Raw genomic sequence first — 48,743 nt, forward strand, 5'->3', positions numbered from 1 at the left:
CGCCGGCTTTGCCCGCGCTGCCCAGCATGGCGGGCCGCGCGTGGGGCTGGTGCTCGATTATGGTCGCCAATACGGCGCTGCGGCGGCATGGCCTATTCTTGAAACTGCGATTGCATGCCGCTCGATCGGAGTGGTTGGCTGGTCGATCGGCGGCAACGAAATTGGCCACCCGCCTGAAGAGTTTATCGAACTGTTCGCCGCCGCCCGCGCCGCCGGTCTTGGCGTGATGGCCCATGCCGGCGAAGTGGTCGGCCCGGCTAGCGTCTGGGGCGCGATTGATGTGCTGGAAGTGAGCCGGATCGGTCACGGGATTCGCAGCGTGGATGATCCGGCACTGCTGGCCGCCCTCGCCGCACGCGGGATCGTGCTTGATGTCTGCCCAAGCAGCAATATCCGCACCAAAGCCATCACCGCATGGCCAGCTCACCCGCTGCGCCAGCTCTACGACGCTGGCGTGCCGGTGACGATCAATTCCGACGACCCCACTTTCTTCGAGACCACCATCACCGAGGAGTTTCGCCGCGCTGCGCATTACCTCGGCTTTACCGCTGCCGATTTCTGCGCGATGACCCGCACCGCTGTACAGGCGACCTTCTTGCCGACTGCCGAACGCGCAGCTTTGCTCGCCACTATTGAACCATCACTGCACCAGTTGCGCGCCGAGCTGGAAGTGTAGGCAGTTGCCGGCGAAACGGTCAGAATATGCTACAATACCCTATATCTCCGGCAGCGCCAGTCGATTGCAATGCCCGTCTGTCTTGCGCGATACGTATGCAATGAGGTTGCCTGTGACACAGAATGGCTCAGACCGCCCGGTTGTGCTGGAAGCCCGCGGTATCACTAAACGCTTTCCCGGTGTTGTTGCTAATGATAATGTGTCGCTGAAGCTACATAAGGGTGAAGTGCTGGCGCTGCTCGGCGAGAACGGCGCCGGCAAATCCACCCTGATGAACATCCTCTACGGGTTATATCATCAAGACGAAGGTGAGATCTTTGTCAAAGGCGAGCCCATTCGCATCAGCAATCCGCACGAGTCGATTGCGCGCGGCATCGGCATGGTTCACCAGCACTTCCAGCTCGTGCCGGTAATGACCGTCACCGAGAATATTATTCTCGGCAACGAAGTAACCAACGGCCCCTTTCTCAACCGCAAACAGGCTGCCGAACGCATCCGCGCCATCTCCGAGCAGTATGGCCTGCCGGTTGACCCCAACGCACTCGTGGCCGATCTTGACGTTGGCGCACAACAGCGGGTTGAAATTATCAAGGCCCTCTACCGCAACGCTGATATTCTGATCCTCGATGAGCCGACCGCAGTGCTGACCCCGCAAGAGGCAGACGATCTGGTGCGGGTGATGCGCACCCTGACGGCGCAAGGCACTTCGATCATCTTTATTACCCACAAGCTGCGCGAAGTCTTAGAGGTCGCCGACCGGATCATCGTGTTGCGCGGCGGCAAAGTGGTCGGCGAAACCACGCCGGCACAAGCGACCGAAGCCAGTCTGGCGGCGATGATGGTTGGGCGCGAAGTGATTTTGAAGGTCGAGAAACAGCCGGTCCGCCCCGGCGCACCGGTGCTCGAAGTGCGCGGTTTGCAAGTCCGCGACGATCGCCGGCTGCTAGCCGTCAAAGGCGTTGATCTGGAAGTGCGCGCCGGCGAGATCCTCGGCATCGCCGGTGTGCAAGGCAACGGCCAAACCGAACTGGTTGCGGCGCTGACCGGCCTGCGCCCCAGCGAGGCCGGCACGGTGCGGATCGCTGGCGTTGATGCTAGCAACGCCACCCCACGCCAGATCAGCGAGTTAGGAGTGGCCCACATTCCCGAAGATCGCCAGCGCGATGGGTTGGTGACATCGTACCCGCTCACCGATAATTCGGTGCTGGAATTGTACTACCTACCGCCATTCGCCCGCGGGATCGTGCGCGACGAGCAGGCGATCAACGAGCATTGCACCCGCTTGGTGGCCGAATTTGATGTGCGTACGCCGAGCATTCACGTGCCGGCCAGCTCGCTTAGCGGCGGCAACCAGCAAAAGCTAATCGTCGCCCGCGAGTTTACCCGCCCGCTCAAACTGTTGATCGCCTCGCAACCGACCCGCGGCATCGACGTTGGTTCGATTGAGTTCATTCACAACCAGATCGTAAAAAAGCGCGACGAGGGTGTGGCCGTGTTGCTGGTCTCAGCCGAGCTTGATGAAATTTTATCGCTCGCCGACCGGATCGCCGTGATGTACCATGGCGAGATTGTGACCACGGTCAAGAACGGCGAACTATCGCGGGAAGAGTTGGGTCTCTTGATGGCCGGCGCGAAGCTCGATCGCGCAGTGCCAGTGGAAGCGTAATGCATGCGCTGGCGCCGTTCGGTTCACTGTCATTGCGAGCCGAGTGGGTAGGGGTCGCGCAACGCCCGGCCCGCCGCGCGGTGAAGCAATCTCCCACGACAGCAAGAGCGATGCCTTGAGCGGGTTGTCTTGCGCGAGAGCAGGAGATTGCTTTGGGCGCTACGCGCCCTCGCAATGACAGATTGGCGTCAGGGCGCACCACTGCTCTCCTTATGTCATTGCGAGCCGAGCGGGTAGGGGCCGCGCAACGCCCGGCCCGCCGCGCGGCGACGCAATCTCCCGCGACAGCAAGAGCGATGCCTTGAGCGGGTTGTCTTGCGCGAGAGCAGGAGATTGCTTTGGGCGCTACGCGCCTTCGCAATGACAGATGGGTGTTCGGGCACGGCGCGCCCTCGCAATGACAGACTAGCGTCCGATTGTATCAAGCACACTGCCATAGTGGTGGCCACAAAGAAGGTTGTTATAACCCAACATTCAAACAAGACTCATGTCCACATTGTATAGACATGTGAGCGATAAAGGAGAAGAGCATGGCGCAAGCAGCCACTGAAGCGGGGGTTCGCCCCTCGGCGCTCCGCCAAGTATGGGATCGCTGGTCAGGTATCCTCGTGCCAATCTTGGCCGTTTTTAGCGCACTGGTCGTTGGCGCATTCATCATCGGCATTACCGGCGCCGATTGGCAAGCCGCCTATATCGGCTTGTGGGAAGGCGCTTTTGGTTCGCCGCGCGCGATCGCCGACACCGTGGTGCGCTCAACGCCGTTTATCATCTGCGGTTTAGCCGTAGCGCTCGCCTTTAAGGCCGGGTTGTTCAACATCGGCGCGGAAGGGCAACTGTACGCCGGCGCAGTCGCCGCAGTCGTGATTGGCACCACGTTACAAATGCCGGCTATCTTTCACATTCCGGCCACGCTGATTGCCGGCGCACTCGGCGGGGCGGCGTGGGCAGCGATTGCCGGCTTTCTCAAGGCGCGCACCGGCGCGCACGAAGTGATTAATACGATCATGCTCAACTATATCGCGTTGCGCATGACCGACTGGCTAATCCGCAGCAAGACGCCATATATCCTCGGCGATCCTGCTGATACCACCGGCGCCCGATCGCGGCTGATCGCCGACACAGCCCGCTTGCCCGGCATTCAGGTGGGCAGCTCGACCATTTTACACCTTGGCATTCTGCTAGCGATCGTGCTGGTCTTCGTGATCGCATGGCTGCTCTACCGCACAACTCTCGGCTTCGAGATGCGTACTGCCGGCGCCAACCCCAACGCCGCGCGCTACGCCGGGATTAGCGTGCCGCGCACGATCGTGCTGGCAATGGCGTTTGCCGGCGGGTTGGCCGGGGTGGCCGGTGCGATTGAAGTGAGTGGTGTGCGCGGTTCGCTCAGCGCCGATTTCTTTTCCGGTCTTGGCTTCGACGCAATTGCTGTTGCCCTGCTCGCTCGCGCGAACCCAGTGGGAATTATCTTTTCGGGATTACTCTGGGGCGGTTTGCTCACTGGCGCGCGCTTGATGCAAGTGCGGGCTAGCCTGTCGATCGATGTGATCAAGATTGTCCAAGCCTTGATCATTATGTTCGTCGCTGCCGACCAGATTGTCCGCTTTATTTATCGCCTGCCCAAACGCAAACCCGGCGAAGAGACCCAACTCTCGAAGGGTTGGGGCGGGTAGGAGTGCGGCAACGCCAAATCGGATAAGGATAGCCGGCTAACGGATTTGCATCATCACACTACTTTCGCGTTGATCCTATCGCCAACGACGGCGCTCAGATGAGCGCCGTCATCTGCCTTGCTGTACAGGTGATTATGGACGACATCATGATCCAAAACCGTCCGGCCAAACCGGCAGCCGAAGAACGGATGGCCGAAATTATCTTGCCACATCAAACCAACGGCTACGGCACTATGTTCGGCGGCGATGTTATGGCGTTGATGGATAAAGCCGCTGCCATCGCAGCCTTGCGGTTCTGCCGGCTGCCAGTCGTCACTGCCTCAACTGAACGGATCGATTTTCGCACCCCGATTGGGCAAGGCGAGATTGTCGAAGCCTTTTCGCGGGTGATCTACGTCGGGCGCAGCTCGATGGTGGTGCGCGTGCGGCTCTTTGCCGAACACCCGCTGATCGGCGATCGCCGCCTCTGCACGACCGGCTATTTCAGCATGGTCGCGATTAACCGTGAAGGCGGGCCATCGCCAACGGTTCCGCAACTGCTCTTGCTCGATGATGAAGCCCGCGCCGAACATGCCGTTGGCGCCGAGATTCACGCCGCGATTGCGGCCCGTCGCAATACAGGACGACCATGATCGACGAATCACTCTTTCGCCAAACCATGAGTCATTTCGCTTCGGGAGTAACCGTCGTCACGACCGCCCACGAAGGCCGCTTGGCCGGCTTGACCGTGAGTTCGTTTACCTCGCTGTCATTGCGCCCGCCATTGGTGTTGATCTGCATCGATCATGCAGCGACCAGCCACGATGTAATCGCGGCTGCCGGCCAATTCGCGGTGAACATATTAGCCGAAGATCAAGAATATCTCTCGCGCCGCTTTGCGATGCACGACAGCGAGAAATTTGCCCCGCACAGCTACACCCTTTCGCCGCGCGGGTTACCACTTCTGCACGGCGTACTGGCCCAGATCGAGTGCCGGTTACACAGCGCCCTGCCCGGCGGCGACCACACTATCTTCGTAGGAGAAGTGGTTGATGCGCGTGTCTTTGGAGGCCGGCCTCTGTTGTACTACCGGTCAGGGTACCACCAGTTGGGGTGAGCAATCATCTCTTGGTTTGGCGCGTTATGGAAGAGCGTCATGCTACGGTTATTGTGCGCGTTATTCGCCGGTCTCTTCGTCTTCACCGCCTGCGCCGGCGCTGCCCCGCCCAACAGTGTGCCGGCTGGCGTGCCCACCCTGATGCCGACCCGACCAGCCACACCCTCGGCGCCTGCCGGCGACTGGCGCTCGCTGGCCACCGGGATCGAATTACGCCGTTTAGACACGCCCGGCGTGCCAGTGCAAGTGCTTCGCGTCGATCCGGCCAAGGTGCGGTTCGTCGTGGGCTATGATCCGGCGGCGCCGCGTACCCTCAGCGCTTGGGCAGCGCAATACGGCGCTATTGCCGCAATTAATGGCGGCTTCTTTGATGCGAACGGCGAACCAGTGGCGCTGTTAATCAGCGATCAACGGGTCATTGGCCGGAGTTATGTCGATCAGGGTGGTATGTTTGCGATTGACGACGCCGGCGTACCACATCTCTGGTCGCTTGCCGACCAGCCCTATGATGGCGCACCCTTTACCCAAGCCATACAGGGTTGGCCGCTGCTAGTGCGTCCGGGGAATAAAGCCGCCTATACCAGCGACGACGGCCAACGCGCGCGCCGGAGTGCGATTGCGCTCGATCGGGCCGGGCATGTGCTCTTGATCGTCGCTCCCGGCGCAACGTTTAGCCTCGCTGAATGGTCGCAATTTCTGGCTGAGGCAGATCTCGATATCGAGATTGCGGTCAACCTTGACGGCGGCTCTTCTGCCGGCCTCATTGCGCAGAGTGATCATGGCGGCGTGCGAATTGACTCGTTTGGCCCCCTGCCCTTTGCGCTGCTGGTGCTCCCGCTTTGACAGGCTGCGATAGCAAGGGTAAGATGCAGGGAAGGGGCAGCGCGGCGGGCGGATGACAGAGGCACAGCGGCGCTGGGCTCAACCTGAGAGCACAGCAGCGCTGATTTCTGGGGCATAGCGCTGCTATGCCCATACATGAAGGATTATTAAAAGGGAAACTTTGTGCGGTATTGGAAATTATGGCTTGGGCTGATTATTAGCGCGATCTTCCTTGGGATTGCTCTCTATGGCCTCGATCTGGCCCATTTCTGGGAGGCGCTGCGCGAGGCGAATTACTGGTGGCTGCTTCCGGGAGTCACCGTCTATTTTGCTACCGTCTGGGTACGCACGTGGCGCTGGCAATCGATGCTTAACCATATCGCCCCAGTACCGCTGCGCGTGCTCTTCCCCATTGTCGTGATTGGCTACATGGGCAACAATGTGTATCCAGCGCGCGCCGGCGAGGTGTTGCGCAGCTATGTGCTGCGCCGCAATTGCGGCATCGCGATGAGCGCCTCGCTGGCGACAGTGGTGCTTGAGCGGTTGTTTGACGGCTTGGTGATGCTGCTCTTTGTGGCGATCACGCTGCCCTTTGCCCCGCTGCCTACCGCCTTTCGCACCCTTGTGATAGGGTTTAGCGTCTTGTTCATTGTGGCGCTGGTCGCATTTATCGCTTTAGCCGCCCACCCGCAACGCATGAGCCGGCTGTACGCCCTCGCCGTTGACCGGTTTGCGCCGCCGTTCCTGCGCCCGCGCATCCACGGTCTCTTTGACCGGTTTATTATCGGGTTGCAATCGCTGCGCAGCCCGCGCGAAATGCTGGTTATTCTGTTGACCTCAACCTTGATCTGGTTCGGTGAAACGCTCAAATATTGGTTCGTGATGCACGCTTTTCCGTTTGAAATTTCGTTTTTGGTCTTGATGCTGATGACCGCGGTAGTGAATCTCTTCACCACGATCCCTTCCACGCCGGGGTATATCGGCACCTTTGATGCGCCCGGCATTGTGATCTTGACCCAGTTCGGCGTGGCGCATGCGCTGGCCGCCGGCTATACGCTAGTGCTGCACGTGGCGCTGTGGCTGCCGGTGACACTGCTTGGTGCGTGGTATATGCTGCGCCAAAGCCTCACGTGGCGCGATATGGATCGGGCGGCGGCCTTGCGCGAACAGGCAGCAACGACAACAACTGAAGACGCTTCCGTCACCCAGAAGGTGTTACCATGAAGATTGCGATCGTCGGCGCCGGCATTGCCGGTCTGAGCGCTGCGTATGATCTCGCCGGACGCGGCCATGCGGTGACGGTCTATGAAGCCGGTGAGCAGGTAGGCGGCTTGGCCAGCGGTTTTCGTGATCCGGCGTGGCAGTGGCCGCTCGAACGGTTTTACCATCACATCTTCACCACCGATCACGCTATTATCGATCTGACCAACGAGATCGGTATGCGCGACCGGCTCTTCTTCCGCGCGCCGGTGACGGCGCAGTGGTGGCGCGGGCGCGGGTATGCGCTCGATGGCGTACTGCCGGTGTTGCGCTTCCCCGGCTTGCCCTTCCTCGACCGGCTGCGCTTTGGCGTGAGCGCCTTTTATCTCAAGTTCGTCACCAGCAATTGGCAACGGCTTGAACAGGTGACGGCTACCGCGTGGACGGAACGCTATTCGGGTCTCAACGTGGCGCGGGTGATCTGGCACCCGCTGCTCGAAGGCAAATTCGGCCCCCACGCTGATGAAGTCAATATGGCGTGGCTATGGGCACGGCTGCGCGCGCGCAGCTTCAAGCTGGGGTATTTTCAAGGCGGTTTTCAGGCGTTCGCCGATGGGTTGTGCGCCACTTGCGCCCAGCGCGGGGTGCAGGTGTGGCGGAAAACGCCGGTGAAGGCCGTGACGCAGACTGAGACGGGTTGGCAGGTAATCGCTGGCAATCACCCTCCCGCTGATTACGACGCGCTGCTCGTTACCGGCGCGCCGGGATTGCTGGCACGGCTGGTTCCCCATCTGCCGGCCAGCTACCTCGGCCAACTGCGCCAGTTGCGCTCGATGGGGGCGGTTGTGATGACCATCGCCTTGCGCCAACCGCTCACCAACGGCATCTATTGGCTTAACCTGCCCAAAGATGAATTCCCATTTTTGGCGCTGGTTGAACACACCAACTTCATTGAACCGAACTATTACGGCGGCGACCGCCTGCTCTACTGCGGCGACTATCTCGATCCTGACCACGAGTATTTCCGGCTTACGCCAGAAGCGTTGCTCGAACGCTTCGTGCCAGCCTTACGCCAGATCAACCCCGCCTTCCGCCGCGAGTGGGTGCGCGCGTACTGGCTGCACCGCGAAACCTATGCCCAACCGATTGTCCCGGTCAATCACAGCCGCAATATCCCGCCGATTGCAACCCCGCTGCCCGGCCTCTACTGGGCCAGTATGAGCCAAGTCTACCCGTGGGATCGCGGCACCAACTACGCGGTTGAATTGGGCCGGCGCGCGGCGCAGATCATGCTCGCCTACCCGCACCCAACGGCGCAATCGGTACCTTCCGGCTATTGATGATACGCTCATGATGTGATAAGTCATTTCTATACCGGTACATGCGGAGCTATCTCCATCCAGCGCGAGACCGCCTTGCCCAACCTCATACGCGCTGAGCGGGGATCGCTGCGGGTGGTTCAGCTCGGCCCTGCCTTGCCCAGACCATTCCGCACAACAACATAAGTGGGGGGGGAATATGCACACATACCGGCTGATAAGCATCGTAATCCTGATCGGCGTCCTCATCGGTTGCAGCGCGAGCAACGCGCTCCCATCACCCACGCTGGCCCAAGGGCCGGCAGAAACGATCACCCCAGACCTGACTACCGCCAGCAGCCTTGCGCAAACCGTGCCTAGCCCGCTCGCCACTACGCCCGCCACCGCAACGCCAAGCTCTGCCGGCGGCTTTTCCATCCGATTGTTCGGTAGCAGCACCAATGATCTCGACCGGATCAAAATCCCGCTCGGAACGATCAACAGCAGCGGCCAACTGACCAGTTCGCGTCCGGTAAATGTTGGCGGAGATCTGACGGTGGAGTTCTGGATGAAGGCCAATGCCGCCGATAATACGGCGCCGGCTTGCGATGGCTGGTACTACGGCAATATCATTATCGATCGCGACATCTTTGGCAGCGGTGATTACGGTGACTACGGCATTGCGATTTGCGACGGGAAATTGGTCGTTGGATTCAGTGTAGGAAGCGACGATCGGTTACTGAAAGGCAATCGCACCGTCACCGATGACGCGTGGCATCACATTGCCGTCACCCGCGCCAATAGCGGGCAGGTGCGACTGTTTGTCGACGGTCGGCCCGACGCGCAGATGAATGGGCCGAGCGGGCCGATTGATTATCGGCTCAATCGTTCGACCTCGTACCCCAACAGCGACCCCTACCTCGTGTTTGGAGCCGAAAAGCATGACTATCCGGACAGCCGCTACTACAACGGCCTGCTCGATGACGTGCGGCTATCGAACAGCGTGCGCTATACCGGCGACTTTGCCCCCCCTACGGCGCCACACCCCGCCGACGTCAACACCGTGGCCCTCTACCACTTTGATGAAGGCAGCGGCACCGCGATCGGCGACAGCGCGCCGGGCAACCAAAGTCCCGGCGTATTGCAACCACGCACCGGCGGTGCGGCTCAACATTGGTCGACCGACACCCCCTTTGCCAGCAGCAGCACGCCGCTCACCCCACGCGCCTTTTTGCCGATGATTATCCGCAGCTAGGCCCGCTTGCCGCCAGCGCCTCCGCAATTCCGCAACCGTCTCGCCATTGCTGCCCGGCTACGCACGAGCGTAGCCGGGCAAGGTTGCATTATTTCTGGCAAATGATTACGTATATAATGTTGACAACACACGAAAAGCTAGCGTCCGGGTGAGCAAGCAATTGATCCGCACGGTCGAGAGGATATTCGCCTCGTCTCGACCAACCCTCGCCGACGCCTGCTCGGAAAGAAGTGGTATGATCAGTAAACGGTGTTAAATTTGATGGCGTTAGGAGTCGACGATGATTCTGTACAAATTCGACATTATCAACCATCCGGTGCGGATGCGCATCTTCCAAACCTTGTACAGCGGCCCCTATTCGATTAACCAACTGAGCCGTTTGCTGCCCGATGTGCCGCGCCCATCGCTCTACCGCCACATTCACAAGATGCTTGACGCCAAGATCATCAAAGTTGCCGCCACCCGGCATGTCAATGGGATTGAAGAGCGCTTTTTCCTGCCGGTATTCGGGCAAGTGCGGCTATCCGAGATTCATGATGAGGAGGGCATGAAAAAACTCGCCGAGCACGTGAGCATTTATGGTTGGGTAGTCGCGCAAGACTTTGCCCGCTACCTGCTCGAACGCGGCGAGCCAAACTTCGACGACATTTCGGCTCACGATTCCACGTTTTACGCCACTGATGAAGAGTATCGCCAACTGCGCAATGCGATTCACCAGTTGTTGCACACAGCCGAGCAGCAACCTCCCATCGAGGGACGCACGTTGCGGCGCATGTTTGTGCTGGGATACCAGCTAGCTACACTGCCGCACGAGACGCCTGATCATAACAACGGCGGAGGGGCATGATCCATCGGTGGAGCCATATGCCAAGACTATCCTCCCAGCAAGCTCTTCATTTGGCGAAAGATCAGGCGCACGGCAAACTGTGGATTGAGCCGGTAGAGTCGATCCATCATCGTCGCATCGTTACCGACCAGCACCCGAAACTGGTTGCGTTCCATCCCCGCGACGATGATCTGCGCCGCCCGCTCTGCCGGCAATGGCGTGATGGCGGGTTGTTTATCGGTGCGCAGCAAACTGCTCACTCCTGAATTCGCCGTGATGTTGGTGCTGACGGCGCCGGGAAAGACCACCGTCACCCGCACTTTGGTTTCCAGTAGTTCAGAATATAGTCCTTCAGTAAAGAGCTTCACCGCTGCTTTGGCTGCGCCGTAGATGGTTTGTCCCGGCACCGGTACAAAGCCGCCCATGCTCGAAATGTTTACAATATGCGCTTCGGGCCGGGCCAGCAGGTGGGGCAAAAAGGCTTTGGTCATCCGCACGGCGCCGGAGAAATTGACACTCATGACCCGCTCAATCGTTGCCTCATCGAGGTCAAGCACGCGCACAAACGGCTGAATAATGCCGGCGTTGTTGATCAGACCATCAACTGCGCCGTGAGCAGCCACGACTTGCGCCGGCAAAGCAGCCACGGCGGCGCGATCGGTAATGTTCAGCTCGTGGGTTGAAAGCCGGCTAGCCTGCGCCCCCGCCAGTTGCGCCGTCTCACGCAGCGAGGCCGGGTTGAGATCGACCGCTGCGACGCGCGCCCCTTTCGCTAGTAAATGCAACACCAAAGCCCGCCCAATCCCGCTGCCGCCGCCAGTAACAACAATGACCTTGTTTCGGACTCGCATAGGTATTGTCCGTCATTCTTCAGTTGGCTTCAACCAATAGCAAGGATACCATACTCGACAGTATCTGTCTTGTCAACTAAAACTGCCGGGACAGCCAGTATGGCTGTCCCGGCTGAGTCACCCTGATCGCCTATGACAGCGTTTGCTCATACCACGCGGCAAAATGATGCACCGGCCCGTGACCATGGCCCAAACCCGGCGCATGGCGCAAGGCCAAGGTAATATATTCCTTGGCCGCTTGAACGGCATCGGGGACGGCAAGCCCTTTCGCCAAGCCAGCCGCAATCGCCGAGGCAAACGTGCAACCGGTGCCATGGGTGTGGCGGGTTTCGATCCGGGGTGAGGTGAAATAGCGATACTGCACCCCGTCATAAAGCACATCAATGCTATCGCCTTGCAGATGGCCACCCTTGACCAGCACCCAACGCGGCCCCATGCGATGGATCGCTTGCGCCGCTTGTTCCATCTCGGCGACCGTCTCGATCACCATGCCGGTCAAGGCGCGCGCTTCGGGCAGGTTGGGGGTGACAATCGTCGCCAGCGGCAAGAGCAGCTCGATAAGAGCCGTCTGCGCTGCCGGGCGCAAAAGCGGATCGCCGCTCTTGGCGACCATCACCGGATCGACCACCAGTGCCGGCCACCGATAGACCCGCGCTTTTTCAGCCACCACGGCGATAATCTCGGCGTTGGCCAGCATCCCGGTCTTGACCGCATCAACCCCAATATCGCTGACCACCGAATCGATCTGCTGGCCGACAAACGCCGCCGGCAATTCGATTACCCCTTGCACACCGATCGTATTCTGCGCTGTCACCGCTGTAAGGGCGCTCATACCATACGCCCCTAGCGCAGCAAAGGTCTTGAGATCGGCCTGAATACCGGCCCCGCCGCCCGAATCAGAGCCGGCAATCGTTAAACAGCGTGGCAGCGCCATAGTTACTCCTTTCTATGCGCGTTGGCGCGCAGCAGCGACAAGTGCGCGCAACTGCTGCGCCGCCGCAGCGACATCTTCAGCGGCGACCACCGCCGACACGACGGCGATGCCTTGCGCGCCGGCGGCGATGGCATCGGCGGCATTGGCAACATTGATCCCGCCAATCGCAACCACCGGCAGCGGCACGTGCCGGCAAATCTCACGTAGGCCATCCATTCCGATCGGCGGCGCGGCGTCAGGTTTGGTGGGAGTGGCAAAAATCGGCCCTACCCCCAGATAATCCGCGCCGTCTTGCACGGCCTGCATGGCCTCGGCCAGATTGGCCGCCGAGACCCCCAACAGCTTGTCAGGGCCGATCAAGCGACGGGCAACTGCCGCCGGCATATCGTCTTGGCCGACATGCACCCCATCGGCATCAATCGCTAAAGCCACATCGAGCCTATCATTGACGATCAGCGGTACACCGGCGCGCTGGGTCAGTTCGCGCAAGGCCTGCGCTTCGGCAATCATCTGGCGGGTAGCAGCCGTCTTTTCGCGGTACTGCACCACTGTCGCGCCGCCGGCAATCGCCGCTTCGATCACCGCCAGATGCGACCGGCCCCGCGACAAACCAGCATCGGTGACGACGTAGAGGCTCCAGTCAAGATGTGTTTTTGGTTGCATAGCTGAATAACTCGGTATGAAATGCGGCAGTTCCACTGCCGCACGCCATCATGCGATGAGCACGAACGCTTTGGAATGCGGCAGTTTCACCGCCGCACGCCATAACCCACCGGCTGACATACCGCAGTGAGACGACCGTCCGCCATCATCCGATAAGCGCGAGCAATGCACCTACCGCGCCACCACAATGCTTTGATCGTCGCTCAAGCTGGTCACGCGCGCACCAGCCCGAATCTGTTCCGCCGACAGATGGTAGATCGCATCATAGAACGCCACTTTAAAGCTGGCCGGGCCGTGCGCTTGGGGGGCAGCTAGCTCGGCGGCCACCCCAAAACAGGCTAAGCCAGCTGCGGCAGCCAGCACATAATCGCGTTCGATCGCTGCAAAGGCCGCAATCACGGTCGTCGCCGAGCAACCGGTGCCGGTCAGGGTCTTGAGCCACTCGTGACCGTTATCAACCGCCAACACCCGGCTACCATCGGTGACAATATCGCGCTTCCCGGTGACCGCCACCACCGTCTGATACTGTTGCGCCAGCTTCTGCGCCGCCGCCACCGGATCATCGGCTTCAACCACTGCCTCAACACCCTTCACCACGCCACCCATGCCAGCCAGCGCGCCGATTTCACCTGAATTGCCGCGCACCACCGCGACCCGCAATTCCTCCAGCAAGCGGCGATTGCTCGCGGTGCGCAGCGAAGTCGCCCCGGCGCCAACCGGATCGAGCACGATTGGGATGCCCAGCTCATTCGCCCGTTTGCCGGCGATTAGCATGGCTTCAATCCAATCGGGCGATAACGTGCCGACATTTAACACTAATGCACCCGCCATGGCCACCATCTCGGCCACCTCTTCGCGGTCGTGGGCCATCACCGGCAAGCCACCGATATGGAGCGTCACGTTGGCCGTGTCGTTCATCACCACAAAATTGGTGATGTGGTGGATCAGGGGGCGCTGCTGGCGCACCCGTTCCCGTAGTTCTGCGATCCGTTCGTTCAATATCATCGTTACCTCCTTGCGCCAGCAAACGGATGAGCGTTGCGCAGGGACAAAAAACCGCCCTGCCGCGGCAGGACGGTGAGTTGACGATCCACGCAGACCGCATCGGACTGCGCACTGCTCCTCCCTCCGCTGGCATAACCCAGATCAGGTTCAGAGGGTCGGCGCCGGCGGCAAAAGCCAAAGGCGCCCTCTCAGCTCGGTTCTCCCAAGCTCCCCCGGCATGAAGATTGTTGCACTCATGATAGCATGAAATAATGGGCGGCGCAATCCGGCCAGATAATTTGCGATCAAAGAAAGCCGCTTTCAAGGCGCTATTCGTTTGACGATCCCCGCCCAGACTGGTATAATGCAGGCTTGATGTGAGCAGTGGTTCACGTCGGTGTTTTATTGTTGTCTGCATAACATAAGGTTCGCCTTAACGGTGACGCTCATCCCGGCAACTGGCTTCCGGCACGCAGCCGTCACCGCTCGAAAGACGAAGGAGTCGCGCTATCAGAGACCGGTTTCGCATCAACAATCGCATTCGCGCCCGTGAAGTGCGCCTGATCGATGAAAACGGCACCCAAGTCGGCATCGTCCCCTTGCGCGAGGCGCTCGCTATGGCTGAAGAGCGGGGGTACGATCTGGTTGAAGTCGCGCCCAATGCGGTTCCGCCGGTATGCCGTCTGCTCGATTACGGCAAATTCCGCTACGAGCAGAGCAAAAAAGAGCGGGAAGCGCGCCGCAATCAGAAGCAGTCAGAATTAAAGCAGATCCGGCTGATGCCGAAAACCGACGAACACGATGTCGCCGTCAAGGCGAATCAGGCGCGGCGCTTTTTGTTGGCCGGCGACAAGGTGAAGTTTAACTTGCGCTTCCGCGGTCGCGAAATGGCCCACCCGGAAATCGGGCGCAAAATGCTCGATGAGATTGCCGAGCAATTGAGCGATATTGCCGTCATCGAGCAAAAGCCGCTGATAGAGGGGCGCGTCCTCTCAATGTTGTTGGCGCCGACAGCGAAGGTGTTGAAAGCGGCCCAGCAGGCGCAGAAGGCTGCCGCTCAGCGCCAAGCTGCCGCAAACGCCCAGTCAGCCCCAGCGCCAGCAGCGCCTGTTGCTACGCCGGCCAACGAAGACGAAAAAGAAGACTTTGTTGATGAGGATGAGCTTGACGAAGATGATGACCTCATCGACGAGGACGAAGATTACGATGACGAGGACGAAGATGATTTTGACGATGACGAGCGGGAACGCCGGCGACGGCGCTAAGTGATGCGAAACCGGTCTGGCTTCTGCTATCCGGTTGCGGTAAAGGAGCTATTCAATGCCTAAGATGAAGATGAAGACGCACAAGGGCGCGAAAAAGCGCTTTAAGGTAACTGCGTCTGGCAAGTTTTTGCAGCAGAGCGGTGTGCGCGGCAATAAGCGCAACCGGCCGAGCCGCTCGCAACGCAAGTGGGGCAAGGATCAGCCCACCTCGCCGGCTAATCGCCGCATGTTGCAAGTTGCGCTGCCTTACGGTTTGGAGTAAGCACGCCAGAGGCGGGTCGCTCATACCCGTCGCAAACGTCAGCCCTGCGCTGCCCGCAGGGTTTTTGTTGGTACGTAACGTTATCAGTATTCAAGCTATAGTGCGGATGAAGTTCAGGGTTCGGTCTGCCACCCCCTGACCGATCCGCCAAAGGAGAACAACCATGGCTCGTGTTAAGCGTGGCACAATGGTGCGCAAGCGCCACAAGAAGCTGTTAGAGCAGGCGAAGGGTTATCGCGGCGCGCGCAGCCGCCACTATAAGGTTGCCCACGAAGCGGTGATGCACGCGCTCGCCGATGCGTACCGCGACCGCCGCCGCCGCAAGCGCGATTTCCGCCGGCTGTGGATTATGCGCATTAACGCGGCTGCCCGCCTCAACGGCACGACGTACAGCCGCCTCATCAATGGCCTCAAGCAGGCGAATATTGTGATCGACCGCAAGATGCTGGCTGATCTGGCTGTCCGCGATCCGCAAGCCTTTGCCCGCATTGTGGCGCAGGCGCAGGCGACGGCGTAATTGCGTCAAAGCGATTAGAGGGTAGGTATTTTTTACCGCAGAGGGCGCAGGGGACGCAGAGGATAATCCAATTCCCTGCGTCTCTTCGCATCCTTGGCGGCTTTGCGTTCAGCATCTCTGCGCCTTTGCCCCCTTTGCGGCTTTGCGTTTGCCACTTGGCATGCTTCGCGTCCCTAGCGGCTTTGCGTTTGACCCCTTTGCGTGTTTCGCGCCTTCGTGTTTGCCCCTACCCCCAGCCCCTCCCACGCTGGTGCGGGAGAGGGGAGATCTTTTTTACCGCAGAGGGCGCAGGGAACGCAGAGGATGATTTAATTTAATCCCCTGCGTCTCTTTGCGTCCTTAGCGCCTTGGCGTTTGTACCCTTTGGTCTCTTCGCGTCCTTGGCGGCTTTGCGTTTGCTCCTTTGCGCCTTGGCTTGCTTAGCGCCTTCTCGTTCACCGGCCACTTCAGCGTATAATGAACTGTATTTGCATTTGGGCATCGCTACGTTGATGCGTTAACTCATGGTGATTACCAGCACCGCCAACCAACACGTCAAATGGCTGCGCGCGCTGGCCGCATCGGCCCGCGATCGGCGACGCGAGCGCAGTTTCGTCATCGAAGGCGTGCGGCTCGTGGCAGATGCCCTCGCTGCCGGAGCCGAACTGCGCCTTGCCCTCTATGCGCCTGAGCAACTGGCTGCCACTGCCGCCGGTACAGCACTGCTTGCCCGCCTGCAAACGCTGCCCCGCTGTTTCCCCGCCACTCCCGCCGTTGTGGCTGCCGCCGCCGATACCGAACAACCGCAAGGCGTGATTGCCGCCGTCGCATGGCCGGAATTGTCGCCCCGTCCCGGTCTCCGGCTCGTGCTCGACGAGATCCAAGACCCCGGCAATGTCGGCACCTTGCTGCGATCGGCGGCGGCAGCCGGCGCGGGCCTTGTGCTGTGCGCTCCCGGCACCGCCGATCCGTTTAGCCCCAAGGTGGCCCGCGCCGCTATGGGAGCGCACTTTGCCGTGCCGCTTCGCCTGTTGGGGTGGGAAGCGATTGCCGCCGAACTTGGCCCTTACACCGTGTATGCCGCCGATAGCGCTGGCAGCCAACCGTACTACGCCGTCGATTGGCGCCAACCGGCGGCGCTGATTATCGGCAACGAAGCGCGCGGCCTCAGCGCCGCCGCCCGCGCGCTCGCTCACCAAACCATCACCATTCCGATGGCCGGCCTGATCGAATCGCTCAATGCCGGCGTCGCTGGCAGTATTATCCTGTTTGAAGCCTTGCGCCAACGCAGCGCCGATGCCTGCGCTCCCTCGCCGCGCAACAATGTATAATAGCAACAATGATCGCGTCTCTGGAACAAGATGGTGCCGCATGACCACACTGCTCGATGAATTGGCTGCGCTCGAACAAGAAGCTCTCAGCGCCCTCGAGTCAGTCACCGACTTAGCCACCCTCACCGAATGGAAGAGCCGCTTTATCGGCAAGCAAGGCCGTCTCTCGCGCCTGAGCCGCGGCCTCGGCGCGTTGCCCGCCGAAGAACGGCCAGTGGCCGGCCAGCGGGTGAATGCGCTGCGCGAACAGCTCGAAACGGTATTCGCCGCTGCGAAAGAACGGCTCGAAGCGCAGGCAATCGCCGCCGAGTTGGCCGCTGACCGGGTCGACGTCACCATGCCCGGTCGCCAACCTGCGGTCGGTTATATCCATCTCACCAACCAGATCTTGCGGCAAGTGCAGCAGATCTTCGCCGAGATGGGTTTTCAGGTTTGGGAAAGTCCTGAAGTTGAATACGACGCCTTCAACTTCAGCCTGCTCAACTTCCCCGATGACCACCCAGCCCGCGATATGCAAGATACGTTTTATGTCGAGATGCCGGCAGGCGCGCCATCGGTGCTCTTGCGCACCCACACCTCTCCCGGCCAAATCCACGCCATGCGGCGCAATGCCCCCAATCCGCTGCGGGTGCTGATTCCGGGTAAAGTCTACCGCAACGAGCAGGTAACGGTGCGCAGCGAGATGATGTTCCACCAGTTTGAGTTTTTGGCCGTCGGGCGCAACGTGACGATGGCCGATCTCAAAGGCACGCTGAGCTTCTTTGCCGAGCGGATGTTCGGGCCGGGCACCCAGGTGCGCCTGCGCCCCAGCTTCTTCCCCTTCACCGAACCGAGCGCCGAGATGGATGTGACCTGCTTCTTGTGCGGCGGCAAGGGCTGCCGGATTTGCAAGTACGCCGGTTGGCTTGAGATCGGCGGTTGCGGGATGGTGCATCCGAATGTACTGCGCAACGGCGGCTACGATCCGGCGGAATTCAGCGGCTTTGCCGGCGGTTTCGGCCCCGAACGGGTCGCGATGCTCAAGTACGGCATTGATGATATTCGCTGGTTCTACAGCGGCGACCAACGCTTCGTCGAGCAGTTTGGGTGAGCGATGCGCCGCGACGAACTGAACAAGGCGATTCACGATCTCTACCGCGCTGAACACGAGGCGCTCGGCGAGCGCGGCGGCTACGAGTTGCTCGACCGCGCTCGCCAGTGGGATCTCGCACCCACCTTGGCCACCGGCGGCGTGATTGTCTTTCCGCACGCTGGGGTAGCCGATTGCGGCCACCAGATTGCCGCCGCCGTCCATGCCTGCCTCGATAGCGGGGCCAGCCGGGTGCTGGTGATCAGCGTCTTGCACGCTTGGAATGACGAGATGGAACAGGCCCGCCGCCGAGTCGCCGCTGGCGGATCGCCTGCCGCCGAACGGTATTGGGGCATTCAGGGGCCGGGTCTCGACCGCGGCAATGAATGGCAGCTTGACCACGCCCTCTACAGCTTCCGCTTCTTCTGGGAGCTGGAAACCCGCCGGCGCGGGATTCGCGGGCCGCAGGTAATCGAGCGGTATCCATATCTGGCCGGCGGCCATCCCGAACTGTTGCCGAGCATTGACGAGCTAGTCGAACTGGCCCGCGATGCGGTGATTGTCTCGACCGCCGATCCGTTCCACCACGGCATCGGCTACGGCGACCCGCCCGACCAAGCACTGGCCCCAGAGGCCGGCGGGTTGGCATTAGCCCGCCGCACCATCGAAGAAGGCATGCATCTGCTCGCCGCCGGTGACTACTGGGGTTACAACCAACACTGCGTGCGTGCCAAGAGCGATGCCCGCGACGCCGGACAGGTCTTCCGCTTCCTGCGCGGCCCTCTCCACGGAGAAATACTCGATCTGGTGGCGAGCGATGCCACCCAACTGTACCAGACGCCGCCCCCCACGTGGGTCGCCGCGCCGCTGGTGCGCTGGACGAAAGCAACCGCATGAACCGGAATCGTTTATGGCTGTACACCGTGCTCTTCGCCGGTGTCTTGATCGCTTCCACCGCGTCGATCATGATCCGCTACGCGCAGGGTGCTGGCATGCCCTCGCTTAGCATTGCCGCCGGACGGCTGGGGCTAGCGGCGCTGATCCTGACCCCCATCGCGCTGAGCCGGGCCAGCGGCGAGATTCGCCGGCTGCGCCGGCGCGATGTCCTGTTTGGCATGGGAGCAGGCGCGTTTTTGGCGGTTCACTTCGCCAGTTGGATCAGCTCGCTCGAATATACTTCGGTAGCGAGCAGCGCCGCGCTCGTCTCAACCAACCCGCTCTGGGTCGGGATCGCCTCGCTCTTCTTTTTCCGCGAACGGTTGCACTGGACGACGCTGCTCGGCATTGCGCTGACTTTGATCGGGACAATTGCGATCAGCGTGAGTGATAGCGCCAACCCAACCCAGAGCAACCCGCTGCTCGGCAATACGCTGGCGCTGATTGGCGCGGCTACCGCCAGCGCCTACCTGCTCATCGGGCGCGATTCGCGCCGGCGGCTGTCGGTACTGACGTACATCTGGCTAGTCTACACTAGCGCGGCGGTGGTTTTAGTGGTGTGGGCCATCGCCACCGGCCAGCAATTCTTCGGCTTCCCGCCGTATGTCTACCTCTTCATTCTTGGTTTAGCCATCGGCCCGCAACTGCTTGGCCATACCGCCTTCAACTACGCACTCAGCAGCTTATCAGCCACCTACGTGGCGGTGGCCATTCTCGGCGAACCAATCGGCTCGACTTTGCTCGCCTTCATCCTCTTTGGCGAAACGCTAGCCCCGTTGCAGTTCGGCGGGATCGTACTCTTGCTCAGCGGGATTGCCATCGCCTCGATCGCCGAACAGCGCGCGCCAGAGAGCACTGCCCAGCAAGCGACAGGATAAAGCGCGGATAGAGTGCGGTCATTCCGCTGCCGCATCCCAGCGCCATGCTAGTCTGGAGTGCGGCAGCGTGACGGCTGCACTCCTCGTTCGCCCTATATGAAGGTGAGAGCTTCCATTCGGATACGCAACCCGCTTGCCACACTTGTGGTATGATAAAGGTCTACCAGATTGCATTGAGGTTCGGCGGTGTTGATCGGTCTTTCCGCTTTAAGTTTCAGTTATCGCTGCGGCCTGATCGGCCGCGGCACCCCGCGCGCTGTCAGCCATCCGCTCGACGTGGAAGATATCGTGACACTAGCCGCGCGCGCCGGTTTGCAGAGCATTGAATTTCCGCTCAGCCTGTTGCCCGACCTAGCGCCTGAACGGCTGCATGCGCTGCGCGAGCGGCTGAATCTGTGCGGTTTAACGCCGGTCGCCGATAGCGAGATCGCAAATGTTGACTTGCTCCGCAGCCACATCCCAGCAGCGGCGATGGCCGGTGCGCGCGTGTTGCGCGTCTTGATTAGCCCAGTGCTCGAAGGCTACCGCCGTCCATTCACCGACAATTGGCCTGCCTATCTGGCCGATGTGACTGAGCGGCTGCGCGCAGTCATTGATCTAGCTGCCGAACACAACGTGGTGTTGGCGGTTGAGAACCACCAAGACGCTACCAGCGCCGATCTGGCCGCAATCTGCGCCGCGGTTGACAGCCCGTACCTTGGGGTCTGTTTTGATGCAGTCAACACGCTGGTGGTGGGTGAAACGCCCTACGCAGCAGTCGAACGGCTTGGGCCGCTGATCCGCAATGTTCACCTTGCCGATTACGAAACCTACCCAACTACCCAAGGCTGGCGGCTGGTGCGCTGCGCCCTTGGCGAAGGCGATCTCGACATTCGCCGGTTGTTGGGCCAGATTGAAAAATACGCCCCTGACGTCGCCTGCCAGATCGAGCTGGTCAGCCACAGCGCCCGCCACGTGCGCATTCTCGACGATGACTGGTGGCGAGGCTACCCACCCTGCGACGTGCGCGAAGTCTTGCCGGTCTTGCGCCTCTTTGCCCAAACGATGCGCCTGCGCGATGACGATTGGCGCACGCCATGGGAACGCGGCGCCGGCGAAGAGCAGATCAGCTTGTACGAAGACCAGCAATACGCCGCTTCGATTGCATACCTGCGCACGATCGGCGTCTTGCCCAAACTGTAAAGATAGGACTAAATTCCTGTCTGTTAAGCTCTTCAGCCGGTCTGCGCATCATGTTACAATCAAGAGCAACTGGAAGAGAACGTATCTGAAGAGAGCTGATCCGCTCCTTCTACTGCGCGCCGCTCGTTGGCGCAAGGAGTTCGCATGCACGCGCGCAGATATTGGCGACTAATTTTCACTATTGCTTTTCTTGGTAGCATTCTGATCTGGCCACGCCTGAGCTTTGGGCAGGCAGGGGTTGACGAATTCTTCGTTGACACCCTAGCCGACAATCCGGCCACAAACATCAACAGTCATTGTACTGATGATCTGGTGAATGCCAATTGCAGCCTGCGCCAAGCGATCGCTAAAGCGAATGCTACTCCCGGCACGAACCCGATTACCATCACATTTGATCTGGTGACAGAGGGTTCAGTCGCGAGCGCGCCCTACATCATCACCTTGAGCGAACTGTTGCCGCCGATCACCCGCGCTAATGTCACGATCAGCGCCAATGTACTGGCTAGTGCGCCACAGGTAGCGATTAATGCCAATGGCGCTAACGCTGGTCTCGTGTTGAACGGCGGCAGCGCGATTATCGATGGCTTAGCGATTTATGGCGCGAGCAGCGACGTGGGTGGCTACCGTGGCAGCGGCATTTACATTAGCAGCGCTAATAATACAATCCGCAATTGTTATATCGGGTTGCAACTCGATGGAACCATACCTCCAGACGCCAACCGCAACCGTAACGGCATCATGATTATCGGCGCTAATGCGCGCAATAATCAGATCGGCGCATCCTCAGCCCCTAATACCATTGCTGGCAATATTGCTAACGGGATCTTCATCGAAAATGCTTCGCAGAACACGATGCGAGCAAACCGGATCGGTGTGCTCTACACGAGTGCTACTGCCGCCCGGCCCAATGGCGGTCATGGCATCCAAATTTTGAGCAATGCAGCTAGCGATCTAAACGGACGCGCTGAGTTGAACGTGATCGGCGGCGCGACTAATGCGGAACGCAATATTATTGGCGCTAACGGTCTCAGCGGAATCTTCATTAGCGGTTCTCAAACTTATACCACAACGATTAGCAGCAACCTGATCGGGATCAACCTCGACAGCGAGCCTGCCGTTGGCAATGGCGGCGACGGCATCCGGATCGAAGACGGAGCGCAAGGGACGGTGATCGGCAGTGCTAGCGCCGCTTTCCCGTTAGTGGTTAGCGGCAACAACGGCTATGGCATTCAGGCGCGGAGCGGTGGCAGCGCGGCGCCGGCCAATACTGCGATAAGCGGTCATACCGTCATTGGCCTAAATCGCGGGCTTACGAGTGCGCGACCGAACGGGCAAGGCGGCATCCGGATCAGTGAGAGCGCCGGCAATGCGATTATCGGCAGCGCAACGGCGAATGTGCGCATCGGCGGCAATAGCGGGCCGGGGATCTGGGTTGGCGGCGGCGTGAGCAGTGTCACGATCACGAACGCTTTCGTTGGGGTGCTCCCTGCCAGCATTGCCACCTTCGCCAACGCTGGCGGCGTTGAGTTCAACGGCACGGCGCAGGTGACGATGACCAATTCTCGAATTGCCGCCAATACCGGCTATGATGTCCGGCTGCGCAACGTTGGCAGCGCCACCCTTGACGGCAATATCATCGGCCTGAGCGCCGATGGCCGCGCGGCGCTAGGCAGCGCCGCCGCCGGCATTGCGGTAATCGATAGCCAGAATGTGACGATCGGCAGCACGAACGGCAATATCATCGCCGCCGCCAGCGGCCCCGGCATTGACATCAGCGGCACGAACAGCATCAGCATTACTATCCGTGCCAATACGCTGGGGTTGCGCCGAGACGCAACCGGCGATGCGTATAGCGTTGCCGCAGCCAACGCCGGCCCTGCGATCCGCGTCACTGACGCCTCACAAGTCGCCATTGCCAACAATACGATTGGCGGTAACGGCAGTGCCGCTGGGATTGAGCTAAGCAATGCCCATTCGATCACGATCCAGCAAAATCAGGTTGGCTGGGTGGCTGATCCGGCTGGCGGCCCCAATCCGCTGGCCCGCCCTGCCGGCGCCGGCATCGCCTTGACGAATGTGACGACTGCCACCCTGAGCGGCAATCTGGTACAGCTAAACGCGGCGGATTGTATCCGCCTTACGAATGTTGCCACTGCAACGCTAAGCGGCAATCAGATACGCGCTAACGCTGGCGATGGCATACACCTGACCGACGTCCGCAATCTGACTATCAACGATAGCAATGCGATCGAGCAGAACGGCGGCGATGGCATACAGGTAGGCGGCAGCAGCCTCGGTGTGGCGATCAACGGCAACCGGCTGCGCGCCAATGCTGGCTACGCCGTGCTGGTGACTGATACGGCGCGCCGGATAACGATCACCCAAAATCAGATGGCGGCTAACATCCTCGGCGGAATTGAACTGGCTAACACGACATTGTACAGCGGAACGCCACCTGATCCGGATCAAAACCTTATGCTCCCGAACCACAGTATTGATCCGCCGTTGAACTTCCAAGTCTTCCAAGACGGGCCCGTAAGGGGGAATGTCTTTGCCAGCACTGCCGAACGCGAAGAAGATCTCAATCCGGTATCGGCCTGCGCCGGCTGCACGATCCATATCTATGGTGATGATACCAGTCTGGCGACGCCTGATGGGCAGGGTTGGCAAACGCTGACCAGCGCGAGCGCAACCAGTGCTGGCGTCTTTAATGCCACACTCAGCCCCCCACCCCAAACCTACCGCCAGCTTCTCTTTACCGCAACTGATCGGTTCGGCAACACCTCGGTGTTCCGCGTCTTTACACCCACAGTCGATCTGCGCCTCATTCCAATTGATCCCATTGAACAGAGCGCCGCACCCGGCAGCAGTATCACATACCGGCTGCGGTTGGAAAACCATGGCACGCTGGGGATCAATCGAATCCGCTTCGCGGCAACCGGCACGCTGAGCGGATGGACGGCGACGGTCGCGCCGAGCGAACGTTTCACGCTGTTACCCGGCGCGAGCCAATTGCTGACTGTTACCCTTACCCTCCCCACCGGCAGCCATCCATCTGTGCAGGTGCCGATTACGGATACCACTACCGTCTCGCTGACGGCGCCGGTGCTTAATCCGATCACCCAAACCCTGCGCACTGCGGTTGAAGCCTTACCGGTACTCACGGCCAATCCGGCCACCGGCGCCGCAACCGTTTTGCCGTCTAACAGCTACATCTATCGCCACCAGATCACCAACAACGGCAACGTGACCGTGCCGGTAGATATTAGCGCCACAACCGCTGATTTAATTGGGCTAGACACGTACAACACGACTGTGCTTACGCCAACCATCACCTTGGCGCCGGGAGCCAGCGCCGAGATTGCCGTGCAGATTACAGTTCCCTCTGGCGCACAGACTGCCGATGCCAGCGGCAACCCGGTGCGCGCAACCACTGTCATTACCGCTACGCCGCGCGGATTTGGCGCGCGGACGATCACCATAACCGACACGACCAGCGTTGGCCTGCGCTACGCCGCTGAACTGCGCAGCAATCAAGAGCAGGATGTGCAAGCCGGACGCGAAGTAGTCTTCTTGCATACCCTGCGCAACACTAGCAACGGGCGGGCCACCTTCCAGCTTAACTTCGCCGCCAGCCGTGGCAGCACCTTAGTCGCCTTTGAGGCGGGCACCAGCGGCGTTACGATCACCAGTAACACGGTAACGCTCGACAATGTTGCTGGCAACGGCAAGATTAACCAAATCGTGTTGCGCGTGCGGGTGCGGATCAGCGAGCTGATTTTGCCCGGCACCCGTGAAACATTGCGGATTTGGGTTTCGATCCCCGGTTCGAATGAACCGCTCAGCGGGGCCGAAGTGCAAAACGTGGCCGTCGTGCGTGATTCGTCGGGCGTGCCAGTGCCGGCAGTCTGGATACCGCTAGTGACTCGCTAGGAGCGGCCCTATGCACCGCCATCTGCGCATTGCGCTCCTAATCATCCTGTTCGTTGGCCTAATTCCGGCAGCGCAACCGGTGTTGGCAGCGTCGTTTGTCGTCAACTCACTGGCTGACACCAATGACGGCGCGTGTACGACTGCTCCCGGCGGTTGCACCTTGCGCGAGGCGATCATTGCTGCCAATAGCAATGGCGTGCCTGACACGATTACCTTTAGCGTGAGTGGAACCATTTATGTGCAGAATACTGGCTTGCCGCCGCTCACCGAAGGCAATACCACCATCGACGGCGGCAGCGGGCATACCGTGATCATTAGCGGCGAACAGTTGCGCAACGCTAGTAATGAAGTTATTCCGGCCCATGGCTTCGTGATCGCATCCAACAACAATGTCATTCGCGGCTTGGTCATCATTCGTTTTAGCCGCAGCATTGCCGTCTCTAGCGGCGGCGCCGGAATTTACCTGCGAAACAACGCGCAAAACAATCTGATAGCCGATAACTGGATTGGTCATTTCAATGGTCTGCCTGAACCTAACACCGGTTACGGCGTCTTACTTGACGATGGCGCTAGCAATAACCGGATCGGCACCGGCGATCCCGCTGATCGGAATGTGATCAGCGGCAATGCGGTAGCGGACATAGGAATAGCCAATAACCTGAGCACGACCATACTGAATGGCAATCAGATTCTCGGTAACTACCTCGGCACAACGATCAGTGGCGACGCGGCTTTAGTGACGACGCCATCAGCCGGTAATTTAGGCGGCATTTCGATTGAAAATTATGCGCGCAATACGTTGATTAGCGGCAATCTAATTGGCGGTTATACCGGCGCCAATGCCGCCGGGATCGGATTGTTCAGCAACACAACTAGTCCCGACGCGCCAAGCATTCCGCGTCATACCCGCATTGCCGGCAATTGGATCGGGGTAAATCCGAGCGGGACGATTATTTCCAACCGGATTGGCATTTTGATTGCCGGCGGCGCAACGTACGGTGCAATCGATACTGTGATCGGTGACCCAACTGATCCGGTAGGCGGGCGCAACTATATCAGCGGCAATACCAACGGCGGGATTATCATCAGTGATACCCAATTCGCGACCGGCCCTACCATTATTGCCGGCAACTATATCGGCGTTGCCCTCAACGCGAGCGGCAATCCGTTTCCGGCAGGCAACGGCACAGTAAACCAAACCGCTGGCGGCGAAGGGGTTTTTGTCGGTCGCAATACGGTCAATACCACCATCGGGCCGGGCAACGTGATTGCCGGGTCGCGTACCAATGCTATCCGGATTCGGGCTGGCAATACCATCGTGCGCGGGAATTATCTAGGCACCGATCCGCTGGGCACGCAGACCACCACAACGACCATCAGCCAACCAACCGTGGGCTATGGCACTGGTGACGCCGCTGTCTGGATCGAAAACGGCAGCAATTCAGTGATCGGCGGCCCCAACCTCGCCGATCGTAACGTGATCGCAGCCGGCAATTTCGTCGCCACCGGTTCGGGGGCCGCGGTGTTGATCCAACCATGCGCAACCTGTACCGCCAACGGCAACACGGTGCAGGGCAATTATCTCGGCGTGCGCGCTGACGGCAACGGTATCCTTGCTAGCAGCATCGTGCCCGATAGCCGCGGTGTGCGCATTAGCAACGCGAGCAATTCGACGGTGCGCGACAATCTGATCGGTGGGGTGGATTTCGGCATTAATCTGAGTAATGCGAACAACAACCAAATTATTAGCAACCGCATTGGTGTGCGCGCATCGAGTAGCGAGACACCGGGCAGCGGCACAACGACTCGTAAAGACGGTATTCTAGTATCCAGCGGGAATGGTAACTGGATTGAGAACAACCTCATTGCTTTTGCTGGTCAAAATAATGTTACCGCCTTTAACGCCACTCACGGCATTACCATCAATAGCAACAATAACCAATTGATCGGCAATCGGCTGGCGCGCAATGGCCGGCTTGGCATCGGTCATGGAATCTTCGTCGCTGACAATGTTTCCGGAGTGCTAATCTCGCGCAATACGACCCAAAACAATGAAGGCGACGGCATAGGACTTGGCAATAATGCGAACGGCAATCTGACGGCGCCGAATTTTAACCCGATCACTGCCGGTTCGCCTATCGTCACCGGCACAACTGGCTGTGGCGCTGGTTGTGTGGTCGAAATCTTTACCGCCAGCGCCAGCATCACCGATCGCGACCGCGAGGGGCCGATCTTCCTGACCAGTGTTACGACCACTGCTGGCGGGAACTTTAGCGCCAATATTACCGGTTGTCTGGGGTTCATCACCGCTACCGTCCACAACCCAACCACCGGCAATAGCTCGCCCTTCTCAAACGCGCTTGACGTCAACGCCACCGATGCTTGCGCCACACCAAACGCCACGCTCACCGTCATCGGCGGCGCCAGCCGTTCGGTCAGCCTTGGCGGCACAGCCACGTATACCCTGACGCTGAGCCATACCGCTTCGGTGACGCGCACCTATAGTCTGACGCTCGATAGCAATCGCGGCTGGACGAGCGGGCCGGCGCTGGTGGAAGTGCCGCCGTCTGGCAGTGTGCAGATTATTATTGGTGTAGCGGTGCCGCTCACCGCCAGCGCCGGCGACATCGACACCACAACGGTGACGGCACGCAGCGATCAGACGGTCTCGAATAGCGTGACTTTGACTACTGTCGCGCAGGCGGTGACGATCATTCCGGCCCAACCGGTCGTCTCCCCCGGCCAGATTATTGAGCGCACCGGCACTACGGTCACATTTACCCATACCGTCACCAACACCGGCCAACTCACCGGCAATCTGAGCATAATCCGGCCTGACGGCAGCAGCGGCTTGCCGGTCTTTAGCGGCACGCCGCCGGTGGGTTGGACGATCGCTTCGGCGACGTTCGGCAGCACGACGCTAGCCCCCGGCGTGACAACGACGCTCACTATCGTCGCGAATACACCCTCTAGCAGCTCGTTGCTCGCCGGCGACTACCCGTTCTCGTTCCGCGTACGCGCTACCAGCCAGCAAGGGGCGCAACTCTTTACCGAGCAGAGCGATCCAGCAACTACCGATACCGTGCGCGTGCCGGTGGTGCGCAGCTTCGCGTTTACTGCTCTTACCCCCACCACCCGCCAACTGACACCGGCTAGCTCGGTTGAGTTTAGCTATGTGATCACGAATACCGGCAATTTTACCGATACCTTTATCATCACGCCGCCAACCGGCACAACACCTGCTTCCAGCTTGACGTTTGCCGCCGCCCCAGCCAGTAACTTCACCTTGGCCGCCGGGCAATCGCGCCCAATCACCCTTACCGTTACCGCTGGCGCCAGCGAGCTGGTCGGCTTCTACAACTTTACCGTCCAAGCTGGTGTCACCGGCGGCGCTAACCCGCCGGCCAACCAGACCGCTACCGGCACGGCACAAGTCATCGGCGGCGGCACACCGGTCTTTGTGGGTGCTCCCATCGTAACCCCCAACCCGGTTGACCCCGGCGCGACGGCCACCATCACGTTCACTGTGCGCAACGGCGGCAATGCGCCGGCCCCGTTTGATTTCGAGCAAACCTTGCCTGCTGGCTGGAACCTCGCCGGCAGCAGCACTACCTGCCCATCACCGGTGCCGGCGAATGGCAGCACCTGCACCTATACTCTGCAAGTAGAAGTGCCGGCCACTGCTGACGGCGGCAATACGCCGGTCGAAATGCGAGCGATTGCCCGCAACGACGGCCAAACCCCGCCTGCGCCCGATAGCGCGGCGAGTACGCCCGCCACGGTGACGGTAACGACGATCCGCAATCTGAGCTTCGCGCCGACACCACTCAATGCGAACGCCAATCCGGGGGCGACCATCACCCTTACGCATACCTTGACCAACACCGGCAACGCACCCGATCGCTTCAACCTGAACCTCAGCGGGTTGCCGAGCGGCTGGACGGGGACGGTCGATCCGGTAACGACGCCTATCCTCGCACGTAACGCTGCCATCACTGTGACCGTGCAGATCACGGTTCCGACCAGCATCGCCGCCGGCACAACTGCAACTGCCACTATCCGCGCCACCTCGCAAGGCAATCCGGCGGTAAGCGCCGAGGTGGTTGATAGCGTTACCGTGAACAGCATTGATGGGGCTGCGCTCTCGGCGGGCACGACGGCCAACGGTGTACCGGGGGGAACGGTCGTCTTCACGCATACCTTGCGCAACAGCGGTTCATCAACCATTGCCTACGATCTGAGCGCGCGCAGCGCCGATCTAAGCTGGCCAACCCCGACTGTAACTCCAGCCACCACTGCGGTCTTGACGCCGGGCAGCACAGTCGTGATCACGGTGACGGTCACTATCCCGGCCAGCACTCCACCCGGCACAAGTAACCCGATCACGGTGGAAGCGCGGGCAGCCGGCGGCACATCCGTGTTGGCCAGCGCCGAGAATATCGTCCAAGTTGGCGCACTGCGCGACGTATTGCTCGAACCGTCGCGGAGCGTGATTGCGTTGCCGAACGCGACCACGGTCATCACCCACACGGTGCGCAATAATGGCTTCAGCGCCGACACCTACACCATCGCTGCCATCCAAGGCGATGGGCATGACGTGCGCGTCTTCCCCAACGAAGTCAATCTCGCTCCGGGAGAGAGTCGCGAAATTACCGTATTGCTGACCCTGCCGGGCGGGCTAGCTGCCAATCTCAACCTGAGCAGCATCCGGGTTACGGCCACTTCGCAGACCGATGCAAATGTAAAGAGCACCATTTTTGACAGTGTGCGGGTTGGATTGGTCACCGGCGTCTTGCTGAGCAGCGACCGGCTACGCGGCATTCCGGAGGGAACCAACCAGATGACCTTTAGCGGGATTGTGCTGGAAAACCTTGGCAACGACACCGACACGTTTGATCTCACCGCCAGCGGGCTGAGCAGCAAGTTTGGCGTTACGATCACGCCAAGCACGGTTACGCTCAACGGCGGCGCAAGCGATGTGGGGATCAGCGTCACAATCAACTTACCACCGATCCAACCGTTTGCATTGCGCCACGATATGGTCTTGACGGCCACCTCGCGGCGCGACCCAAGCCAACACAGCAGTATCCGGCTCTCGATGATCTATCTCTACCGAGCAGCCATTTACGGCGAAACGGTCTTTATTCCGGTTGTGAGCCGGTAGTAACGGCAGCGAGCTGCGCTGCCGCCAAAAGAGCAATGACAATGCCACCAACCATCTTAGTCATCCACGGCCCCAACCTTAACATGCTGGGCCGGCGCGAACCACAGATCTACGGCGCCACGACGTTGGCCGACATTGACGCTGCGCTGTTAGCCCGCGGCGCGGCGGCCGGCGTCAACGTGGTCTGCATTCAATCCAATCATGAAGGGGAGCTGGTCGATGCCATTCAGACGCACGGCTGGGATGCGCTCGGTATCATTATCAATCCGGGGGCGCTGACCCACTATGGCTTATCGTTGCGTGATGCGTTAGCGATGCTCTCAGCGCCGATCATTGAAGTTCACTTATCAAATGTCTACCAGCGCGAAGCCTTCCGCCACACTTCGGTGATCGCGCCAATCGCGCGCGGCCAGATCACTGGCCTCGGCTGGCGCGGCTATCTACTGGCATTGGAATGGCTGTTAGCTGAACGGCTACCTGCGCACGGAACAACGCAGGGATAAATGGCAAGGCGCACAGAGCTGCTCTTGCTCTGTGCGCCAAGAGTTACGCTAGGCCGCCAAGCCAAGACTGCGCTTCTTCTCCTCGACGTCAATCCCGTGCAAGCGAGCCAGATTTAGGCCAAGAATCTTCTTCTTGGCCTCTTTGGTCAACTGGCCGCAGCCATACCCCTGCACAATATCTTCGGGCAGCTCAAACTCCCAGAACGCCTTGAGTGCGCCGCGCGGATGCCAGATCGGCGACTCGCCGCCGTAGATAATCTTATCTTCGCCACACCAGAAGAGCAGTTTGGCCATCGTCTCGGCAAAGACTCGCGGTGAACGGACAACAAAATTGACGGTGGCGGCGATAGAAGCGTACAGGTTGGGATAACGTACCAACTGCCAACAGATCTCATCGATAAAGGGCAAGCCCACGTGGAAGATGACAAAGTTGATCTCAGGGAAATTGGCCGCCGCGCCGTCCATATCCCACGCTTGGGTATGCTCCACCGGCTGCGGGCCGAGCGGCACCCCCTTGTGAACGCCGATAATATTCACCCCTAATTCGAGCGCCTTCTCAAAAACCGGGAACGCCACCCGCGGGTCGTCCATACGCCACGGAAACGGCTGGCCATAATCGTAGCGCACATTGTAGAGCTTGAAGCCGCGCGCGCCATACTCCTTCACCTGAACTTCCATCAGGTCGAGGGCCTTCTTGCCCTCAAGCGGATTGACCGATCCCCAGAAGATCGCCCGATCGGGGTAGCGACGAGCCATGTCGGCGCAGCGTTCCCATGCAGAGAGGCCATCTTTGAACAGATCGGTCAGCGGCAAAGGCTGGGCAATGATCATGTCGGTTGGGCTCTCATCGAAGACCATCCGGCCAATCTCATCGACGTGCCACTCGCGCATATACTCTTCGCGGCTGAGCGTCTTCTCACCGGGGGCATTGAGCACTTGGTGGAAGGCGTAGAGATGCTCGATAAACATCTCACCGGGCTTGCCGAAGGCGTTCGATTTATCGAAATTAAACACGTGACAGACGCCATCAAAGACAAAGGTATCATCAATCATGGCGCACCCTCCTGCTGCGCGCCCTGCCTGCGCGCCTCGCGCAGCGGCAACAACTGTTCGAGCGGCAAGCGCAGCCGCTCACGGGCCAAGGCTGACATCCGTTCGGGCGACCACGGCGTATCCCACGTAATATTGACCTGCACCTGTTCGACACCGGGCAGCGTCTTCACCTCCTCTTCCATCATTTGCAGCAGATGCCAAGCAAACGGGCACCACCCAGTTGTGAGGATGATATCGATATCAACCTGTGGGCCATTGATCCGTATCTGCTCGACAAGGCCCATATCCACGACGCTCACCTGTCGCTCTTTGCAGCATGGATCGTAGCATTGGCGCAGCACGGCCATCACGTCATCGTGACCAATTCCAGCGGTTGCGGTATCTGCCATTGACACCTCCTCACAAAAACACGGAAAGAGAGCACCGTTCTTGAGGCGACGCCGGAGAACGACGAAGGAGCAGATGCACTGCGTTGCGGCTGCACGCATACAAGAAGTAAGATCTAGAATCAATATATCATATTCCCAAAGTGAATACAAGTTACTTGCAAGGTAATGGTGCGGAAATTTTGCCTATTTTTGGAAGATTAAGGCTGCCAACCACCGCAGAGGTGGCGCCACAACAAACTGTTCAATGCCGGCGCCCGACCGTTTCGGCGTTCTTGCCTTCAATACTACCGAGACGCCAGAATCGCTATCTATTGGACACAACCGGCCAAATTATGGTAGGATACAATAGACTTGTGAACGGCGAGGAACCGTACTATGGGCCATCAAGAACACCGTCAGGCAGCAGCGACACAGACGGCTTCAATCCCTTGCGCGGTGCTGACAATGAGTGACAGCCGCACCGAAGCGACCGACGAGAGTGGTCGCTACATCTGCACAGCGCTGACGCAAGCCGGTCACAATGTGGTACAATATGCCGTGGTGCGAGATGAACCGGCGCAAATCGTCGAGATGGTGCATCGTTTTGCCGCTGAAGGGTGCAAAGTCATCATCACCAATGGCGGCACCGGCATTGCCCGGCGCGATAGTACCTTTGAAGCGATTGACGCCTTGCTCGAGAAGCGATTGCCCGGTTTTGGCGAATTGTTTCGCATGTTGTCATTTGCCGAAATTGGGCCAGCAGCAATGCTCTCGCGCGCAACCGCCGGCGTCTTTGGCAGAACGCTTATCTTCTGCCTGCCCGGTTCGCCCAACGCGGTTCAGCTCGGCATGAATCGCCTCATCTTGCCCGAATTGGCGCATCTGGTCTGGGAAACTGTGCGCTAATCGCTATTTTCTGTTATAGTATGAGCGTTACTGCAAAGAGCCGTTCTCTTCGTAGCTGTGAGAAGGAGCCAGAGAACCCATGACGTCAGTAGAAGCCTTCCGCGGCCTGTACTATCCTAATAAGATCGGCCGACTCTGCTTCCTGTCGCTGGAGGAAGTCATGGGTCAGAACGGCGTGAAGGCCCTGCTCCGGCTTGCCGATCTGCAACAGTACATCGACGCCTACCCGCCGAACGACCTCAAGCGCGAATTTCCCTTCGAAGCCATCTCGAAGTATTCGGTGGCGCTCGGCACGATGTACGGGCCGCGTGGAACGCGCGGCCTTGAGTTGCGCGCCGGGCGTGTCGCCTTCTCGCTTGGTCTGAAGGAGTTCGGTCCGCTGCTTGGCATGGCTGATCTGGCATTGAAACTCATGCCGATCACCATGAAGCTCAAGATCGTGCTGAACGCCACTGCCCAAACGTTTGACCGCTTCTCCGACCAGTCGAGCCATGTCGAGGAAGAGCGCAGACGGTTTGTGTACCACATCACCCGCTGCTCGAACTGTATCACGCGCCCTGAGCCGGGCCCGGTGTTTTACATCGCCCGCGGCATCCTCGAAGAGGCAACTGCATGGGTAAGCGGTGGCCGCCGCTTCTCGGTTGAGCAGATCTCGTGCATGGGGCAGGGTAATTGCTCGTCGTGCGCCTTTGCCATCGGCAAGGATCCGCTGGAGTAAGCGTATGTTGCGCTGGCTGCTCTTGAAACTGATTCGCTTCTATCAGGTCGCGATCTCGCCGTGGACGCCGCCGAGCTGTATCTATACCCCCACTTGCTCGCACTACGGCTATGAAGCGATTAAGAAGCACGGCGCGCTCCGCGGCGGTTGGCTGACGATCAAACGGATCGCGCGCTGCCATCCCTTCGCCCGCGGCGGGTACGATCCAGTGCCGTAACGTAGAGCTGAGCGCCGCGATGTACGCGGCGCTCACCTTTTTCTGTTGCGCGCAACCTTTTCTGCCGCGCCGTCGTCTATTCATCAGCCAGTCCGCCGCTGTGATCCGGCAGCGCGCCTATAACGCCCTCCCGGCGTCAGGAGTAGCAAACCGGTGGCTGAACCATCTCGCGAGACGATTGTGCGCGCCCAACAAGGCGACCAACAGGCGTTGACCGATTTGATCATCGGTCAGCAACATTATGTCTATAGCATCGCAATGAGCGTGCTCAAGAACGCCGACGACGCCGCTGATCTGACCCAAGAGGCGTTTATCCGGCTCTTCCGCGCCTTGCCCCAATACAATGGTGAGAGCCGGTTTACCACGTGGCTGTACCGGCTGGTGGTGAATCTGTGCCGCGACGAATTGCGCCGGCGCGGACGGCAAGCGCCGATTGTGCCACCCGCTACCGATGACGAAGAGCTCGATGCGCTGCATACCGTGACCGACCCTGACCGCTGGGTCGATCCGGCCCAATCGCTTGATGTGAACCAGTTGCGGCTTGAAGTGCGCCGCGCGCTTGAACAGCTCGAACCGCATTACCGGCTGGTGCTGACGTTATACTACTTTGAGGATCTCAAGTATACCGATATCGCCGAGATTCTTGACCTGCCCCTCAATACCGTGAAGAGCCATATCCGGCGCGGCAAAGAGCGCCTCGCGCAATTGTTGCAGACGAATGAGCCACCAGCGACCCGCACCGTGAACCAGCCGGCGCCGAAACTGGCTGATGATCAGTCGCTACGGATGACGCCGCTACGCCTGCTACCGGGGTGGGGAAGGAGGTGAGTTATGTCTACACCAATACCAACACCACCACCAGAAGAGCTGCTCGATGCGGCGCTCCGCCACGAATTACGCTGGGAGGCGCCGCCTGAATTGACGCACCGGCTGTTGCAATTGGTGCCAAACGCCGCGCCCAACCCTGCTCCAGCCACGACGCCGCTGCCGCGTTGGCGCTTCTATCTTGCCATTGGCTTGATTGCGCTCGCGGTGCTGGTCTCAACGGTTGGCGCTGCCTATCTCTATCAGATTGTCTGGTTTCAGCTTGGCGCCGGCTCGCTGATCGCGCAATTGGAAGCGTTGCCTGCCCGTCTCTTACAGTCGCTGTACGAGACCATTCCCTTTGCCCGTGAATTCGTTAGCATCGCCGCCCTCATCCGCGACCAATTGCATTGGGTCTTGCTGGCGCTCGTGCTCTGGATTCTGCTCGATACGTGGCAGCCTGAACTGAAACCGATCGGTGGCAAACAATCGTCGTCGTAGATGCTGAGGGGCGGGTTTGACACCCGCCCCTTATCATTCCCCTCCCCCCCCTGCCGGCGCTTGTTCATGCCAGAGGTATGTCGCCCACGGTTCCGCCGGATAGACGCGCTGCGGGCGCAATGGATTGATCCGCGCATTGAGCATCGCGCTGCGCCGTAGATTGGGCAATCCAGCCTCTTCTACCAACCAGTATGCGCGCGCCTCGTAGGGGCGCTGAGCCGGCGGGTAGACCCACAGCGTCAACTCCACTTCGACCGCTCGCATCAAAATGGCCCGTTTATACGAACCAACAGTCTCCACTTTCAACAGCTCAGCGCGCACCGGCACTGACGTGGCTAAATCACGATCCATGGCCTGTCGAATCGCCGAATAGCGCCGCTCGAAGCGGCGAATGGCGGTATGCACTGGCGGGATCAAGAGCAACGATGTGCTGATAATGGCATACGGCAATATCTGTTTGAGATCGAGACGTTGTTCATCGCCATTGACGGTGCGGCAGCGAAACTGCAACACGCCTTCACTCCGATCGGGCTGCAATTCGCCCACACAGATGAACGGGCCAATCACGCGAGCTAAATCGGGCATGAAGACGAGGCCAGTTGTACCGCAAATGAAGCCAAGCAGTAGGCTGAGTGCAATCCGGGCCAGCATAGGGGCGCTCCTCTGGCGGAATGGGTAACTAACCAACGATAACGCAGGTCGTTGCCCGCAGCGACGAGGGTGCAAGGGCAGCAGCGAGGAGGGCTGCACTGACCTTATCGTTATGTCTGATTGTAGCACATGAAGATACCAGATACACCGGAATTATCTGGCATGTTGCTGTTGATGCAGAAGCTGCTCGATGCGCTCGACTAACCGGCGCAGATTGACCGGCTTGGCTAGATAATCGGTTGCGCCGGCCAGCAAGCAACGCTCGCGATCACCCGGCATCGCCAGCGCAGTGACGGCAATAATCGGAGTGGCAGCGTACATCGCTTGCGCGCGTAATTGCCGTATCGCTTCTAACCCGTCCATTTCAGGCATCTGAATATCCATGATGATCAGATCGGGCTGCCATTCGGCGGCGACTGCCAACGCCTCGCGCCCATTTCGCGCAACCCGTAGCTCATAACCACGAGCAGCGAGGTATTCGCTCATGGTTGACAGATTGAGTTCGTTATCCTCAGCCAACAAGAGCTTGGCCCCGGCGCTGTACCGCAATTCCGGCGCGCTTGCTGGCTTGGGCAAAAAGGTGATGTGGCTCAACACTCGTCGTAACGCGGCCCGATCAACCGGTTGCGCCAGCCATGCCACCGCGCCGGCTGCCAATGCTTGTTGGGATTCACCCGCCATCACAATGGCAATCACTGGGATCGACTGCAATTCAGGATCGTGTTGCAAGCCGGCGAGGATGTCCCAACCCGCGCCGCCAGCCATGTGAAGATCGAGCACGATCAGATCGGGACGCATTGCGGCTGCGTGCTCAAGCGCATCATTCCGCTGCAAGACTAACACTGGCTGGATCTGCTGTTCTTCGAGGTAACGGGCCAATTGATCGGCTATCGTCGCCGAATCAACTATCACCAACCCCAACCGCAGCGGTGGCAATTCGTCATCAATCGCGGTCGCAACCGCATGCGGTACCGGTTGATAGGGCAACGTCACCGTAAAGATACTGCCTTTCCCCAGCTCGCTGGCTACTGAAACACTCCCACCATGCAGATCGGCAAGGCGCCGCACCAACGCCAACCCCAAGCCGCTCCCTTCGTGTTGCCGGCTGAGGCCGCTGTCAAGCTGCACAAACGGCTGGAAGAGACGCTGCAACTGTTCGGGTGCAATGCCAATGCCGGTATCGCTGATGGTAAAGGCAATCGTGCCTTGGGTCGCATCAGTCGCAACACGCAACTCTACCAAACCGCCGTTGGGCGTAAACTTGACGGCATTGCTCAATAGATTGACCAGTATCTGTTTGATGCGGCGGGGGTCGGCCAAAAAGCGCGCCTGCGGATTGTCGATCCGCAGCGAAAGGCGGATCTGTTTCTTGTGAGCCTGCTCTTTGACCAGTGTCAGGCTCGCTTCGCACAGATCGCTGACCGCGACCACCTCTTTGCTGATATCCATCCGCCCCGCTTCGATCTTGGCCAAGTCGAGCACATCATTGATCAGGGCCAACAAATGGCGACCGCTCGCCTCAATCGCCCGCACCGCCGCCTGTTGCCGCTCGTTGAGCGGGCCGCGCAACTCTTCTAACATACTCTCGCTCAGGGCAAGGATCGCGTTCAGCGGCGTGCGCAGCTCGTGGCTCATATTGGCGAGGAACTCATCTTTGGTGCGCACGGCCCGCGCCAATTCGGCATTGGCCCGGCTCAATTCGGCGGTACGTTCGGCCACACGCCGCGCAAGCAGATCACGTTCAGCCTGCAAGGCTAACTCTGCCGCACGCCACTCCGTCACATCACGCACAATCGCAATCGCTTCGTCGCCAGCAGGGCTAGCTTTGATGCGCGCTTCAAAGAAGCGTTCGTGATCGTTAATCTGAAGCTGATACGCTACCGTCTGCAATTCGCCGGTCGCAAACGCTGCCGCTAGCGCAACGCGCATTTGTCGGACCAACTCCGCCGGCAATACCGCTTCGAGCGGTTGGCCGAGAAACTCGGCTGGCGATACCAGTAGCACAGCATTTGCCGGCGCCGAGAAATCAATAAAGACCCCTTGCCGGCTCAGTCGAAAGACCACATCCGGCAACGCACTGACAATGAGATGATTGCGTTGTTCACTGGCGCGGAGCTGCGTCTCTTGCCGACCAACCACGATAGCAAAGGCAACATCATCGGCAAGTTCTTTGAGTAAACGCACTTCGTCAGCATCGAAAAAAGCGGGATGGCCGGCATAGAGACTCAACATCGCATACACCTCGCCATCAACCAGCAACGGAAAGCTCGCCGAGGCGCGATACCCTAGCCGTAGCGCCGCTTCACGCCACAATGCCACCCGTTCATCAGTGGCAAGATTATTGACAATCATCGCTTGGCCGCTGCGCAGGGCCTGCACCGTTGGGCAGGTCGTATCTTCGCTCAGCGAGATCTGAAGGCGTTCGAGATAGTCGCCTGCTTCACCGGCAAATGCCACCGGTTCCAACCGATCACTGCCTGTTTGCCGCTGCCCGATCCACGCCATCCGAAACCCGCCCACCTCAACCGCAATCCGGCAGACTTCCTGAAAAATCCGCTGCGGCTCACGTTCGCGAATGATCATCTGGTTAATGGCGCTAAGCAAGGCATAGGTGCGGGTGAGCCGGCGTTGGCGCGCATCGTGCTGCTGGCGCTGGCCAATAAAGAGAAAGAAGACGACGAGGCTAGCGATGGCGATCAGGGTGCGGCTCATGACATCCCAATTCAGCCATTGGTTCGGATAGGCCGCGCCGGGCCGCAACGCAAATTGCCAGACCCGGCCATAGCGATTCTGCTCGATGACAATGAAAGCATCACGCACAAATGCCGCCAGATCAAGCTGATCGAGCGGTTGCGCTGCGCCCGATGCGTAAAAGGCGAGCGGTTGCGGCGCGTCATTGGTCACATCGAGCAAAAGCACCTCAAGATCAGGGGGAGTCACTGGCCGCAGCGCTTGTTCGATCAACTCAGACGGCATCACCAAAAACATCACCATCCCAGTAATCCGGCGCTGGCGTTCAGCTACATCTTGCGGCGGCGGCCCTGCGGTATACACCGGCGCCATCAGCAACACTGACGGCGTCTTGACTGTTGCAACATACGGCAAGATTGGCCCCGTCATGACGATCTGCCCGCTATCGCGCGCCTGCGCTAACGCATCGCGCCGTACCGGCTCGACCGCCATATCCATACCTAACACCGGACGGCGCTCGGCAAACGGTTCGACATACATCAAGGGGAAATACTCAGGCCGGGGGCCTGCCGGCGGGTCAAAGGCCCCCGGCTCGCGCACCCGAAAGTCTGGCAAGCCGGTTTCCTGCATCTGGCGCTCGAATGCTACTCGTTCGGCCTGCGTCACTCGCTGCGCCCAACCGGCCGACTGCAGCGCTGGAAGTTGATTGAGGACGGTGCGCACAAAGATGCTAAACTCATACTGTTCAACTTTCTGCGAAGCGAAAAAGAACGCGCCAATGTTCTGAATCCCTTGTTCGTAGCGCGTCATCCGGTCATCGATCAGACTCATGATCTCGTTGGCATCGGCTTGGAGTTGATCGGCGTAACGTTGTTGAGCATCGCGCCAGATCAATTGCAAACTAAAGAGCAGCAATGCCAGCAAGAGGCTGCTCACCGGCCACAGGAACGGTTCACGCATGGGGCGTTGGCGCCAATAGTAAGCGCCGACGACAAGCCACGGCGTGACCAGCCAAACGCCGGTAAGGAAGTTGAGCCACCATTGCCAGCCGACCAATGGCCAATCGGCAGCCAAACGCATTCCGGCAGCAGCCATTATCGCTGCGCCTACAAATGGCGCCGGCATAACGACCAGCGCGAGTATGCCACAAACCAGAAAGACACGCGGTAAGGATGCCGGCGGCAACGTCCCGCCAAACCGGTACACGAGGAGATAGCCTAGCCATGCCTGCCCCAGCGCGGCACTAGCAAAGATCACCGCCAAGAGCAACCAACGCCCAAAAGGGAAACCTAGCTGCCAGAAGACGGCGCCGTATCCAACCAAAGCGCCAGCAAAGATGAATGGCAAGACGCGCTTGCCGGCGAGCAGCGCACCTCCTAACGCCACACCGGCGGCAAGCCAAATCAATGGTAAGCCGCGGGTGGCGATGACCGGCTGCGCGCCGAGCCAGATCAACGCAGCGTAGCCAAGACCAAAGCCAAGCAGTATGCGCCGGCTCAGGTAGATCATTGCCGTTCACTCCAGTAGGTACGCTGACATCAACCAACACTACCAGAGTGAATCGTAGCATGCCGGACAGGTTTACGCCAATACCGGCGATACTTCCGCCAATTGGCGGTACGCGCCAGCAAAGTACAAGAGTGGTTCCCCTTCAGCGGCGCGGCGCAGCGCAAGCACCCGCCCCAGCACAATCAGGTGATCGCCGCCGTCGAGGATGCGATCGCGGGCGCAGACTAGGGTGGCAAGGCTATCGCGCAACACTGGCGCGCCGGCCAGTTCGATCATAGGAATATCGAGATCAGGCTGTGGCCGGCCAGCAAAATGACGCGCAATCGCTTCTTGATCGGCGCGTAAGATATTCACCGCAAACTGAGTCGCCGCGCTGATCACCGGCGCCATACGCGCGTTGCGATTAACACAGACGAGTAATAGCAACGGATCAAGCGAAACTGAAGTGAGCGAGTTGGCAGTCATGCCCCGGATCTGCTGGCCATCACTGGCGGTAATCACCGTCACCCCGGTGGCAAACAAACCCATTGTGGCACGATAGTCACGTGAATCGACAGTCATGAGCATCTCAAGGTATTTCAAAACTTCTTCCTTGTAGAAGTATACGCCGAGTAAGGTGAAATGAGCAAGGCGTTCTGAAGTACGGCTATCAAACTGTCGCGCCATCCCACCTAGCGGCAGCGTTCTTGGGGTGGCCGGCACCCGCTACACTGGCTGTTTGGACAGAACAAGTGATGGAGTACAACCGTTGATCGCCGTGCGATGCCCCGGACCCTCTCCCATCTCATGGTAGGAGAGGGGGAGCCGCTGGATGGCGGGCACGGCCTTGCGAGGGGCGTCACCCATTTGTCATTGCGAGGGCGCGCAGCGCCCGAAGCAATCTCCCGCTACGGCGGAACGCCTGCCTGAGTGAATGGCTCCCGCGCTTGGGGGAGGGAGCGGACAGCGTATTTGGTCAAGCACACCCGTTGATCGCTGTGCAATGCCGCAACGTCCGGCGCTGCATGCCCCGCTCCCGCGCCAGTGGGAGCGGGGCATGGTTGGATTCCGCGCGAAGCGCAGCGTTCCGCGTGCTCACGGTCGATTTGCCCCCACCCCCAACCCCTCCCCCGCGCCCTCTCCGCCCCCTGCGGTAAAAAACACCCCTCCCCCGTTGGGGTTGAGGGGCCGAGGGTGGGGGCAACATCACAGCTCGGCTCGCAATGACAATCAGGGCAGTGGCGCTCACCCAAAAAACCTTTGCGTCCTTCGCGTTCTTTGGCGCCTTGGCGTTTACCATCGCTGCGGCTTTGCTCGCTTGGCGCCTTGGTGATTGGCCCTCACCCCTCGGCTCACGTTCAATGCCGAGAAGAGGCAATAAAAGTAGGTACGGAAGAGCCGCCACCGTTCTGGCCCCTCCTCCCCAATCCCTATTCCCTACCCCCCGCCTAGTTGTCTCTTCGCCTGCTCTGTGCTATGCTATATAGAACAAATTACTGTCGTAAGATCGGTTTTTATCGAATAGGTGCAACGATGACTATCACCGATCGCATGCTGACCGGCGCTATTGCCAACAATCCCGGCAATTACCATGGCGATGGCGAGTGGCGCTACTCGATTACCCAGCGCACCCTCTACTTCAGCAAAGCGGCCGCCCCCGATCCGCGCGATAAAGAGCCATTTTTCCCCTTGCCATCGTTAAATCCCGATGGTTCAGGACGGATGGAACGCGCGTTTCGCCAATTTATCCGCCGGCGTTGGCCGCCGAGCCGGTGCGCTGAATTAGAAAAGTTTGCCGAACGCAAAGGTTGGCATCTGGCGATGGAACTAAAGTATGGCGGCGGCGCGCTCGAAGACCACGAAGCCGCCGAATGGCAATATGTGGTCAACCGCGAATTGCAGCGGCTCGCCGCCGAAGTGCGGGCTCGCATCGCCGAACTCGAGGCGCAAGCTACCCAAGCTGACCCGACGCCTGCATCTGGTGGGTGAACGTCCACCCCAACCGGCGGTAGACCAACGTCGCCGTGATAGTATACGCCTCACCGGCGCGCGCCGTACCAATCAACGGCACCTCAGCCTCGAGCGCCTCGTCATCAACGGTGACACTCCCCGTCGCACCGCCGGCGCACTGGAGATCAAAGATCACATTGACTGGCCGGCTGCCGGCGCTATAGCCCCAACTCACGGTCGCATACACCGGCCCGATCCCGCTGAGGCTGGTAATCCGCAGATTGCGCAGCCGCGCCGGAATGATTGCGCCGCGCACCGTCATAATGGTCACCACCGCCCAAAACGAGAGCCAGAACCCGCGTTGCAAGGCTTTCGTGTTCATACGTGGATCTTCCTCTGCGCCGGATCGCGGTGCTGGCGGTAGAGGATCGCCGTGTGGCCAATGATTGCCACTAACATCGCTCCGGTCGTCGCCACTATTGTCTCGACCAACTCCTCTTTCATGTCTTTGTAGTCGAGAAACCGCAGTTTGATCAACTCGTGGGCATCGAGTTCTTGTTCAACCTTCGACAGAATGTTTTCGGTCAGGCCATGCTTGCCGATCATTACCGTGACCGGCAACGCATGGGCGAGGCGGCGCAGATGCGCGCGTTGGCTAGGAGTCATCGGGGAGCAACCTCCTCTACCGGGGCGGATGTGACATCATACCGGCCACGGAGATCATTCCAGCGCACCCGTAGCACATCGCGCAGGTTGCGCCACGAGTCGCGCAGCGGATTAACTTTGGTTTCCGCGCCGTAGCGCCACGTCACCGGAATCTCGGCGATCGGGTAGCCACGGCGTCGGGCAAGGAAGAGCAATTCGACATCGTACGCCGTCACAGCGGCGCCGCGCACGACCGGCGCATCATCGCCGTACATCCGCACCCGGCGGAAGAGATCGCGGGCCACGTCACGGCGCAGCGCCTTGAAGCCGCACTGTGTATCGTTGATCCCCCGCAGGGCCACAAGGCGAATGATCCCATTGAACACTCGGCCCATCACATGTCGGTACCACGGTTCGCCCTCGCGGGTCGCGCCAACCCCCTCACGGGAACCGATCGCAATCGGATAGCCAGCCTCAATCGCGGCGCGCAGCCGTGGCCATTCCTCAATCGGCACCGCTAAATCAGCATCACACAGCAAGATGATCGATCCACGCGCTGCGAGCGCCCCCGCACGCACCGCAAAGCCTTTGCCGCGATGATCGCAGCGCAATACGGTGACACCGGCGAAGGCTGCGGCAATCTCGGCGGTACGATCCTCGCTGCCATCATCGACGACGATCACTTCGCTGGCGTATGGTTCGGCGGCGAGAAAGGCCATAATCGCGGTGAGGGTCGCCGGCAGGCGCCGCTCTTCGTTGTACGCCGGGATCACAATGGACAAGAATGGTTCGTTGGTCATGATGTGCTCTGCGTAGGTGGCTGGCCGAGCGCTAGTGCAGCGACGACCGGCGCTGTTTCTTCGGGTAATGCGGAACGGCGCGATAGAAAGCGCGGCAACGCGCGCAAACCAGCCAACTGGCCCCGCAACCGCGCCCGCGCGGCTGGTTCGCGAACATGCAACAAGCTATGCAGGGCGAAACGCACCTGCGAGATCACTAGCGCCGGCCAATAGCGGCGCGCCAGCGGCGGCGGTATATTTTTCACCCATACGAGCGGAAAATTGCGCCCGCAATAATAACTGGCCAACGCGCCGCCGCCGCTGGCACTCAGCCGGTGGTAGACAACTGCGGTCGGGACAAAGATGGTACGCAGCCCTTTACGCCGCGCTCGCAGGTTGAGATCGACATCCTCGCAGTACATTACCAATTCTTCGTCAAAGACGTTACCATCTTCGGCCAGCAGTTCTAGTGCGCTGCGCCGGTATGCAGCCGCGCCGGCGCATGGGCCGAACACCTCGGTGTAAGCATCGTATTGGCCGCGATCGACTTCCCATACACCGCGATTGCCCGGTTCGCCGTTCAAGCGATAGAAATCACCTGCCGAATGCAACACCTCGCGCCGATCGAACAGACGCAGCTTCGCGGCAGCAAAGGCAAACTGCGGCCAGCGTTCGAGCGCGCCGATCAGCGCCTCTAACCACTTAGGGTCAGCTTCGGTATCGTTGTTGAGCAAGACCACAAAAGGGCGATCGGTCGCTGCTATCGCTGCATTCACCGCCGCCGCAAACCCGCGGTTCTGCGCCAAGGCCAACACCCGCATTTCTGGGTAGCGCGCCCGCACCAACTCAACCGAGTCGTCGGTACTCGCGTCATCAACCACCGTCACCACAAAATCACGCCGGGTCTGCGCGCGCAACGCGTCAAGACACATCGGCAGCAAAGCGCTGCCATTGTAATTGGGCACAATCACATCAATCATGGCAATGACGCTTCGCGGCGCAAGCGAGCAAGATAGGCTTCAAGCGCCTCTTGCCACGGACGGAAGGTAATGCCTAACGCTGCACCGGCCACATTGGCCAGCGGCGTATAGGGCGGCGGCGTGCTATCGCGTTGAAAATCGCGCAAGCGGATAGGGTGAAGCGGGGTGTCAATACCGGCGCGGCGCAGGATTTCAGCCGCAAACTCATAGCGTGAGCACATGCCATCGTTGACAAAGTGATAGGTGCCATAGTAATCAGTCGTGATCAACCGCGCCAAACCCGCCGCCACATCAGGCGCGTAAGTGGGGCTACCGATCTCGTCGGCCACCATCCGCAAGCCTCCAGCCGGCGAGTTGGCCGCTAACCGCAACACCGTGCGGACAAAATTGCGTTCGCCGCCAAACAGCCATGCCACCCGCACAATAAAATGGCGCGGCCACAACTCGCGTACGGCTTGCTCGCCGGCCAGTTTGCTCTGGCCATACGGATTGATCGGGCCGGTAGGATCATCCTCAAAATATGGCCGCCGGCCATCGCCGGCAAACACCTCATTGGTGCTGATATAGACCAGCGCCGCATTGATCCGGCGACAGCCAAGGGCCACGTAGCGCGTGCCCAAGCCATTGACCCGATAGGCCAGCAATGGATCGCGCGCGCACCCATCCACATTCGTGTAGGCGGCAGCGTGAATCACCACCTCGGCGCCGGTGGCCGCAATCTGATCGGCAGTGGCCGGATCAGCCAACTCAAGCTGGCCATGCCCCAACGGCGCCAGATCGTGTTGATCGGCGAGCGCGGCCATCACCGCCTGTCCTAATTGCCCATGCGCTCCGGTGATTGCAATCCGCAAGCTCTGGCTCCTTCTCTGCGCGTCACCGGCTTCACAGAGTAGCAGAAGAGCTGATTAGCGTCAACTCAACGTTCATCTAGGCCAACCATGACGCCACCCGCCCGTTCTTCCGCAAAGGGAATGCGGATTTCGACGCAGATGCCGGGCCGATCAGGGCGATTATGTATCTGGTAGCTACCGCCAACCGACAATACGATCCGCGCCACCTGCGCCAACCCTAGACCCATCCCTTCAACTTGGCCGGTAAAGCTGCGCTCGGCCTGATAGTACGGCTGCCAAATCTTGCGCAGTTGTTCGGGCGGCAAATGCACCCCATCATCGCAAACCAACAACCGCACCTGATCACGAACCAGATCAGCATCAACGCGCACCATCACCGCCGGGTTGCCTTTGGGATGAAACTTCTTTGCATTTTCACACAATTCCCACAACACCGTTTCAAGGCTACGCCGCGAAATCCGCAACCGCCGTGCATCGAGCGCAGGATCAAGATTGAGGCTGACAGTTTGCATCCCCAATTCTTGGCTGATCGCAGCGATCATGGCGGGCAGTTCAAACACCGTGCATGTATCAAGGTAGTGCGCATCACCGGGACTGCGCACATAGAGCAAAATATCATCAATTTCGCTTTGCAGCCGGTGCGCGCCACTAAGGGCAATAGCCGCAATGTTCCGCGCAATCGAGCGATCGAGCTGATCCATATTGTCGTGCAAGATGTTCAAGCCGCCAATAATACTGACCAGCGGCGTGCGCAGTTTATGCGAGATCGCGGTATGAAACGTCCACATATTGCGTTGAGTCGTGATTTGTTGCGTCACATCACGGATGGTCACGACAATTTGATCGTCAGCCGGATAGACGACTGCCGGCTCAACTTTGAGCCACTGTTCAGAACTGTGCAGCGTTTCAGGATGCACTAAGAAGCGCTGGATATCAACCGGCGCCGGCCACTGTTCCCATGCCTCGGATGGCGCCAACTGATACCGCTGAGCTGCTAGCGCGCGGAAGGGTCTGCTCGGCTGCTCGTCAGCCGTCAAGCCGAGGTATGCCCGGGCGCGAGGATTGGCGTAGGTAATCCGATCCTGCTGGTCAAGAATGAGGTATGCGTGATCTGATGTCTCGACCACCCACTCAAACCGCGCTCGCTCGGCATTCACGCGCGCCTGCTCTTGCAAGAGCCGGCGATACCGGTTCAAGCGCAATAAGGTATTAATCCGCGCTTGCAATTCACCGAGATCAAACGGTTTGGTGATAAACTCATCCGCGCCAGCCTCGAATCCGCGTATTTTTGCTTCGCGATCATTCAACGCGGTGATCATAACAATCGGAATCTGAGCCAACATCGGATCATCGCGCAACAATCGGCATACTTCAAACCCGTCAACATCTGGCATCATCACGTCGAGCAGAACCAGATCAGGCTGGTGTTGTTTTGCCAGTTGCAACGCCTGATCGCCGCGCTGCGCAGTCAGCAGACGGAGGTTGAAGGGGGCTATGGTGTCAATGAGCAGCGCGCGCATCTGCTCATCGTCGTCAACGATTAACACAGTATTTTGCTCCATGGTTATATCCTACCACGGAGCTCTTACCATTGGCATGACAAAATTGTGTATTTTCGGTCTAGGCATGGCTTAGATCGGGCCGACCTTGCCCCGCGTTGCGCGCACGATACTGAGCACTTCCTCATCGCTGAGCGGGTTGCCATTCTGTTCCCACCATTGCCGGTACCAACTGAGATTGGCAGTAAACCCGAGAATGACTTCATCACGATTCAATGGCGGCACTTTACGCCGTAATGCAGCTCGAACCTCTTGCCGTTCAGTCTCAGTCAATTCGGGTAACGATTCGAGAATCCGATCGGCGCGCAATAAAAATAATTCGCGCTCAATCGTCGGAAACTCCCCTGCGATCTGGCGAATATTGCCGAGATATGCAATCGTGCGTTGCCGCGGTTGCCCGCGTTCGTCACGGTAACTCTCGACAAGGTAGGCGTCGTAGAAATTGGTATTGGCAATCTCAGCGTTTTTGTGCCGCCGCACAACCCAGCGAATATACATAGCGCCGGCTCCTGTGCGAATATGCTTAAGCTTAGGATTAGACGATGTCGAAAGAGGCATGCCTGCACGGACAGGTCGATGGTGCTTTAGCCCTGCGATAAGCCAGCAGTCGCTCGCGCCGTCCTCTGTCTCAGCGAGGTGAATGCGCCTTCCGGTAGCAAGTTGATGATACGCCAAGATAAGACTTTTTATCTTGTTTGCCTATTATATCATGCAGCGCCAATTTTGGCATGGCTTTTTTGCTTGCAAGTCAAAAAATTGTCTGAAAAACACTTCTTGGCATACGACGAGCGGATGAGTGTTGGCAAGCTACATGCTCCCACTACCGCCAAAAACTGGTTGCCGCCCCTGATCAGGAGCGGCAACCGGTCAAGAACGCTGCGAAGCGCCTGCTAGCGCTGGATGATCGGCACCAGCACCCGATAGGTGAATTGCAGCGCCGGACTGTGCAAGGCAAACTCGTTGCGGCTGCCGCCAGCTTCGATCTCGACCAGCCAGTAGTGATAACTCACGTTTGGCTGGGCCGTGCGATCGAGCCATTGGTAGCTCGCGCCACCGCCGGCGCTGCCCTGCGCCGGGATCGGCGTCGCCACGATCTGCACCGCATCCGCCCGGTTGCCGCTCGCGCTACGCAAGATCACGAAGCCGAGCGTATCCCGTTCGCTGCCCGTCACCCAGCGTAGCAACACACCGTTGCTCTGCCGCTCGGCGGTGAAGCTGAGCAGCGTGATCGCGGTCGGCGGCGCGCGGTGGATGCCAGCCCACCAACTGAGGTCATCCCGGCCGCTAGTGAGCGTGAAGACCTGCGTGCGCTGCGTGTTCGGGTCAACATCGCTGTCGTGCCTGCTATCGCTACCCTGACCTTGCGGGCTAAACACCCATCCCGACGGCAAATTGAAGGTCAGGTAGTAGCTTCCCGGCGGCAAGTCGGTGAATAGGTAGCTGACATCATTGCCGGTCACGACCGTGCCAACCAGCGTGCCGTCAGACCGGTACAGTCTGACCGTGACCCCGCTGACGCCATCTTCACCCGACTCGGCAATGCCGTTGGCGTTGAGGTCGTTCCAGACCCGGCCGCCAATGCTGGCCGGCCGGAAGATGCCGAAGTCGATGGTCAGATTGCT

General features: G+C 59.6%; 44 protein-coding genes and 1 riboswitch. Of the genes, 27 read left to right on the top strand and 17 right to left on the bottom strand.

Annotated features, from left to right (window positions below; all coding sequences use genetic code 11):
- The 10 genes from U9R81_RS03115 to U9R81_RS03160 form a co-directional block, all read left to right on the top strand.
- The coding region (locus tag U9R81_RS03115) for an adenosine deaminase family protein (RefSeq protein ID WP_416180931.1) at positions 1 to 676 on the top strand (676 nt) is incomplete at its 5' end.
- 112 nt (positions 677 to 788) lie between these two features.
- A complete protein-coding gene (locus U9R81_RS03120; RefSeq protein ID WP_322494068.1) occupies positions 789 to 2,342 on the top strand; it encodes an ABC transporter ATP-binding protein in 1,554 nt (517 codons plus the stop codon).
- 530 nt (positions 2,343 to 2,872) lie between these two features.
- A complete protein-coding gene (locus tag U9R81_RS03125; RefSeq protein WP_322494069.1) occupies positions 2,873 to 4,012 on the top strand; it encodes an ABC transporter permease in 1,140 nt (379 codons plus the stop codon).
- 98 nt (positions 4,013 to 4,110) lie between these two features.
- Positions 4,111 to 4,644 (top strand): acyl-CoA thioesterase, encoded by a 534-nt coding sequence (locus tag U9R81_RS03130; RefSeq protein WP_322494070.1) that lies wholly within the window; start codon positions 4,111 to 4,113, stop codon positions 4,642 to 4,644.
- The gene (locus tag U9R81_RS03135; protein ID WP_066788413.1) at positions 4,641 to 5,108 is read left to right on the top strand and encodes a flavin reductase family protein; all 468 of its coding nucleotides are present in this window, start codon (positions 4,641 to 4,643) and stop codon (positions 5,106 to 5,108) included. Before U9R81_RS03130 ends, U9R81_RS03135 begins: the two co-directional genes overlap by 4 nt.
- 39 nt (positions 5,109 to 5,147) lie before the next feature.
- Positions 5,148 to 5,951, top strand: coding sequence for a phosphodiester glycosidase family protein (locus tag U9R81_RS03140; protein ID WP_322494071.1), 804 nt, complete (start codon positions 5,148 to 5,150; stop codon positions 5,949 to 5,951).
- 162 nt (positions 5,952 to 6,113) lie between these two features.
- Positions 6,114 to 7,154 (top strand): lysylphosphatidylglycerol synthase transmembrane domain-containing protein, encoded by a 1,041-nt coding sequence (locus tag U9R81_RS03145; RefSeq protein ID WP_322494072.1) that lies wholly within the window; start codon positions 6,114 to 6,116, stop codon positions 7,152 to 7,154.
- Complete coding sequence (locus U9R81_RS03150) at positions 7,151 to 8,470, top strand: NAD(P)/FAD-dependent oxidoreductase (RefSeq protein ID WP_322494073.1); 1,320 nt, start codon at positions 7,151 to 7,153, stop codon at positions 8,468 to 8,470. The genes U9R81_RS03145 and U9R81_RS03150 overlap by 4 nt, the downstream gene beginning before the upstream one ends.
- A gap of 178 nt (positions 8,471 to 8,648) precedes the next feature.
- Positions 8,649 to 9,683 carry a LamG domain-containing protein gene (locus U9R81_RS03155; RefSeq protein ID WP_322494074.1) on the top strand — a complete coding sequence of 345 codons (1,035 nt, stop codon included), beginning with the start codon at positions 8,649 to 8,651 and terminating at the stop codon, positions 9,681 to 9,683.
- A 280-nt stretch (positions 9,684 to 9,963) separates the two neighbouring features.
- On the top strand, positions 9,964 to 10,530 hold the full coding sequence (locus tag U9R81_RS03160; RefSeq protein WP_322494075.1) for a helix-turn-helix domain-containing protein: 567 nt from the start codon (positions 9,964 to 9,966) through the stop codon (positions 10,528 to 10,530).
- A 26-nt stretch (positions 10,531 to 10,556) separates the two neighbouring features.
- Here U9R81_RS03160 and U9R81_RS03165 read toward each other — a convergent pair whose 3' ends face one another.
- The 4 genes from U9R81_RS03165 to thiM all read right to left on the bottom strand — a co-directional run bounded on the left by U9R81_RS03165 (position 10,557) and on the right by thiM (position 13,962).
- Complete coding sequence (locus tag U9R81_RS03165) at positions 10,557 to 11,360, bottom strand: SDR family oxidoreductase (RefSeq protein ID WP_322494076.1); 804 nt, start codon at positions 11,358 to 11,360, stop codon at positions 10,557 to 10,559.
- 130 nt (positions 11,361 to 11,490) lie between these two features.
- Positions 11,491 to 12,294 (bottom strand): bifunctional hydroxymethylpyrimidine kinase/phosphomethylpyrimidine kinase, encoded by an 804-nt coding sequence (thiD, locus tag U9R81_RS03170; RefSeq protein ID WP_322494077.1) that lies wholly within the window; start codon positions 12,292 to 12,294, stop codon positions 11,491 to 11,493.
- 12 nt (positions 12,295 to 12,306) lie between these two features.
- Positions 12,307 to 12,957 (bottom strand): thiamine phosphate synthase, encoded by a 651-nt coding sequence (gene thiE, locus U9R81_RS03175; RefSeq protein ID WP_322494078.1) that lies wholly within the window; start codon positions 12,955 to 12,957, stop codon positions 12,307 to 12,309.
- 171 nt (positions 12,958 to 13,128) lie between these two features.
- On the bottom strand, positions 13,129 to 13,962 hold the full coding sequence (thiM, locus tag U9R81_RS03180) for a hydroxyethylthiazole kinase (RefSeq protein ID WP_322494079.1): 834 nt from the start codon (positions 13,960 to 13,962) through the stop codon (positions 13,129 to 13,131).
- Between the two features lie 101 nt (positions 13,963 to 14,063).
- Positions 14,064 to 14,186, bottom strand: a riboswitch (TPP riboswitch).
- A 309-nt stretch (positions 14,187 to 14,495) separates the two neighbouring features.
- Here thiM and infC point away from each other — a divergent pair.
- From infC to aroQ, 11 genes are all read left to right on the top strand, one after another.
- Complete coding sequence (gene infC / locus U9R81_RS03185; protein ID WP_416180932.1) at positions 14,496 to 15,206, top strand: translation initiation factor IF-3; 711 nt, start codon at positions 14,496 to 14,498, stop codon at positions 15,204 to 15,206.
- A gap of 55 nt (positions 15,207 to 15,261) precedes the next feature.
- Positions 15,262 to 15,468 (top strand): bL35 family ribosomal protein, encoded by a 207-nt coding sequence (locus tag U9R81_RS03190; RefSeq protein ID WP_322494080.1) that lies wholly within the window; start codon positions 15,262 to 15,264, stop codon positions 15,466 to 15,468.
- 163 nt (positions 15,469 to 15,631) lie between these two features.
- The gene (gene rplT / locus U9R81_RS03195; protein WP_322494081.1) at positions 15,632 to 15,985 is read left to right on the top strand and encodes a 50S ribosomal protein L20; all 354 of its coding nucleotides are present in this window, start codon (positions 15,632 to 15,634) and stop codon (positions 15,983 to 15,985) included.
- Between the two features lie 503 nt (positions 15,986 to 16,488).
- Entirely contained in the window at positions 16,489 to 17,295 is an 807-nt protein-coding gene (locus U9R81_RS03200; RefSeq protein WP_322494082.1) for an RNA methyltransferase, read from the top strand.
- A gap of 40 nt (positions 17,296 to 17,335) precedes the next feature.
- Positions 17,336 to 18,385 (top strand): phenylalanine--tRNA ligase subunit alpha, encoded by a 1,050-nt coding sequence (gene pheS, locus U9R81_RS03205; protein ID WP_322494083.1) that lies wholly within the window; start codon positions 17,336 to 17,338, stop codon positions 18,383 to 18,385.
- A 3-nt stretch (positions 18,386 to 18,388) separates the two neighbouring features.
- Positions 18,389 to 19,261 carry a hypothetical protein gene (locus tag U9R81_RS03210; RefSeq protein WP_322494084.1) on the top strand — a complete coding sequence of 291 codons (873 nt, stop codon included), beginning with the start codon at positions 18,389 to 18,391 and terminating at the stop codon, positions 19,259 to 19,261.
- The gene (locus tag U9R81_RS03215; RefSeq protein ID WP_322494085.1) at positions 19,258 to 20,178 is read left to right on the top strand and encodes a DMT family transporter; all 921 of its coding nucleotides are present in this window, start codon (positions 19,258 to 19,260) and stop codon (positions 20,176 to 20,178) included. The genes U9R81_RS03210 and U9R81_RS03215 overlap by 4 nt, the downstream gene beginning before the upstream one ends.
- A gap of 186 nt (positions 20,179 to 20,364) precedes the next feature.
- On the top strand, positions 20,365 to 21,360 hold the full coding sequence (locus U9R81_RS03220; protein WP_322494086.1) for a sugar phosphate isomerase/epimerase family protein: 996 nt from the start codon (positions 20,365 to 20,367) through the stop codon (positions 21,358 to 21,360).
- A gap of 144 nt (positions 21,361 to 21,504) precedes the next feature.
- The gene (locus U9R81_RS03225) at positions 21,505 to 25,293 is read left to right on the top strand and encodes a right-handed parallel beta-helix repeat-containing protein (RefSeq protein WP_322494087.1); all 3,789 of its coding nucleotides are present in this window, start codon (positions 21,505 to 21,507) and stop codon (positions 25,291 to 25,293) included.
- Positions 25,294 to 25,303: 10 nt separating this feature from the next.
- Positions 25,304 to 30,457 carry an NEW3 domain-containing protein gene (locus tag U9R81_RS03230; RefSeq protein WP_322494088.1) on the top strand — a complete coding sequence of 1,718 codons (5,154 nt, stop codon included), beginning with the start codon at positions 25,304 to 25,306 and terminating at the stop codon, positions 30,455 to 30,457.
- 41 nt (positions 30,458 to 30,498) lie between these two features.
- Positions 30,499 to 30,960, top strand: a complete 462-nt coding sequence (gene aroQ, locus U9R81_RS03235) for a type II 3-dehydroquinate dehydratase (RefSeq protein ID WP_322494089.1) — start codon at positions 30,499 to 30,501, stop codon at positions 30,958 to 30,960.
- 48 nt (positions 30,961 to 31,008) lie between these two features.
- Here the strand turns inward: aroQ and U9R81_RS03240 are convergent, their stop codons facing one another.
- On the bottom strand, positions 31,009 to 32,013 hold the full coding sequence (locus U9R81_RS03240; RefSeq protein ID WP_322494090.1) for an amidohydrolase family protein: 1,005 nt from the start codon (positions 32,011 to 32,013) through the stop codon (positions 31,009 to 31,011).
- A complete protein-coding gene (locus tag U9R81_RS03245; RefSeq protein ID WP_322494091.1) occupies positions 32,010 to 32,402 on the bottom strand; it encodes a metal-sulfur cluster assembly factor in 393 nt (130 codons plus the stop codon). Before U9R81_RS03245 ends, U9R81_RS03240 begins: the two co-directional genes overlap by 4 nt.
- Positions 32,403 to 32,777: 375 nt before the next feature.
- Between U9R81_RS03245 and U9R81_RS03250 the strand changes: the two genes are divergently transcribed.
- From U9R81_RS03250 to U9R81_RS03270, 5 genes are all read left to right on the top strand, one after another.
- Positions 32,778 to 33,287 carry a MogA/MoaB family molybdenum cofactor biosynthesis protein gene (locus U9R81_RS03250; protein WP_322494092.1) on the top strand — a complete coding sequence of 170 codons (510 nt, stop codon included), beginning with the start codon at positions 32,778 to 32,780 and terminating at the stop codon, positions 33,285 to 33,287.
- 79 nt (positions 33,288 to 33,366) lie between these two features.
- Positions 33,367 to 34,005 carry a 4-vinyl reductase gene (locus tag U9R81_RS03255; protein WP_322494093.1) on the top strand — a complete coding sequence of 213 codons (639 nt, stop codon included), beginning with the start codon at positions 33,367 to 33,369 and terminating at the stop codon, positions 34,003 to 34,005.
- A gap of 4 nt (positions 34,006 to 34,009) precedes the next feature.
- A complete protein-coding gene (gene yidD, locus U9R81_RS03260; RefSeq protein WP_066788495.1) occupies positions 34,010 to 34,222 on the top strand; it encodes a membrane protein insertion efficiency factor YidD in 213 nt (70 codons plus the stop codon).
- Between the two features lie 153 nt (positions 34,223 to 34,375).
- The gene (locus U9R81_RS03265) at positions 34,376 to 35,050 is read left to right on the top strand and encodes an RNA polymerase sigma factor (RefSeq protein ID WP_322494094.1); all 675 of its coding nucleotides are present in this window, start codon (positions 34,376 to 34,378) and stop codon (positions 35,048 to 35,050) included.
- 3 nt (positions 35,051 to 35,053) lie between these two features.
- Entirely contained in the window at positions 35,054 to 35,527 is a 474-nt protein-coding gene (locus U9R81_RS03270) for an anti-sigma factor (RefSeq protein ID WP_322494095.1), read from the top strand.
- 33 nt (positions 35,528 to 35,560) lie between these two features.
- On the opposite strand, the gene U9R81_RS03275 is transcribed toward U9R81_RS03270, so the two are convergent.
- From U9R81_RS03275 to U9R81_RS03285, 3 genes are all read right to left on the bottom strand, one after another.
- Positions 35,561 to 36,178 (bottom strand): hypothetical protein, encoded by a 618-nt coding sequence (locus U9R81_RS03275; protein ID WP_322494096.1) that lies wholly within the window; start codon positions 36,176 to 36,178, stop codon positions 35,561 to 35,563.
- A 153-nt stretch (positions 36,179 to 36,331) separates the two neighbouring features.
- A complete protein-coding gene (locus tag U9R81_RS03280) occupies positions 36,332 to 40,378 on the bottom strand; it encodes a CHASE domain-containing protein (protein WP_322494097.1) in 4,047 nt (1,348 codons plus the stop codon).
- A 72-nt stretch (positions 40,379 to 40,450) separates the two neighbouring features.
- Positions 40,451 to 40,939, bottom strand: coding sequence for a flavin reductase family protein (locus U9R81_RS03285; protein WP_322494098.1), 489 nt, complete (start codon positions 40,937 to 40,939; stop codon positions 40,451 to 40,453).
- Positions 40,940 to 41,890: 951 nt separating this feature from the next.
- On the opposite strand from U9R81_RS03285, the gene U9R81_RS03290 reads away from it, so the two are divergent.
- Complete coding sequence (locus tag U9R81_RS03290) at positions 41,891 to 42,346, top strand: hypothetical protein (protein WP_322494099.1); 456 nt, start codon at positions 41,891 to 41,893, stop codon at positions 42,344 to 42,346.
- Here U9R81_RS03290 and U9R81_RS03295 read toward each other — a convergent pair.
- From U9R81_RS03295 to U9R81_RS03330, 8 genes are all read right to left on the bottom strand, one after another.
- Positions 42,309 to 42,689, bottom strand: coding sequence for a hypothetical protein (locus tag U9R81_RS03295; RefSeq protein WP_322494100.1), 381 nt, complete (start codon positions 42,687 to 42,689; stop codon positions 42,309 to 42,311). The genes U9R81_RS03290 and U9R81_RS03295 overlap by 38 nt on opposite strands.
- The gene (locus U9R81_RS03300; RefSeq protein WP_322494101.1) at positions 42,686 to 42,973 is read right to left on the bottom strand and encodes a YhbY family RNA-binding protein; all 288 of its coding nucleotides are present in this window, start codon (positions 42,971 to 42,973) and stop codon (positions 42,686 to 42,688) included. The genes U9R81_RS03295 and U9R81_RS03300 overlap by 4 nt, the downstream gene beginning before the upstream one ends.
- On the bottom strand, positions 42,970 to 43,752 hold the full coding sequence (locus tag U9R81_RS03305) for a dolichyl-phosphate beta-glucosyltransferase (protein WP_322494102.1): 783 nt from the start codon (positions 43,750 to 43,752) through the stop codon (positions 42,970 to 42,972). The genes U9R81_RS03300 and U9R81_RS03305 overlap by 4 nt, the downstream gene beginning before the upstream one ends.
- Complete coding sequence (locus tag U9R81_RS03310; RefSeq protein ID WP_322494103.1) at positions 43,749 to 44,711, bottom strand: glycosyltransferase family 2 protein; 963 nt, start codon at positions 44,709 to 44,711, stop codon at positions 43,749 to 43,751. Before U9R81_RS03310 ends, U9R81_RS03305 begins: the two co-directional genes overlap by 4 nt.
- Positions 44,708 to 45,562, bottom strand: a complete 855-nt coding sequence (gene rfbD, locus U9R81_RS03315) for a dTDP-4-dehydrorhamnose reductase (protein WP_322494104.1) — start codon at positions 45,560 to 45,562, stop codon at positions 44,708 to 44,710. The genes U9R81_RS03310 and rfbD overlap by 4 nt, the downstream gene beginning before the upstream one ends.
- A gap of 65 nt (positions 45,563 to 45,627) precedes the next feature.
- Positions 45,628 to 47,124, bottom strand: coding sequence for a response regulator (locus tag U9R81_RS03320; protein WP_322494105.1), 1,497 nt, complete (start codon positions 47,122 to 47,124; stop codon positions 45,628 to 45,630).
- Between the two features lie 69 nt (positions 47,125 to 47,193).
- Complete coding sequence (locus tag U9R81_RS03325) at positions 47,194 to 47,619, bottom strand: hypothetical protein (protein WP_322494106.1); 426 nt, start codon at positions 47,617 to 47,619, stop codon at positions 47,194 to 47,196.
- Positions 47,620 to 48,011: 392 nt separating this feature from the next.
- Positions 48,012 to 48,743: SdrD B-like domain-containing protein (locus tag U9R81_RS03330; protein ID WP_322494107.1), on the bottom strand; the 732-nt coding region annotated here is incomplete at its 5' end.

This window comes from Chloroflexus sp. (genome assembly GCF_034435895.1).
Lineage (GTDB): Bacteria > Chloroflexota > Chloroflexia > Chloroflexales > Chloroflexaceae > Chloroflexus.

Bases quoted from the DNA above. Each gene is read 5' to 3' on its own strand.
- U9R81_RS03125 (WP_322494069.1), top strand. From the start codon at position 2,873: ATGGCGCAAGCAGCCACTGAAGCGGGGGTTCGCCCCTCGGCGCTCCGC.
- U9R81_RS03130 (WP_322494070.1), top strand. From the start codon at position 4,111: ATGAGCGCCGTCATCTGCCTTGCTGTACAGGTGATTATGGACGACATC.
- U9R81_RS03135 (WP_066788413.1), top strand. From the start codon at position 4,641: ATGATCGACGAATCACTCTTTCGCCAAACCATGAGTCATTTCGCTTCG.
- U9R81_RS03140 (WP_322494071.1), top strand. From the start codon at position 5,148: ATGCTACGGTTATTGTGCGCGTTATTCGCCGGTCTCTTCGTCTTCACC.
- U9R81_RS03150 (WP_322494073.1), top strand. From the start codon at position 7,151: ATGAAGATTGCGATCGTCGGCGCCGGCATTGCCGGTCTGAGCGCTGCG.
- U9R81_RS03155 (WP_322494074.1), top strand. From the start codon at position 8,649: ATGCACACATACCGGCTGATAAGCATCGTAATCCTGATCGGCGTCCTC.
- U9R81_RS03160 (WP_322494075.1), top strand. From the start codon at position 9,964: ATGATTCTGTACAAATTCGACATTATCAACCATCCGGTGCGGATGCGC.
- U9R81_RS03165 (WP_322494076.1), bottom strand. From the start codon at position 11,360: ATGCGAGTCCGAAACAAGGTCATTGTTGTTACTGGCGGCGGCAGCGGG.
- thiD (WP_322494077.1), bottom strand. From the start codon at position 12,294: ATGGCGCTGCCACGCTGTTTAACGATTGCCGGCTCTGATTCGGGCGGC.
- thiE (WP_322494078.1), bottom strand. From the start codon at position 12,957: ATGCAACCAAAAACACATCTTGACTGGAGCCTCTACGTCGTCACCGAT.
- thiM (WP_322494079.1), bottom strand. From the start codon at position 13,962: ATGATATTGAACGAACGGATCGCAGAACTACGGGAACGGGTGCGCCAG.
- U9R81_RS03190 (WP_322494080.1), top strand. From the start codon at position 15,262: ATGCCTAAGATGAAGATGAAGACGCACAAGGGCGCGAAAAAGCGCTTT.
- rplT (WP_322494081.1), top strand. From the start codon at position 15,632: ATGGCTCGTGTTAAGCGTGGCACAATGGTGCGCAAGCGCCACAAGAAG.
- U9R81_RS03200 (WP_322494082.1), top strand. From the start codon at position 16,489: ATGGTGATTACCAGCACCGCCAACCAACACGTCAAATGGCTGCGCGCG.
- pheS (WP_322494083.1), top strand. From the start codon at position 17,336: ATGACCACACTGCTCGATGAATTGGCTGCGCTCGAACAAGAAGCTCTC.
- U9R81_RS03210 (WP_322494084.1), top strand. From the start codon at position 18,389: ATGCGCCGCGACGAACTGAACAAGGCGATTCACGATCTCTACCGCGCT.
- U9R81_RS03215 (WP_322494085.1), top strand. From the start codon at position 19,258: ATGAACCGGAATCGTTTATGGCTGTACACCGTGCTCTTCGCCGGTGTC.
- U9R81_RS03225 (WP_322494087.1), top strand. From the start codon at position 21,505: ATGCACGCGCGCAGATATTGGCGACTAATTTTCACTATTGCTTTTCTT.
- U9R81_RS03230 (WP_322494088.1), top strand. From the start codon at position 25,304: ATGCACCGCCATCTGCGCATTGCGCTCCTAATCATCCTGTTCGTTGGC.
- aroQ (WP_322494089.1), top strand. From the start codon at position 30,499: ATGCCACCAACCATCTTAGTCATCCACGGCCCCAACCTTAACATGCTG.
- U9R81_RS03240 (WP_322494090.1), bottom strand. From the start codon at position 32,013: ATGATTGATGATACCTTTGTCTTTGATGGCGTCTGTCACGTGTTTAAT.
- U9R81_RS03245 (WP_322494091.1), bottom strand. From the start codon at position 32,402: ATGGCAGATACCGCAACCGCTGGAATTGGTCACGATGACGTGATGGCC.
- U9R81_RS03250 (WP_322494092.1), top strand. From the start codon at position 32,778: ATGGGCCATCAAGAACACCGTCAGGCAGCAGCGACACAGACGGCTTCA.
- U9R81_RS03255 (WP_322494093.1), top strand. From the start codon at position 33,367: ATGACGTCAGTAGAAGCCTTCCGCGGCCTGTACTATCCTAATAAGATC.
- yidD (WP_066788495.1), top strand. From the start codon at position 34,010: ATGTTGCGCTGGCTGCTCTTGAAACTGATTCGCTTCTATCAGGTCGCG.
- U9R81_RS03270 (WP_322494095.1), top strand. From the start codon at position 35,054: ATGTCTACACCAATACCAACACCACCACCAGAAGAGCTGCTCGATGCG.
- U9R81_RS03275 (WP_322494096.1), bottom strand. From the start codon at position 36,178: ATGCTGGCCCGGATTGCACTCAGCCTACTGCTTGGCTTCATTTGCGGT.
- U9R81_RS03280 (WP_322494097.1), bottom strand. From the start codon at position 40,378: ATGATCTACCTGAGCCGGCGCATACTGCTTGGCTTTGGTCTTGGCTAC.
- U9R81_RS03285 (WP_322494098.1), bottom strand. From the start codon at position 40,939: ATGACTGTCGATTCACGTGACTATCGTGCCACAATGGGTTTGTTTGCC.
- U9R81_RS03290 (WP_322494099.1), top strand. From the start codon at position 41,891: ATGACTATCACCGATCGCATGCTGACCGGCGCTATTGCCAACAATCCC.
- U9R81_RS03295 (WP_322494100.1), bottom strand. From the start codon at position 42,689: ATGAACACGAAAGCCTTGCAACGCGGGTTCTGGCTCTCGTTTTGGGCG.
- U9R81_RS03300 (WP_322494101.1), bottom strand. From the start codon at position 42,973: ATGACTCCTAGCCAACGCGCGCATCTGCGCCGCCTCGCCCATGCGTTG.
- U9R81_RS03305 (WP_322494102.1), bottom strand. From the start codon at position 43,752: ATGACCAACGAACCATTCTTGTCCATTGTGATCCCGGCGTACAACGAA.
- U9R81_RS03310 (WP_322494103.1), bottom strand. From the start codon at position 44,711: ATGATTGATGTGATTGTGCCCAATTACAATGGCAGCGCTTTGCTGCCG.
- U9R81_RS03320 (WP_322494105.1), bottom strand. From the start codon at position 47,124: ATGGAGCAAAATACTGTGTTAATCGTTGACGACGATGAGCAGATGCGC.
- U9R81_RS03325 (WP_322494106.1), bottom strand. From the start codon at position 47,619: ATGTATATTCGCTGGGTTGTGCGGCGGCACAAAAACGCTGAGATTGCC.